Origin of the sequence: Streptomyces sp. NPDC051364 (assembly GCF_040682115.1) — a bacterium.
Classification (GTDB): Bacteria; Actinomycetota; Actinomycetes; order Streptomycetales; family Streptomycetaceae; genus Streptomyces.
This window is the reverse complement of the sequence record NZ_JBFBAH010000001.1, coordinates 113,406-167,172: the sequence shown is the minus strand read 5'-3', so window position 1 is coordinate 167,172 and position 53,767 is coordinate 113,406. Positions and strand designations below refer to the sequence as shown.

59 protein-coding genes, 3 tRNA genes and 1 pseudogene (2 of these 63 only partly in view) are annotated in these 53,767 nt (G+C 71.3%); 26 read left to right on the top strand and 37 right to left on the bottom strand.

What is annotated here, in order from left to right; genetic code table 11:
- The 5 genes from AB0M76_RS00855 to AB0M76_RS00835 form a co-directional block, all read left to right on the top strand.
- Window positions 1–582: the 3' portion of an acyl-CoA dehydrogenase family protein gene (locus AB0M76_RS00855; protein WP_365950867.1), read on the top strand. 468 nt of this gene lie to the left of the window's left edge; only the last 582 of its 1,050 coding nucleotides appear in the window; its start codon lies off the left edge, out of view; its stop codon occupies window positions 580–582.
- Complete coding sequence (locus AB0M76_RS00850; protein WP_365950866.1) at window positions 579–962, top strand: MaoC family dehydratase; 384 nt, start codon at window positions 579–581, stop codon at window positions 960–962. Before AB0M76_RS00855 ends, AB0M76_RS00850 begins: the two co-directional genes overlap by 4 nt.
- On the top strand, window positions 959–2,125 hold the full coding sequence (locus tag AB0M76_RS00845; RefSeq protein WP_365950865.1) for a lipid-transfer protein: 1,167 nt from the start codon (window positions 959–961) through the stop codon (window positions 2,123–2,125). Before AB0M76_RS00850 ends, AB0M76_RS00845 begins: the two co-directional genes overlap by 4 nt.
- A 181-nt stretch (window positions 2,126–2,306) precedes the next feature.
- Window positions 2,307–2,840: a SigE family RNA polymerase sigma factor gene (locus tag AB0M76_RS00840; protein WP_030292456.1), complete on the top strand. Its 534-nt coding sequence runs from the start codon at window positions 2,307–2,309 to the stop codon at window positions 2,838–2,840.
- A 268-nt stretch (window positions 2,841–3,108) separates the two neighbouring features.
- Entirely contained in the window at window positions 3,109–4,758 is a 1,650-nt protein-coding gene (locus AB0M76_RS00835) for a long-chain fatty acid--CoA ligase (protein WP_365950864.1), read from the top strand.
- A 19-nt stretch (window positions 4,759–4,777) separates the two neighbouring features.
- Here AB0M76_RS00835 and AB0M76_RS00830 read toward each other — a convergent pair whose 3' ends face one another.
- From AB0M76_RS00830 to AB0M76_RS00820, 3 genes are all read right to left on the bottom strand, one after another.
- Entirely contained in the window at window positions 4,778–5,362 is a 585-nt protein-coding gene (locus AB0M76_RS00830; RefSeq protein ID WP_365950863.1) for an antibiotic biosynthesis monooxygenase, read from the bottom strand.
- A 13-nt stretch (window positions 5,363–5,375) separates the two neighbouring features.
- Entirely contained in the window at window positions 5,376–8,855 is a 3,480-nt protein-coding gene (locus AB0M76_RS00825; RefSeq protein WP_365950862.1) for a PAS domain-containing protein, read from the bottom strand.
- 119 nt (window positions 8,856–8,974) lie between these two features.
- Window positions 8,975–9,415, bottom strand: coding sequence for an SSI family serine proteinase inhibitor (locus AB0M76_RS00820; RefSeq protein WP_365950861.1), 441 nt, complete (start codon window positions 9,413–9,415; stop codon window positions 8,975–8,977).
- Between the two features lie 228 nt (window positions 9,416–9,643).
- Here AB0M76_RS00820 and AB0M76_RS00815 point away from each other — a divergent pair.
- Together AB0M76_RS00815 and AB0M76_RS00810 are read left to right on the top strand one after the other, a co-directional pair.
- Window positions 9,644–9,734 (top strand) — tRNA-Ser (locus tag AB0M76_RS00815).
- A 267-nt stretch (window positions 9,735–10,001) separates the two neighbouring features.
- Window positions 10,002–10,074: transfer RNA gene (locus tag AB0M76_RS00810), tRNA-Arg, on the top strand.
- Window positions 10,075–10,154: 80 nt separating this feature from the next.
- On the opposite strand, the gene AB0M76_RS00805 is transcribed toward AB0M76_RS00810, so the two are convergent.
- From AB0M76_RS00805 to AB0M76_RS00740, 14 genes are all read right to left on the bottom strand, one after another.
- Window positions 10,155–11,438 (bottom strand): tyrosine-type recombinase/integrase, encoded by a 1,284-nt coding sequence (locus tag AB0M76_RS00805; RefSeq protein ID WP_365950860.1) that lies wholly within the window; start codon window positions 11,436–11,438, stop codon window positions 10,155–10,157.
- Window positions 11,438–11,635, bottom strand: coding sequence for a helix-turn-helix domain-containing protein (locus AB0M76_RS00800; protein WP_031156236.1), 198 nt, complete (start codon window positions 11,633–11,635; stop codon window positions 11,438–11,440). Before AB0M76_RS00800 ends, AB0M76_RS00805 begins: the two co-directional genes overlap by 1 nt.
- A gap of 193 nt (window positions 11,636–11,828) precedes the next feature.
- Complete coding sequence (locus AB0M76_RS00795) at window positions 11,829–12,989, bottom strand: DUF3631 domain-containing protein (protein ID WP_365950859.1); 1,161 nt, start codon at window positions 12,987–12,989, stop codon at window positions 11,829–11,831.
- Between the two features lie 194 nt (window positions 12,990–13,183).
- Complete coding sequence (locus tag AB0M76_RS00790) at window positions 13,184–14,110, bottom strand: bifunctional DNA primase/polymerase (RefSeq protein ID WP_365950858.1); 927 nt, start codon at window positions 14,108–14,110, stop codon at window positions 13,184–13,186.
- On the bottom strand, window positions 14,107–14,832 hold the full coding sequence (locus AB0M76_RS00785; protein WP_365950857.1) for a DNA methylase: 726 nt from the start codon (window positions 14,830–14,832) through the stop codon (window positions 14,107–14,109). The genes AB0M76_RS00790 and AB0M76_RS00785 overlap by 4 nt, the downstream gene beginning before the upstream one ends.
- Before the next feature lie 294 nt (window positions 14,833–15,126).
- Entirely contained in the window at window positions 15,127–17,244 is a 2,118-nt protein-coding gene (locus AB0M76_RS00780; RefSeq protein ID WP_365950856.1) for an ATP-binding protein, read from the bottom strand.
- A gap of 86 nt (window positions 17,245–17,330) precedes the next feature.
- The gene (locus AB0M76_RS00775; protein WP_365950855.1) at window positions 17,331–17,564 is read right to left on the bottom strand and encodes a DUF6257 family protein; all 234 of its coding nucleotides are present in this window, start codon (window positions 17,562–17,564) and stop codon (window positions 17,331–17,333) included.
- 270 nt (window positions 17,565–17,834) lie between these two features.
- Window positions 17,835–18,002, bottom strand: a complete 168-nt coding sequence (locus AB0M76_RS00770; protein WP_365950854.1) for a hypothetical protein — start codon at window positions 18,000–18,002, stop codon at window positions 17,835–17,837.
- A 35-nt stretch (window positions 18,003–18,037) separates the two neighbouring features.
- A complete protein-coding gene (locus AB0M76_RS00765; protein ID WP_365950853.1) occupies window positions 18,038–18,421 on the bottom strand; it encodes a DUF6251 family protein in 384 nt (127 codons plus the stop codon).
- Window positions 18,422–18,427: 6 nt separating this feature from the next.
- Entirely contained in the window at window positions 18,428–18,799 is a 372-nt protein-coding gene (locus AB0M76_RS00760; protein WP_365950852.1) for an RRQRL motif-containing zinc-binding protein, read from the bottom strand.
- Window positions 18,796–19,638 carry a DUF2637 domain-containing protein gene (locus AB0M76_RS00755; protein WP_365950851.1) on the bottom strand — a complete coding sequence of 281 codons (843 nt, stop codon included), beginning with the start codon at window positions 19,636–19,638 and terminating at the stop codon, window positions 18,796–18,798. The genes AB0M76_RS00760 and AB0M76_RS00755 overlap by 4 nt, the downstream gene beginning before the upstream one ends.
- Window positions 19,635–19,790 (bottom strand): hypothetical protein, encoded by a 156-nt coding sequence (locus AB0M76_RS00750; RefSeq protein WP_365950850.1) that lies wholly within the window; start codon window positions 19,788–19,790, stop codon window positions 19,635–19,637. Before AB0M76_RS00750 ends, AB0M76_RS00755 begins: the two co-directional genes overlap by 4 nt.
- Window positions 19,787–20,113, bottom strand: a complete 327-nt coding sequence (locus tag AB0M76_RS00745) for a DUF6303 family protein (protein WP_365950849.1) — start codon at window positions 20,111–20,113, stop codon at window positions 19,787–19,789. The genes AB0M76_RS00750 and AB0M76_RS00745 overlap by 4 nt, the downstream gene beginning before the upstream one ends.
- On the bottom strand, window positions 20,110–20,379 hold the full coding sequence (locus AB0M76_RS00740) for a DUF6284 family protein (protein WP_365950848.1): 270 nt from the start codon (window positions 20,377–20,379) through the stop codon (window positions 20,110–20,112). The genes AB0M76_RS00745 and AB0M76_RS00740 overlap by 4 nt, the downstream gene beginning before the upstream one ends.
- A gap of 556 nt (window positions 20,380–20,935) precedes the next feature.
- On the opposite strand from AB0M76_RS00740, the gene AB0M76_RS00735 reads away from it, so the two are divergent.
- The 3 genes from AB0M76_RS00735 (at window position 20,936) to AB0M76_RS00725 (ending at window position 23,570) form a co-directional block, all read left to right on the top strand.
- Complete coding sequence (locus AB0M76_RS00735) at window positions 20,936–21,709, top strand: GntR family transcriptional regulator (protein ID WP_365950847.1); 774 nt, start codon at window positions 20,936–20,938, stop codon at window positions 21,707–21,709.
- Entirely contained in the window at window positions 21,706–22,317 is a 612-nt protein-coding gene (locus tag AB0M76_RS00730; protein WP_365950846.1) for a GNAT family N-acetyltransferase, read from the top strand. Before AB0M76_RS00735 ends, AB0M76_RS00730 begins: the two co-directional genes overlap by 4 nt.
- A gap of 887 nt (window positions 22,318–23,204) precedes the next feature.
- Window positions 23,205–23,570: a PH domain-containing protein gene (locus tag AB0M76_RS00725; protein ID WP_365950845.1), complete on the top strand. Its 366-nt coding sequence runs from the start codon at window positions 23,205–23,207 to the stop codon at window positions 23,568–23,570.
- A gap of 72 nt (window positions 23,571–23,642) precedes the next feature.
- Here AB0M76_RS00725 and AB0M76_RS00720 read toward each other — a convergent pair whose 3' ends face one another.
- Entirely contained in the window at window positions 23,643–24,554 is a 912-nt protein-coding gene (locus tag AB0M76_RS00720) for an SMP-30/gluconolactonase/LRE family protein (protein WP_365950844.1), read from the bottom strand.
- 107 nt (window positions 24,555–24,661) lie between these two features.
- Here AB0M76_RS00720 and AB0M76_RS00715 point away from each other — a divergent pair, with 107 nt between their 5' ends.
- From AB0M76_RS00715 to AB0M76_RS00675, 9 genes are all read left to right on the top strand, one after another.
- Window positions 24,662–25,096: an Lrp/AsnC family transcriptional regulator gene (locus AB0M76_RS00715; RefSeq protein ID WP_365950843.1), complete on the top strand. Its 435-nt coding sequence runs from the start codon at window positions 24,662–24,664 to the stop codon at window positions 25,094–25,096.
- On the top strand, window positions 25,093–25,989 hold the full coding sequence (locus tag AB0M76_RS00710; protein ID WP_365950842.1) for a DUF2797 domain-containing protein: 897 nt from the start codon (window positions 25,093–25,095) through the stop codon (window positions 25,987–25,989). The genes AB0M76_RS00715 and AB0M76_RS00710 overlap by 4 nt, the downstream gene beginning before the upstream one ends.
- Before the next feature lie 117 nt (window positions 25,990–26,106).
- On the top strand, window positions 26,107–26,445 hold the full coding sequence (locus tag AB0M76_RS00705) for an antibiotic biosynthesis monooxygenase (protein ID WP_365950841.1): 339 nt from the start codon (window positions 26,107–26,109) through the stop codon (window positions 26,443–26,445).
- Entirely contained in the window at window positions 26,429–27,307 is an 879-nt protein-coding gene (locus tag AB0M76_RS00700; RefSeq protein WP_365950840.1) for an amidohydrolase family protein, read from the top strand. The genes AB0M76_RS00705 and AB0M76_RS00700 overlap by 17 nt, the downstream gene beginning before the upstream one ends.
- A gap of 77 nt (window positions 27,308–27,384) precedes the next feature.
- On the top strand, window positions 27,385–28,152 hold the full coding sequence (locus AB0M76_RS00695; protein ID WP_053785396.1) for a response regulator transcription factor: 768 nt from the start codon (window positions 27,385–27,387) through the stop codon (window positions 28,150–28,152).
- A 131-nt stretch (window positions 28,153–28,283) separates the two neighbouring features.
- Window positions 28,284–29,804 carry a HAMP domain-containing sensor histidine kinase gene (locus tag AB0M76_RS00690; RefSeq protein WP_365951363.1) on the top strand — a complete coding sequence of 507 codons (1,521 nt, stop codon included), beginning with the start codon at window positions 28,284–28,286 and terminating at the stop codon, window positions 29,802–29,804.
- A 25-nt stretch (window positions 29,805–29,829) separates the two neighbouring features.
- Window positions 29,830–31,098, top strand: coding sequence for a bifunctional glycosyltransferase family 2/GtrA family protein (locus AB0M76_RS00685; protein ID WP_365950839.1), 1,269 nt, complete (start codon window positions 29,830–29,832; stop codon window positions 31,096–31,098).
- On the top strand, window positions 31,095–33,329 hold the full coding sequence (locus AB0M76_RS00680; RefSeq protein ID WP_365950838.1) for a glycosyltransferase family 39 protein: 2,235 nt from the start codon (window positions 31,095–31,097) through the stop codon (window positions 33,327–33,329). Before AB0M76_RS00685 ends, AB0M76_RS00680 begins: the two co-directional genes overlap by 4 nt.
- Before the next feature lie 90 nt (window positions 33,330–33,419).
- Entirely contained in the window at window positions 33,420–34,064 is a 645-nt protein-coding gene (locus AB0M76_RS00675) for a TetR/AcrR family transcriptional regulator (protein WP_365950837.1), read from the top strand.
- Window positions 34,065–34,149: 85 nt separating this feature from the next.
- Here AB0M76_RS00675 and AB0M76_RS00670 read toward each other — a convergent pair whose 3' ends face one another.
- Both AB0M76_RS00670 and AB0M76_RS00665 read right to left on the bottom strand, forming a co-directional pair.
- Window positions 34,150–35,766, bottom strand: coding sequence for an MDR family MFS transporter (locus tag AB0M76_RS00670; protein WP_365950836.1), 1,617 nt, complete (start codon window positions 35,764–35,766; stop codon window positions 34,150–34,152).
- A gap of 13 nt (window positions 35,767–35,779) precedes the next feature.
- Window positions 35,780–36,172 (bottom strand): MarR family transcriptional regulator, encoded by a 393-nt coding sequence (locus AB0M76_RS00665; protein WP_365951362.1) that lies wholly within the window; start codon window positions 36,170–36,172, stop codon window positions 35,780–35,782.
- Between the two features lie 223 nt (window positions 36,173–36,395).
- On the opposite strand from AB0M76_RS00665, the gene AB0M76_RS00660 reads away from it, so the two are divergent.
- The gene (locus AB0M76_RS00660) at window positions 36,396–36,635 is read left to right on the top strand and encodes a hypothetical protein (RefSeq protein WP_365950835.1); all 240 of its coding nucleotides are present in this window, start codon (window positions 36,396–36,398) and stop codon (window positions 36,633–36,635) included.
- A 213-nt stretch (window positions 36,636–36,848) separates the two neighbouring features.
- Here AB0M76_RS00660 and AB0M76_RS00655 read toward each other — a convergent pair whose 3' ends face one another.
- The 10 genes from AB0M76_RS00655 to AB0M76_RS00610 all read right to left on the bottom strand — a co-directional run bounded on the left by AB0M76_RS00655 (window position 36,849) and on the right by AB0M76_RS00610 (window position 43,749).
- The gene (locus AB0M76_RS00655) at window positions 36,849–37,568 is read right to left on the bottom strand and encodes a hypothetical protein (protein ID WP_365950834.1); all 720 of its coding nucleotides are present in this window, start codon (window positions 37,566–37,568) and stop codon (window positions 36,849–36,851) included.
- Window positions 37,569–37,618: 50 nt separating this feature from the next.
- Window positions 37,619–38,467, bottom strand: a complete 849-nt coding sequence (locus tag AB0M76_RS00650) for an RNA polymerase sigma factor SigF (RefSeq protein ID WP_031141513.1) — start codon at window positions 38,465–38,467, stop codon at window positions 37,619–37,621.
- A 218-nt stretch (window positions 38,468–38,685) separates the two neighbouring features.
- Window positions 38,686–39,666: an RNA polymerase sigma factor SigF gene (locus tag AB0M76_RS00645; protein ID WP_365950833.1), complete on the bottom strand. Its 981-nt coding sequence runs from the start codon at window positions 39,664–39,666 to the stop codon at window positions 38,686–38,688.
- 246 nt (window positions 39,667–39,912) lie between these two features.
- On the bottom strand, window positions 39,913–40,074 hold the full coding sequence (locus AB0M76_RS00640) for a hypothetical protein (protein ID WP_266995657.1): 162 nt from the start codon (window positions 40,072–40,074) through the stop codon (window positions 39,913–39,915).
- Window positions 40,075–40,462: 388 nt separating this feature from the next.
- Complete coding sequence (locus AB0M76_RS00635) at window positions 40,463–40,753, bottom strand: hypothetical protein (RefSeq protein ID WP_365950832.1); 291 nt, start codon at window positions 40,751–40,753, stop codon at window positions 40,463–40,465.
- A gap of 197 nt (window positions 40,754–40,950) precedes the next feature.
- Window positions 40,951–41,035: transfer RNA gene (locus AB0M76_RS00630), tRNA-Ser, on the bottom strand.
- Between the two features lie 57 nt (window positions 41,036–41,092).
- Entirely contained in the window at window positions 41,093–41,584 is a 492-nt protein-coding gene (gene tadA, locus AB0M76_RS00625) for a tRNA adenosine(34) deaminase TadA (protein WP_365950831.1), read from the bottom strand.
- Window positions 41,584–42,132: a hypothetical protein gene (locus AB0M76_RS00620; RefSeq protein WP_365951361.1), complete on the bottom strand. Its 549-nt coding sequence runs from the start codon at window positions 42,130–42,132 to the stop codon at window positions 41,584–41,586. The genes tadA and AB0M76_RS00620 overlap by 1 nt, the downstream gene beginning before the upstream one ends.
- A gap of 327 nt (window positions 42,133–42,459) precedes the next feature.
- Entirely contained in the window at window positions 42,460–42,663 is a 204-nt protein-coding gene (locus tag AB0M76_RS00615; RefSeq protein ID WP_365950830.1) for a hypothetical protein, read from the bottom strand.
- A 117-nt stretch (window positions 42,664–42,780) separates the two neighbouring features.
- Window positions 42,781–43,749 carry a universal stress protein gene (locus tag AB0M76_RS00610; protein ID WP_365950829.1) on the bottom strand — a complete coding sequence of 323 codons (969 nt, stop codon included), beginning with the start codon at window positions 43,747–43,749 and terminating at the stop codon, window positions 42,781–42,783.
- 182 nt (window positions 43,750–43,931) lie between these two features.
- On the opposite strand from AB0M76_RS00610, the gene upp reads away from it, so the two are divergent.
- The gene (gene upp / locus AB0M76_RS00605) at window positions 43,932–44,567 is read left to right on the top strand and encodes a uracil phosphoribosyltransferase (RefSeq protein WP_365950828.1); all 636 of its coding nucleotides are present in this window, start codon (window positions 43,932–43,934) and stop codon (window positions 44,565–44,567) included.
- 109 nt (window positions 44,568–44,676) lie between these two features.
- Here upp and AB0M76_RS00600 read toward each other — a convergent pair whose 3' ends face one another.
- Together AB0M76_RS00600 and AB0M76_RS00595 are read right to left on the bottom strand one after the other, a co-directional pair.
- Complete coding sequence (locus tag AB0M76_RS00600; protein ID WP_365950827.1) at window positions 44,677–45,330, bottom strand: LytR C-terminal domain-containing protein; 654 nt, start codon at window positions 45,328–45,330, stop codon at window positions 44,677–44,679.
- A 173-nt stretch (window positions 45,331–45,503) separates the two neighbouring features.
- Window positions 45,504–45,803 carry a type II toxin-antitoxin system VapB family antitoxin gene (locus AB0M76_RS00595; protein WP_030160221.1) on the bottom strand — a complete coding sequence of 100 codons (300 nt, stop codon included), beginning with the start codon at window positions 45,801–45,803 and terminating at the stop codon, window positions 45,504–45,506.
- A gap of 88 nt (window positions 45,804–45,891) precedes the next feature.
- On the opposite strand from AB0M76_RS00595, the gene AB0M76_RS00590 reads away from it, so the two are divergent.
- Window positions 45,892–47,472 (top strand): helicase HerA-like domain-containing protein, encoded by a 1,581-nt coding sequence (locus AB0M76_RS00590; protein WP_365950826.1) that lies wholly within the window; start codon window positions 45,892–45,894, stop codon window positions 47,470–47,472.
- A gap of 67 nt (window positions 47,473–47,539) precedes the next feature.
- A complete protein-coding gene (opcA, locus tag AB0M76_RS00585; RefSeq protein WP_365950824.1) occupies window positions 47,540–48,472 on the top strand; it encodes a glucose-6-phosphate dehydrogenase assembly protein OpcA in 933 nt (310 codons plus the stop codon).
- Here opcA and AB0M76_RS00580 read toward each other — a convergent pair.
- Both AB0M76_RS00580 and AB0M76_RS00575 read right to left on the bottom strand, forming a co-directional pair.
- Window positions 48,421–48,906 (bottom strand): cupin domain-containing protein, encoded by a 486-nt coding sequence (locus tag AB0M76_RS00580; RefSeq protein ID WP_365950822.1) that lies wholly within the window; start codon window positions 48,904–48,906, stop codon window positions 48,421–48,423. The two genes, opcA and AB0M76_RS00580, sit on opposite strands and share 52 nt — an antisense overlap.
- Window positions 48,907–48,978: 72 nt before the next feature.
- Complete coding sequence (locus AB0M76_RS00575) at window positions 48,979–49,578, bottom strand: HhH-GPD-type base excision DNA repair protein (protein WP_365950821.1); 600 nt, start codon at window positions 49,576–49,578, stop codon at window positions 48,979–48,981.
- Between the two features lie 119 nt (window positions 49,579–49,697).
- On the opposite strand from AB0M76_RS00575, the gene AB0M76_RS00570 reads away from it, so the two are divergent.
- Window positions 49,698–50,516: a VOC family protein gene (locus AB0M76_RS00570; RefSeq protein WP_365950820.1), complete on the top strand. Its 819-nt coding sequence runs from the start codon at window positions 49,698–49,700 to the stop codon at window positions 50,514–50,516.
- Window positions 50,517–50,571: 55 nt separating this feature from the next.
- On the opposite strand, the pseudogene AB0M76_RS00565 reads toward AB0M76_RS00570, so the two are convergent.
- Window positions 50,572–51,133 (bottom strand): annotated as a pseudogene (locus tag AB0M76_RS00565) (Uma2 family endonuclease).
- Window positions 51,130–52,074, bottom strand: a complete 945-nt coding sequence (locus AB0M76_RS00560; RefSeq protein WP_365950819.1) for a helix-turn-helix domain-containing protein — start codon at window positions 52,072–52,074, stop codon at window positions 51,130–51,132. Before AB0M76_RS00560 ends, AB0M76_RS00565 begins: the two are co-directional and overlap by 4 nt.
- A 356-nt stretch (window positions 52,075–52,430) precedes the next feature.
- Between AB0M76_RS00560 and AB0M76_RS00555 the strand changes: the two genes are divergently transcribed.
- Both AB0M76_RS00555 and AB0M76_RS00550 read left to right on the top strand, forming a co-directional pair.
- Window positions 52,431–53,288, top strand: a complete 858-nt coding sequence (locus tag AB0M76_RS00555) for a helix-turn-helix transcriptional regulator (protein WP_365950818.1) — start codon at window positions 52,431–52,433, stop codon at window positions 53,286–53,288.
- On the top strand, window positions 53,285–53,527 hold the full coding sequence (locus AB0M76_RS00550; protein ID WP_365950817.1) for a DUF397 domain-containing protein: 243 nt from the start codon (window positions 53,285–53,287) through the stop codon (window positions 53,525–53,527). The genes AB0M76_RS00555 and AB0M76_RS00550 overlap by 4 nt, the downstream gene beginning before the upstream one ends.
- Window positions 53,528–53,685: 158 nt before the next feature.
- Here AB0M76_RS00550 and AB0M76_RS00545 read toward each other — a convergent pair whose 3' ends face one another.
- Window positions 53,686–53,767 carry the 3' end of a hypothetical protein gene (locus tag AB0M76_RS00545; RefSeq protein ID WP_365950816.1) on the bottom strand. The gene runs 269 nt beyond the window's last position, so only the last 82 of its 351 coding nucleotides appear in the window; its start codon lies off the right edge, out of view — the gene reads right to left on this strand; the stop codon is at window positions 53,686–53,688.

Genomic DNA, 53,767 nt, shown 5'->3' with positions numbered 1-53,767 from the left:
GTACGGACGGACGCGCCCGGTGCGGGGACGGCCGACGTGGAGACCACGGCCCCCTGGTCGGCGGGGCGGCTCACCCTGGCCGGGGCCGAGGCGGAACGGCTGGGGGACGGCGGGGCCTACGAGGAGGTACTGGCCACTGCCCGGACCGCCTTCGCCGGGCTGCAGGCGGGAGTGTGCGCAGGCTCCCTGGCCCGCGCGGTCGAGTACACCTCCACCCGCGAGCAGTTCGGCCGGCCGCTCTCCACGAACCAGGGGGTGATGCTGCGGGCGGCCGACGCGTACATGGACACGGAGGCGATCCGGGTCACCACGTACGAGGCCGCCTGGCGGATCGACGAGGGACTTCCGGCGCGCGAGCACGCCCTGACCGCGGCCTGGTGGGCCTCGGAGGCGGGCAAGCGGGTCGTGCACGCGGGCCAGCACCTGCACGGCGGGATGGGCGCCGACCTGGACCATCCCGTCCACCGGCACTTCCTCTGGGGGCGCCAGCTGGACGCGTACCTGGGCTGCGGCAGCGAGCTGCTGGCCGAACTGGGCGCGCTCCTGTCCGACCACGCCGCACCCGAGGGGGACCACGCATGAACGTCGGCGACACACTGGCGCCGCTGGAGATCCCGGTGACCCGCACGCTGATCGTCGCGGGCGCGTTCGCCTCCCGCGACTACCAGGACGTGCACCACGACGCCTCGCTCGCGCGCGAGAAGGGCTCCCCGGACATCTTCATGAACATCCTGACCACCAACGGCCTGGTGGGCCGGTACATCACCGACCGCCTCGGGCCGGGCGCCGTTCTGCGCAAGGTGGCCATCCGCCTCGGCGCCCCCAACTACCCCGGCGACACCATGGTCCTGACCGGCACCGTGGCCGCCGTCGACGGGAACAGCGTGGAGATCCGGGTCGTCGGCGCCAACGGCATCGGCCACCACGTCACCGGCACGGTCACCGCGGAGGTGGCGGCATGAGCGTCCGGCACCGCGACACGCTCGGCGGGCGCGCCGCCATCGCCGGCATCGGCGCGACCGAGTTCTCCAAGGACTCCGGCCGCAGCGAGCTGCGGCTCGCCGTGGAGGCCGTGCACGCCGCCCTCGACGACGCCGGGCTGACCCCCGCCGACGTCGACGGCATGGTCACCTTCACGATGGACACCAGCCCCGAGATCACCGTGGCCCAGGCCGCCGGCATCGGGGACCTCTCCTTCTTCTCCCGCATCCACTACGGCGGCGGCGCGGCCTGCGCCACCGTCCAGCAGGCCGCCCTCGCGGTCGCCACCGGGGTCGCGGAGGTCGTGGTCTGCTACCGCGCATTCAACGAGCGCTCCGGTCGGCGCTTCGGCTCGGGCGTGCAGCAGCGCGAGCCTTCGGCGGAGGGTGCGGCGCTCGGCTGGTCGCTGCCCTGGGGGCTGCTCACCCCGGCCTCCTGGGTGGCCATGACCGCCCAGCGCTACCTGCACACCTTCAACCTGACCCCCGAGGCCTTCGGCCATGTCGCGGTCACCGACCGCCGGCACGCCGCGAACAACCCCGCCGCGTACTTCCACGGCAAGCCCATCACCCTCGCCGACCACGCCGCCTCGCGCTGGATCGTCGAACCGCTGCGGCTGCTGGACTGCTGCCAGGAGACCGACGGCGGCCAGGCGGTGATCGTCACCAGCACCGAGCGGGCCCGGGCCCTGCGCCATGCTCCCGCCGTGATCACGGCGGCCGCGCAGGGCGCCGGCCGTCGGCAGGAGGGCATGACCTCCTTCTACCGCGACGACCTCACCGGGCTGCCGGAGATGGACGTGGTCGCCCGGCAGCTCTGGCGGACCAGCGGACTGCGGCCCTCGGACATCGACGTCGGTATCCTCTACGACCACTTCACCCCCTTCGTCCTGATGCAGCTGGAGGAGTTCGGGTTCTGCAAGCCCGGCGAGGCCGCCGACTTCGTGGCCGCGGACGGGCTGCCGCTCAACACCCACGGCGGACAGCTCGGGGAGGCGTACCTGCACGGTATGAACGGCATCGCCGAGGCCGTCCGCCAGATACGCGGCACCTCCGTCAACCAGGTGGCTGGAGCCACCCGCGCCCTGGTCACGGCCGGTACCGGGGTCCCGACGTCCGGACTGATCCTCGGCGCCGACGGCTGAGGCCCGGTCCCCGGCCCGTCCCCTGCACGGCCCTTGGGCCGGCCCCCGGGCCGCCTGCGGTGCACCCCGCCTCCTCCACCTTCAGGAGGTGGGGTGAGCCCCACCCCTACAACCTGAGATGGATCCAGCTTCGGCACTTGCGGCCGATCCCAGGCGGGGGCCGCGCTTCTAGCGTGGAGCCATGACCACGCCTGTGTGCACGCTCGCCTCGAACCCGACGCCGTACCCGTCGTTCTCGGCGTACGTCCGGACCCGCGGCACGGTCCTGATGCGCACCGCGCGCTCGCTCACCGCCAACCCGTGCGATGCCGAGGACCTGCTGCAGACGGCCCTCGCCAAGACGTATGTCGCCTGGGACCGCATCGAGGACCACCGCGCCCTCGACGGATACGTTCGGCGGGCCCTGGTCAACACCCGTACCTCCCAGTGGCGCAAGCGCAAGGTCGACGAGTTCGCCTGCGACGAGCTCCCGGAGACCGAGGACACGCCGGCATCCGACCCCGCCGAGGCGCAGGCGCTGCGCGACGCGATGTGGCGCGCCGTGACCCGGCTGCCCGACCGGCAGCGCGCGATGGTCGTCCTGCGCTACTACGAGGACCTGAGCGAGGCACAGACCGCCGAGCTGCTCGGGGTCTCGATCGGCACGGTCAAGAGCGCCGTCTCTCGCGCGCTGGTCAAGCTCCGCGACGACCCGGAGCTCACCCCGGTCCGCTGAACCGGCCCACGTTTCTCCCCCGGCTACCGCCGGTGCCCCCGGTGAAACAGCCCGGGGTGTTTCACGTGAAACACCCACGGCGCCGCGGCCCTGTGCGCGATGCACCGCGAGCCCGCCCCCAGCCTGTGCACGATGCCAACGCAAGGACCCGAACAGCGATTACTTGCCGCGTTTGTACCCCCGGGTAGTGACATGCCGACCGGTACGTGCGCAGAATCGACGGCATCCGTAGCCGCCGCAGCGCCGCAGCGCCCACCGGGAGGACGCTTTGCTGAGCACCATGCAGGACGTACCGCTCCTCGTCACCCGCATACTCCAGCACGGGATGACGATCCACGGTAAATCCCAGGTCACGACCTGGACCGGGGAGGCCGAGCCGCACCGCCGCAGCTTCGCCGAGATCGGTACCCGCGCCACCCGCCTCGCCAACGCCCTGCGTGACGAGCTGGGCGTCCAGCAGGACGACCGGGTGGCCACCCTGATGTGGAACAACGCGGAGCACGTCGAGGCGTACTTCGCGATCCCCTCCATGGGCGCCGTGCTCCACACCCTCAACCTGCGACTGCCTCCCGAGCAGCTGGTCTTCATCGTCAACCACGCGGCCGACCGGGTCGTGCTGGTCAACGGGACCCTGCTGCCGCTGCTCGCACCGCTGCTGCCGCACCTGCCCACCATCGAGCACGTGGTGGTCTCCGGTATCGGTGACCGCTCCGCTCTCGACGGGCTGGACGTACGCGTCCACGAGTACGAGGAGCTCCTCGCGGGCCGCCCCGACAGCTACGACTGGCCGGAGCTGGACGAGCGCCAGGCCGCCGCCATGTGCTACACCTCCGGCACCACCGGCGACCCCAAGGGCGTCATCTACTCCCACCGCTCGATCTACCTGCACTCCATGCAGGTCAACATGGCCGAGTCGATGGGCCTGACCGACAAGGACACCAGCCTCGTCGTCGTCCCGCAGTTCCACGTGAACGCCTGGGGCCTGCCCCACGCCACCTTCATGACCGGCATCAACATGCTGATGCCGGACCGGTTCCTGCAGCCCGCCCCGCTCGCCGAGATGATCGAGCGGGAGAAGCCCTCGCACGCCGCGGCCGTCCCCACCATCTGGCAGGGCCTGCTCGCCGAGGTCACCGCCAACCCGCGCGACCTCACCTCCATGAAGCAGGTCACCATCGGCGGCGCGGCCTGTCCGCCCTCCCTGATGGAGGCCTACGACAAGCTCGGCGTCCGCCTCTGTCACGCCTGGGGCATGACCGAGACCTCCCCGCTCGGCACCATGGCGCACCCGCCGGCCGGCCTGAGCGCCGAGGAGGAGTGGCCGTACCGGGTCACCCAGGGCCGCTTCCCGGCGGGCGTCGAGCCGCGCCTGGTGGGCCCCGGGGGCGACATCCTGCCCTGGGACGGCGAGTCGGCGGGCGAGCTCGAGGTGCGCGGCACCTGGATCGCGGGCGCCTACTACGGCGGCGCCTCCGGCAAACCGCTGCGCCCCGAGGACAAGTTCAGCGCGGACGGCTGGCTCAAGACCGGCGACGTCGGCGTGATCAGCCCCGACGGGTACCTCACGCTGACCGACCGCGCCAAGGACGTCATCAAGTCCGGCGGCGAGTGGATCTCCAGCGTCGAGCTCGAGAACGCGCTGATGGCGCACCCCGAGGTCGCCGAGGCGGCGGTCGTCGCCGTTCCGGACGACAAGTGGGGCGAGCGCCCGCTGGCCACCGTCGTCCTCAAGGAGGGCGCGAGCGTGGACTACGCGGGGCTGCGCGTCTTCCTCAGCCAGTCCATCGCCAAGTGGCAGCTGCCCGAGCGCTGGGCCATCGTGGCGGCCGTACCGAAGACCAGCGTCGGCAAGTTCGACAAGAAGGTCATCCGCAAGCTGTACGCGGACGGCGAGCTGGACGTCACCAGGCTCGACTGAAACGACGCGCGGTACCTGCTCAGCCCTGGCCGGCCTTCGTCAGCCAGGGCCGCAGCAGCCTGCTGACGGCGGGCATCGCCAGGTAGGTCATCAGTGTGCTGAAGACGACGGCGAAGGCGGCCGTCCGCAGGACGAAGTGCAGGTTCACCAGGTACGGCCCGAGCACCGCGTTGCCGGCGAGCGAGATCGGGAAGATGGCCAGCCCCGAGCTGATCGCCATCTTCCATCGCGGCGGCGCGGGCCGGGAGCTACCCGGCTTCGCGAACCAGGTCTCCATGCCGTGCAGTTCACGCCGGGCTATCTCGGTGTGGTGGTGGCCCAGGCAGTTGGAGAACCACTGGGCCCGCTCGGCGGAGTCCTGCCACCGCTGGAAGGCCGCCTGGTCCCGGAAGCGGTGGACCAGGAACCACGGCCCGCCGTCCGCCGCCGGGCGGAACAACCCGTACCCCAGGTGCCCCTGGAAGGTCGCAGCCGTCTCCAGGATGCCGTGGGCCCAGGCCTCGAACGTCTCCTCGTGGCCCGGCTCCACCTGCCGGGCGATGAGGAGGTTCACCTCCCCGTTGTCGGCGGGGACGGTGTGCTCGCTCGTGTCGATGATGGCCATCGGGCCAGGATGGCTAGTTCGTACCGATCTTGGCCAGCAGGTCCACGATGCGGCCCTGGACGTCCGCCGTGGTGGACCGCTCGGCGAGGAAGAGCACGCTCTCCCCGGAGGCCAGCCGCGGCAGTTCGGCCGGGTCGATCCCCGTGGCCGTGTAGACGACCAGCGGCGTCCGGTTGAGCTGCCCGTTGGCACGCAGCCAGTCCACGATCCCGGCCCGCCGGCGCCGGACCTGCATCAGGTCCATGACCACCAGGTTGGGCCGCATCCGCGTAGCCAGCTCCACCGCGTCGGTGTCCGCGCCCGCCCGTGCGACCTGCATGCCGCGCCGTTCCAGGGCGGCCGTCAGCGCGGTCGCGATCTCGTCGTGCTCCTCGATCAGCAGCACCCGGGAGGGGTGCTGCTCGCTGTCGCGCGGCGCGAGCGCCTTGAGGAGGACGGCCGGGTCGGCCCCGTACGCCGCCTCACGCGTGGCGTGCCCCAGCCCGGCCGTGACCAGTACGGGCACCTCCGCGGCCACCGCGGCCTGGCGCAGAGACTGCAGGGCGGTACGGGTGATCGGCCCGGTCAGCGGGTCCACGAACAGGGCGGCGGGGAACGCGGCGATCTGTGCGTCCACCTCCTCGCGGGAGTGCACGATCACCGGGCGGTATCCGCGGTCGCTGAGCGCCTGCTGGGTCTGCACATCGGGCGCAGGCCACACCAGGAGGCGGCGCGGATTGTCCAGGGGCTCCGGAGGCAGCTCGTCGTCCACCGGCAGCGGTACGGGCCGGTTGACGACCTCGACGGCGCCGCCGGGCCCGTCCAGCGGCTCGGGGCCCTCGTCGGCACCCGCCTCGGGGGCTCCTATCGCGAACGCCCGGCCCTGGGGCGCGGGCTCGCCGAGCCGGCGCCGGCGGCCGGAGCCGCTCGTGCCGCCTGCGCCGTTGGTGCTTCCGGAGTCGACCGAGATGCCCTGGCCGAGGGTGCCGAGGGCGCGCACGCTGATCGGCTGTGCGGCCCCCGCCGGGGAGTCCTGAGGCTGCCGGGCGCCGGGCACGGCAGCCTGGCCGGCGGCCGCGTCGTCCTCGGGAGCGGTACGGGCCGCCGGAACCGGCCAGGCCGGAGTGGCGGGCAGCGCACGCCGCCGCCCGGTCGGGGGCACGGGTTCCTCCGCGGCGGGGGCCGGCTGCGCGGCGGGGGCCGCGGGCCCGGCACCGGGCGCGCCCAGTACCCGGCGCCCGCGCCGCCCGGCCGGGGCGTCGCCCTCGGCCTCGCCGGGAGCCGGGGCCGGACCGGCCATGGCGGGGGCCTGCGCGGCGGCCGGAGCCGGGACCGTGCCCTGAGCCGGCGCGGGAGCCGGCGGCGGGGTCGGTCCGGCGGGCAGCGCGAAGCCGCCCTCCGGGGCGATGGGCCGCGCGGGGGCCTGCGGGGCGGCCTGAGCCGGCCCGAGCCCCGTCGCGGGGACGGGACCGCCGGGCTGCGGCGCGGCCGCGGGACTCAGCGCCCGCCGGCGCGCGGCGGGATGCTCGGTCACCGGAACCGGCGGCACGGCAGGCACCGGCGGTACGGGCGCCACCGGCGAAGCCGAACCCGGGGGCACGGGCGAGGCCAAGCCCTGCGGTACCGGCGCGCCCAGCGGCATCGGGGGAACACCGGGGCCGGGAGACACCTGAGGCACGGGCGGGAGCGCGGGCATGGCGGTGCCCTGCGGGGGAACGGGCCGGCCGGGGCCGCCCTGAACGCCCTCGCCGCCGGTTCCGCTTCCGTCGCCGTCCCGGCCGCGCCGCCGCCCGGTGCCCAGACCCGCCGGGTTCACCGGGGACTGCGCGAGCTCGGGGCTCGCGGCGTCGACGGCACCGGCCTCGCCCGCACGCCGTCGCCCGGACGGCAGTGCCAGCGCACTCCCGCCCTCGGCGGCGCCGTTCGGCTTCGCCTCGTCGGCCGCGTCCTCCAGGAACGCGTCCACCCCGCGCCGGGCCCGCCGCCCGGCAGGGCCCTTGCCCGCGGCCTCGGCCGGCGGCTCCTTCGCGGGTTCCGGTTCCGGATCCGGCAGCGTCACCGTGCCGGCTCCCGCGCCCAGCGGCAGCTCCAGCACGTACGCACCGCCGGGCGCGCCCGGCACCTCCACCGTCTGCAGCACGCCCCCGTGCGCGGTGACGATGCCCCGCACGATCGGCTCGTGCACCGGGTTCCCGCCCTCGTACGGCCCGCGCACCTCGATCCGTACGACCTCGCCCCGCTGGGCGGCGGCCACCACGATCGTCGAGTCGCTGTACCCGCTGCCCTGGCGGGTCTTGCCGGTGGCGTCGACCCCGGCGACGTCCGCGACCAGGTGCGCGAGGGCGCCGGCGATCCGCTCGGCGTCCACCTCGGCCTCGATGGTCGGGGCGTGCACGGCGAACTGCACGCGGCCCGGGCCGATCAGCTCGACCGCGCCGTCGATGCCGGCCGCGACGACCCCGTCGATCAGGACCTTCTTCTTCTTGAGCTTCTCGTTGCCCGCGTCGAGGCGCTGGAAGCCGAGCACGTTGTCCACCAGCGCGGTCATCCGGGAGTACCCGGCGGCCAGGTGGTGCAGCAGCTGGTTGGCCTCCGGCCACAGCTGCCCCGCGTCGTCGGCGGCCAGCGTGGCCAGCTCCCCGCGCAGCTCCTCCAGCGGCCCGCGCAGGGACTCGCCGAGGACCGCCAGCAGCTGTGCGTGCCGCGCGGCCAGGGCGTCGTAGGGCCGCCGGTCCGTGAACGTCATGACGGCGCCGACGAGCAGCTCCCCGTCCCGTACGGGCGAGGTCGTCAGGTCGACGGAGACCGGCTGCCCGGCCTTGTTCCACAGCACCTGGCCGCGCACCCGGTGCTTGCGCCCGCTGCGCAGGGTGTCGGCGAGCGGGGACTCCTCGAAGGGGAACGGCGAGCCGTCGGCGCGCGAGTGCTGGATCAGCCCGTGCAGCTCGCGGTTGCCGAGATCGGTGGCGCGGTACCCGAGGATCTGCGCGGCGGCAGGGTTGACGAGGACGACGCGCCCGTCGGTGTCCGTGCCGACGACGCCCTCGGCGGCGGCCCGCAGGATCATCTCGGTCTGCCGCTGCGAGCGGGCCAGCTCGGCCTCGGTGTCCACGGTCTCGGAGAGGTCGCGTACGACGAGCATCAGCAGCTCGTCACCCGTGTAGGGCTGCGGCTCGCGGTAGGCGTCTCGGCCGTCGAGGTGGGCTGCGGTGACCTCGACGGGGAACTCGGTGCCGTCGGTACGGCGCGCGACCATCCGCTTGGGCCTGGCCCGGCCGCCCTCGTCCTCGCCGGGCCGGCGCATGGAGCCGGGGATCAGCTTGGAGTCGAACTCGGGGAGGAGGTCCAGCACGCCGCGGCCGACGAGCCCGGTGCCGGGACTCTCCATGACCTCGAGGGCGATCGAATTCGCGTTGACGACCGTGCCGTTGGCGTTGACGAGCAACAGCGCGTCCGGAAGAGCATCGAGTATTGCTGCGAGGCGAGCAGCGCCTCGGGATGGCCTGCTGCTCACGACGAGCTTCCTCCCTGACCACAACTACCGGCATGTCACGGGAGGAGTCTAAGGGCACGGCCCCGGCCTGAGGTGGCGGATGTTCGGTGGATACCGTGCATCCTTCGCATCCGCCCAGGTCAGGAGCGCCCACCCGGAAGCACAGGTTCCAGGTCGTTCCACCGGGCGATCTCGCATCCGTTGGTCCGCCGGAACGCGGCGTCCACCCTGTGGCCTTGCCATGTTCCGGTGACGTGCGCGGTGGCCGGACCGCCGTCCTGCATGGTGCAGATCTGCCGCTTGGCCTGAGGCGCGAAGGGGTCTTTGCCCTGGTTCGCGAGGCCGTCGAGGCGGGCACAGGCCCGCTCCGCCTCGGGGTGGTTCCCGCCGACGGGGTTGCACTCGAGCAGGTACTCGCCGTCCGCCCGGGGGTTGCCGGTGGCGGACACGGCGATGGTGAGGTGGTCGGGCGCCGCGAGCAGCCGGCCCAGCGGCGGCAGCGGGGGCAGCGGCCCCCCGGCGGCCGTGGCCGCCGTGGCGGCCAGGGCGGAGGTGACGGCGAAGGCGGCGAGACGCAGCATGGGGCACTCCAGGTCGTCCGTACGTCGTACGCCTCACCAACGACGTGCGGCCGCCGACGTTGCGTGCGGGCGGTGGTGCACGGATGCGTGCATCCGTGCGGGCGGCGCGTGCCGGGTGCTTAAGGCTTTGCTCTGGTGGCGGCTGTCCTTGTACCGTGGGAGCGGATTGGTGAGCGGCCCTGTGGCTGTGTCATCATCTGCACGCACCCTCGTACGCGGGGGTGTGCTGGAGGCGTCGCCTAGTCCGGTCTATGGCGCCGCACTGCTAATGCGGTTTGGGTCTTAAAGCCCATCGAGGGTTCAAATCCCTCCGCCTCCGCACCTGCCGAAGCCCCGGTCCTGATGGACCGGGGCTTCGGTGCGTTCGGGTTGGGTGTGTCCGAGGGCTTGCGTCGGCGGCTTCCGGCCAGGACCGTCGGCGCCCCCAACCCCGCCCCGACATCTGCGCGAACCCTTCCGGATGATCTCCATCTGGAGCGTTTTCGCAGGTCAGAGGCGGTTTGGTTAACGGATTTCGCGTCCCGCCGAGGTCCATGTATTGTTGTTCTCGCAAGGCCAACGGGGCGCAAAACCCCGAGAAGCCCAAGCACTCGTAGCTTAACGGATAGAGCATCTGACTACGGATCAGAAGGTTGCAGGTTCGAATCCTGCCGAGTGCACGCAGATCAAAGGCCCCCTGGAGAATCTCCAGGGGGCCTTTGACATCAGCGGGTGACATCAACGTGTGAAGCGGGACCGATCAGGCAGCCGGGGACTCCTCCCGAGCGTCACCCTCCTCTTCGCCGGATTCGTCAACGCCGAGCGCGTCGTCCATTCGGTCGGCGGCGGCCCGTAGGGTCGTCTGCATGACGTGCGCGTAGGTGTCCAGCGTCATGGTGATCGTGCTGTGCCCGAGCGTCTCCATGATCGTGCGAGCATCCACGCCCTGCGCGAGCAGCAGTGAGGCGCACGTGTGGCGCAGGTCGTGCACACGGACCCGCCGGACCTTCGCGTTAGCGCACAAGATCGTGAGCATCCGATTCAGGCTGCGCGGGTCGGTGGCGCGGCCGGTCGCCGTCGTGAAGATCAGCCCGCTCGGCTGGTGGGCGAGCGGCTGCCACTTCTCGCCAGCCACCTTCCGGGCCGTTTCCTGCTGCTTCTGGTGGGCGAGCAGCGCGTCCACACACCGCTTGGGGAGAGACACGGTACGGATGGAGCGCGCCGTCTTCGGGGTGCCGAAGATCAGCTCTCGCCGGATTCGCTGGAGGTTGCGCCGGACCCTGAGCTGTCCGCCCACCAGGTCGACGTCCGACCAGGTGAGTCCCAGGACCTCCCCGCGCCGCAGCCCGGTCGAGATCAGCAGGAGCCACAGTGCGTACAGGCGGTGAGGCCTGGCGGTCTTCAAGAGCATCCGCACTTCTGCCGCATCCAGGGGGTGCACTTCGTCTCGCTTCACGGTGGGTGTCTCCACGATCCGGGCGACGTTGCGCGCCACGAGTTCTTCACGGACTGCCTGCTGGAGTGCCGAGCGGAGCACGGCGTGCACGTACTGGACCGTGCGAGCTGACGGCCGGCGTGCGCAGCACCGGCCCACCGCGCAGCAGGTTCGGTCCTCCTTGGCGCGCGCGGCATCGGCTCCGCGCATGCAGCAGAGGCACCCCGCCTTGAAGTCGGCGAGGAACCGGCGGACGTCGGTGGGCGACAGCCGGTTGAGCCGCTTCGTGCCGAGCGCGGGACGGATATAGAGGCGCGACAGCCCCTCGTAGCTGCTGAGCGTCGCGGGCTTGAGCCGGTTCGGAGCGATGGCGGCGAGCCAGTAAGTCAGGTACTCCCCGAAGGCCATGGATGACGTCGCGGCCGGGATGCCCTGACGTGTCTTGTCTTGCAGCTCGATGAGCTTGTCGCTCACCTCCTCGCGGGTCTTGCCGTAGACGAACTTCCGGACCCGAGTGCCGTCCGGCCGGTAGACGTAGGCGGCCGCCTGGTAGCGGCCGTCCTTGCGCTTCGTGATGGTGCCTTCCCCGTTGGCACGCCTCTTGGCCATCAGGCAGCCTCCTCAAGCTTGTTGTGGATGTAGGTCTGGAGAGAGACGAGGGGGATGCGCCGCGCGCGGCCCTCGGTGTAGCTGGGCAAGGCGCCCGAGCGCAGCAGGTCGTAGAGCTTGCTCCGGCTGAGTCGAAGGGCCTTCATGGCCTCGGGCACGGTGATGGCCTCATGGGTCGCGGGCAGCGTGAAGCTCAAAGCGGCCTCCATGTGGGGCGGGGCGTTCGGGCCCCTCTGGGAAGTCCGCTACATCCGCTATGCCGCTACATCGCAGGTCAACGGCATGTTTTGTGTAGCGGGGTGGTCCGATGTAGCGGCTACGTCGCGTTCTGGTCCCGCCCGGTGACTGGGGCGGGGGAAGCGGCGTAGCCGCTACATCGGGGGTGGTCCGCTACGCGTTCGTGGCCTCTGAGCTGGGCTGTAGCGGCAGGAGCGGATGTAGCGGACTTACGGACGGGGGCGGGCAGTAGCGCTGCCACGCGTCGTGCAGGTCTGCGCTGTAGTAGCCCTTGAGGACCCCGCCGGCTGTACGGATGTTGCGGGAGGTGATCGGCTCGTTGTCGGCCGTCATGTAGTCGGCGAGCATCCGGGCCAGACGGCGGGAGTCGAGCGGCTTGCCCTGGAGATCGGCCCACGGGGCGTCGTCCAGGGCGTTGAGACGGTCGGTGACGGCGATGGTGGGGAGCCGGTCCACACCGACCATGACGTGGTCACGCAGGTCGGTGAGGAGCCGGATGCCGAGTGAGCCCTTGTCGTCGGTCTGGGACGCCCTGACGAGCTGCACGCAGGCTTCTCGGGCGCGCTTGGGCCAGTCCCTGCCTGCCGCGTCCGCGATGGCGATCAGGGGCTCCCACACGTCGGCGGGCCGGTCGGTGACGCCCTCGGGCATCTCGGGCCAAGCCCCCTGCACCTTGCCGCGTACCTGCTCCGCCCATACGGCGAGTTGGTCGCGGAGCGCGTGTCCTTCCTTCTCGTGGAGCCGCTGGCGGAAGGGCTCCACGTGCTCGTTCCGGGCCCGGCGGCGCATGCGGATGATGACGGAGCGGGTGAGGATCGTGTCCGGCAGGGAGCCGAGTCCGGCGACGGCGACGGCGGTGTAGGAGGGGAAGGCCTGCACGGTCTGGTTGCCGCCGTCGCCGACGCACCGGTAGGTGACGCCGGAGCGTCGGTGGCCTGCGTTGAGGAATCCGCGCAGTTCCTCGTTGTCCCCGGCTTTGGGGCCGAAGACGGTGTCGATCTCGTCGAAGAGGATCGTGGGGCGTCCCTCGGGGCCGCTGACGGCCCGGAACAGCGCGGCGGCGCTGGCGTTGACGGCCACCATCGGCTGCGGCACGAGGGTCTCCACCAGCTCCAGCGCCCGCGACTTCCCGGACCCCGGTTCGGGGGACAGGAACGCAAGCCGCGGCGTGCTGTCGAACGCGTCGAGCAGGTGCGCGTGCGCGTCCCACAGGGCCACGGCGACGTAGGCGGCTTCGCGGGGGAAGACGTTGAACCGGCGGTGGAAGGCTTCCACCTCGTCGAGCAGGGCGGCGCCGTCGATGGGCTCGGGCATGGGTGTTTCCCTCCGGGCGGGAACGGACGGGGTGCGGGACGGGTCGGTCGGCCGCGGGTCAGGGCGAACAACAGAAGAGACGCCTTCGGCGACGCCCTCCGGGGCGCCCACCACCGGTTGCTGCTGCGGTTGCTCAGCGTCCTCGGCGGCTCGGTGGTCGAGAGGGCTCTTAGAGGCATCGGGGAGGCGGGCGTTCATGCCGCCCTCCGGCCGCTGGCGGGGTTGTTGGCGATCGACCAGTCCAGACCCCGGGCGATGACGTCGTCGTAGTAGCGCTCCGACTCGGTGGCGTTGCCCGCCACCGCGCTACTAAGAGCCTGCTCAACCTCCACGCGGGTCAGGTCGCCCGACGCGACGAACCGCCCCAGAGCCCTCGCGGCCCTGAGCAGTGTGTCGTTGCGGGTCCCGTCTCCTGCATGGGCGACGTTCCGCACTTCGTTGTCCAGGGCAGCTTTCGCGTACCGGGACCCCTTCACGGTCAGCGGCGCCGGCACGTCCCTGACGGGCTTGGGCCTGGCCGTGAGCGGGTCGGCGAGCCATCCGGGCAGTGGGATGGGGCTGATGCTGTCCAGCACCGTGTAGGCGCCGTCCGGGGTGCTGCTGCCGGGGGCGACGACGTATCCGCCCCAGCCCCGGGTGTCGATGTGCTTGCCGAGACGGCCAGCGGTGTTGCAGAGCCGGGCCCCGGCGGGTTGGGTGAAGTACAGGTGCATCCCGCCGCGCGCGGTCCGCACGCGGTAGGTGGTGGGGACGGCCTGTCCGGCGCGCTCGCAGAGCGCTTCAAAGGTGGTCACGCCGTCAGGCGTTCCTTCTTCGTCTGTCGGCTTGAGCATGTCGAGGTCGACGACGAGTAGCCCGGACGGGCCGGTCGCGATCCCGATGTTGTACGGAGCGTGGGTCCACGCGGCTGTGAGCAGGTCCGGGTCGGTGGTTGCGCGCTGTTCCGGGGTGCGGTGGCCGTTTGCGCACCGGCCGGTGCCGGGGCAGCGGGCCTGTGCGTGGCCGGCGGGTCGCTTGTCGCGGGGGCGGAGCGGGAAGACGTGCCAGCCACGTTCGGCTGCCGCGACGGCGTGGGCGAGGAGGTCCAAGCCCGGAAGGTCGATGCTGGGCAGGTCGCTCATGCCGCCGCCTCCAGGCGGGCGCGGGTGAGGAACTGGGTGCCGATCCACTGGCTGTAGGCCGGCGGGATGGCCTCGGTGAGCTCCTCGTGGACGTCGGTCCAGTCAATGCCCATGGCCGTCGACATCTCGGGGACGGTGGCTTTGCCGCCGCCCTTGCCGTATGCGGCGACGTACGGTCCGTCACGGTATTCGCCGTGGCGCCAGCCGCGTACGTAGCCGCGGTGGCGGACGTGCTTGGGCTTGGCGGTGCTCCAGCCGCCGAGTTCGAAGTTCCGGTGCCGCAGGACCCCGAGGCCGAACATCTCGCCGCACAGGCTGATGTCCTTGCGGACGGGGGCTTTGCCGTTGGGCTGCTCGATCACGTACGGCAGGCCCGTCGCGTCGAGCAGCACCCGCAGTTCGGGGATGAGCTGGACGTGTTCGCGGCCCCATCCCATGGCACGGTTGGTGCCGATGGTGAGGGCGCATCCGTCCTGGCAGGGCGGGGAGCCATGGATGAACGAGTACGCGGCGATCTCCCCGGACGCGATCAGTTCGGCGAGAACGGTGAGGGCGTCGCCCTGCCGGAGGGCGAACGGGTAGTTCGGACGGGGGCGGATGTCGACGCCGGTCACGGCGAACCCGGCGCGGTGGTAGCCCATCGCGGCGCCGCCTGCGCACCAGAACAGATCCAGTAAGGCGGGCCGTCGGCCCTCTCGCCGGACGTCGGTCGTGTGGGTCATGCTGGTCTCTCCAGTTCTACGCGTTCTGGATGAGAGCGGCCCCGGTCATTGGCGTGAGTGGGGGCCGCTCTCGGCATGTCGGACGGGTTATACGGAATCCCTGCCGCAGGTCGGGCAGGGAGGCTTGGGCACCCCCTGTTGGGGTGCGTGTGGAGGGGGTTTCGGGGCGTTGACCTGCGGAGCCTCCCTGCCTCCCTGACAGATCATTTATGCAGGTCAGGGCCAGGGAGGTGGGTCAGGGAGGGGTTCAGGGAGTTCTCCCTGCCTCCCTGACCGTGCGGGGTGCGGCTCCCTCTACTCGGCGGCGGAAGCGGAACCTTCGTCGGGGCGGTTGGTGACGGCGCGGGCGATGCGGTCGCGGCCGATGACCATGCGGCCGTCGGACTTGTACGGTTCGGCGCCGGTGCCGTCCAGGACGCGCTTGAGGTCGATGAACGACCAACCGCCGTAGGCGTCCTCGTTCAGGGTGGCCAGCCGCTTGAGAACGTCCTGCGTGAGGACGCGCGGTGCGTCGCCGAGCACGGACAGAATGTCCTCGAGCGGGTCGACGGCCGGCCCGTGGTCGATGGCGTGCGCAGTGGTGACCCCGTCGCGCAGGGCCTTCGCCCGCTCCGCGATCACGGCGGCGGTGTCCGTGTCGATGTAGTGCGTGCGGACCGTGATGGAGGCCTGCCCGGCCGGGATGGTGATGCCGTCGGAGGCGACGACGACAGTGCCCTTGTCGAGGCCCTGGCGGAGCAGGTGCGGGGCAGCGCCGCCGTCCACGGCCTTGTCACCCAGAGCCATGCGAGCCTGCGACTCGGTGCCGAGCGCGAGGGAGACCCGGGTGTGAGCGCCCTCGCGGACCAGCTTGGGCAGGTTCTGGTCGGTCGGGTCCTGCGTGCCCTCCCACAGGAGCACGTCCACGGCCCGGCCCTGGTTGTGAATCTTGCGCGCGGCCATGAAATACCGGGAGGTGGCCTTGGACCCGCCGTAGGGCCGCTTGTCGGCGCCGACGGCCGGGCACATGAACGCGACCTGCGCTTCGTCCACGATGCCGACCAGCGGCGGGAAGACCGTGCCGGGCGGGGCCTGGATGCGGCGTTCCATCTCCGCGACCAGGCCTTCGACCATCTCGGTCGCCTCGATGACGTGGTCGTCGGTCGGCCCCTGGATCAGGGTGGTGGCCAGGCCGTCGAACATGGCCCAGTCACCCACGCCCTTGAGGTCGGCGATCCGGAACTCAACCGTGCGGTCCAGAGCCAGCCACAGGGCCAGAGCACGCAGAGCAGCGGTCTTGCCCTGGTTGGACAGGCCCGTGATCAGCAGCATCCGCTGATACAGGCTGATCAGCGCTGCGTCGCCGCGCAGGTCCTGGCCCCACGGGGCCTTGCCCGTGCGGTAGTTCGCGGTCATCGTCTCGTCGGTGACCAGCGGGGACGGGCCGATCGGCTCGTCGAGCGCGCCGGAATCGGCGATCCACAGTCGTACCGTGCGGGCGGCGGTGGGGAGGGTGATGAACACTTCGTGTTCGTGGCGGGCGAGGTTCTCGGCGAGCTTTCGGCGCCGCCCCTGCACCTCGGCGGTCGACACGCCGGAGGGGAGGGTGACGTCGACTTCCACGCCGCATCCGGCGATCCGGATCGGGCCGAGCATTGCGGCGCCGGCGTCCCCCATCTCCTTGATGGCCTTCCGCAGGGGCGCGATGCCCAGGTCACGCAGGGCCGTGACCACGATCGACGGGGTGATCGGGGCGCCCGCGTCGTCGCGCTGGTTCGGCGGCATCGCCCACTGGGGGGCGGTCTGCCGCTGTCGGCCCACCTGCCACAGGGCGAGTAAGGCCAGCCACGGGCCGACCGTGACGGCCGGGCCCCACACGACGGTGGCGACGTAGACGATCCAGCGGATCGCCTCGATCGCCACGCTGATCGGGGCGATCACGTCGGTGATGTCCTTGTTGGCTATGGCCAGCACGATCCCCAGCGCGAGCAGTCCGCCCACCGTCAGGCCGGTCCCGTACAGGGCGCTCTTGACCATGTCCTGCGGGGCCTTGAGCAGATCCATGCGCCGGTGGTGGCGGGCGGCTTTGAAGCGGGAGAGGCGGTCTTCCCATTCCTTGGCCTCCTCGAACTGGCTGGCCGCCTCGGCAGCCCGCAGCATGCGTTCGTAGCGGGAGGCGGTCCGCCCGTCCCACGTGCGTTTGGCGACGATCCTGGTTCCGCCGGCCACGTACAGGCCGTGCCGGGCCACCAGCCGCACAGCGGTACGGGTTCGCTCGTCGGTGACCGCCGTGCGCATGGCACGTCCGGTGCGCTTCCACACCCGGGCCGGACGTACGACGTCCGGCACGGCCGGTGTGGCCGGTGCGGCGTGGGGGTCGGTGTAGATGCCGGTCTGGGGGTCTTTGAAGAGGGGGACGACGTTGTCGGTCATGCTGGACGTCCTGTCTGTGTGAACGGGCAGGGTGCAGACCCGGGGCGGCCTGATTCCTTGGCCGGGACGGCCGCCCCGGGGCACAGCTACTTCGTCTTGAGGTTCTTGGCCCTTGCCTTGCGGGCAGCCTTCTCGGCCTCCGCCGCGTCGGCGGCCTGCTGCGCTTCGCGTTCGCGGGCGCCGTCGATGATCCGATCGACCTTGCGTTCCAGGTCGCCGAGGTGAACGGTCTGACTGGCGATACCGCGCTTGGCCATCCGGGCAGTCAGCCACGCAATCTTGGCCACCTCACCAGCGGTGAACTTCGGGTCCTTCGCCATCACTGGACTCCTTCCGCGGGGCCGGGCTGTCCGGCTCCCCTCACCACCCGCCCTGGGGCGGGTGGATCGGGCAGCTGTCAGCGGCCGGGGCGCAGGACGAAACCGCACTTCGGGCACGTGCGGTTGGTCGGGTAGCGGACGATGGAGACGCGGCAGTTCGGGCAGTTGGCCCAGCCGTGCTTGGTCATCTGGATATGTCCTCTCGGGTGGGCGCGGGTCTGTCCCGGCTCCCCTCACCGCCCGCACGTCGTCGGGCGGATCGGGCAGCCGTCAGCGACGGCGCGAAAGCAGGATCCGGATGGCGAGTGCGGTCTCGACGGTCAGGAAGGCGGTCCAACCGATGTGGCGGCCGCAGGTGCGCTGCACCCACAGCAGGGCCATTCCCAGGGCGAGGCCGACCAGGGTGATGAGCAGGTAGCGGCTGACGGTCGTGAGCATGCGAGAACTCCTCAGAACGGAGTGAGGGGAAGGGGTCAGCCGCGACGGCGGCGGGCCTTGCGCACGTTCTTCACGGCCGCAGCGCCCTCGGGGCTGCCGACCGACTTCACGACGGTGTGGACGCCCCAGCCGAGCATCAGGGCGAGGAAGGCCAGAAACGCGAAGTTCGCGGCGATCGCCGTCAGGGCCGCTACCAGGAGCGGGCCGAAGTACACGCCGGCCGCGACCGCGCCGGCACCGACCCCAGAACCGAGCGCGATGCGCTGGACGGTGCGGTCGGGCGGTGCCTGGTGGATGTGCTGGTGGACGACCTGCGGCCCGGCGTACGTGGCGGGCAGGTTTTCGGCGTAGACGTGGGTCCCGTCCGGGAGTTGCACGACGGACGGTAGGACGGGTTCGGGCAGGTGGTTCACGGTCATCTCCCGTCAGGAGGCTTCGGGATAGGCGCAGGGGACGCACATGCCGAGCGAGACCGGGATGACGTATCCGGCATCGGTCCGGCATTCGGGGCAGGTGCGGCGGGCCGTGTTGGCCTTGGCGAGAGCGGCGGCCTTGGCCTCGGTCATCGGCCGGACCGGCAGGGCCCGGTCGACGCGGTACAGGAACGCGGTCAGCGGATCGCGCCGGTAGCGGGGGCGCAGTATCTGGCCGGCGATGTCCTGGCCACCGGGCCGCAGGCCCAGGGCCCGTAACTGGCGGCGGGTGGCCAGTCCTTCCGGGGCCAGGCGCCACGGGAAGGTGGGCAGGCCGTGGACACTTCCCGTCGGGTCGAAGCAGTCGGCGAACCTCAGACTCATCCGGCCACCACCACGGCAGCCGCGTCACGCTCGCGCTCGGCCTTCAACGTCTCCCGCACGACCCGGGCCTTGGCCGGGGACGTCCGCAGCGCCTTTCGGATCCCCTCACCGGTCAGCTTCTCGACCGGCCACGTCTCCGTCAGGCTCCGCGCCTCGTCCAGCAACTCGATGTCTGTGCGGACCGGTCGGGTCGATCGAGCAGCAGCCGGGACCCGACCGGTCGCCCGACGAGGACGCGTCGACTCGGCCGCCATAGAGAGCTGCGGACGGGCCGCGATCGGCTCGACCACCGGGTCAGGGGAAGAGTCCACCTCCGCCCCCGGGGCCGTCTCCTCGACCAGCGGTCCCCCCTGGTCAGACATAGACCCTTTTGAGATGATCTGAGCCGATTCCTGCACGTCCGGCTCGATCGCCGGTCGGTGGTGGAGGACCTTGGCAACGAGGTCGGAGCCGAAGTAGATCGACCCGACCGGAAGCGACGTCGCCAGCAGCACCAGCGCCCAGTTCGCCCAGTCGCCCGAGGCCAGTCGAGTCCAACCGATCGACTCGCTGTGCAGCTCCGGCAGCAGGCCATGGACGTAGTTCAGGACCAGCGAAGCGAGCGTGTATCCGGCGAGCACCCGCAGCGCGAACCGGCGGGCATCGCCAGTCAGCACGAGGGCGGCGACGAGGGCGAGAGCCATCAGTCCATCGACCACGAACGGGTACAGCGTCGCCGCTGTGCCGTCCGCGCCGATCGCCCGAGCCACGTCCCGCAGCGCGTTCCAGGAGACCCGGAACGCCATACCGACCACGACCACCAGGGCAACGACGAGGAGCCTCTTGGCTGTGCGGTTCACCGGTCGGCCTCCTCGTCGAGGTCGCCCGGCTCCCAGATCCAGGACTCGCCCATCCAGTCGTCCACCTCGTACTCGGCGGGCGGGGCGACCGGTGGCGGCGCGGGCGGCGAGGCGGGTCGAGGCAGCCTGAAGAGCTTCCGCAGGATCCTCATACCGCACCGTTTTCCAGCGGCCGGACCTTCACCGCGCCCAGGAGGAGCACCCGTACCGGGTGCGGGTGGTAGTCCGGGCCGGTGTCCTCCGTCCACTCCCACTCGGCGCCCTCGGCGAGAACGAACCCGAGGTACGCCAGAGCCGCCTGACGCTGGTAGAGGGTCGGGATCACGGTGGATGCCGGCCACGTGAAGGTGGGCCACTCGCTGACCAGACCGGTCATGGCCACGTACAACTGCCAGCACGGGCCGGCCGTCCGCTCCGGGGCGGTGGTGCCGCAGCAGCGCAGGGACAACTGCGCTCCGAAGATCTGCTTGCTCATGCCGCATCCCCCGAGACCGTCGATCCGGCGGTGTGGTTGGCCAGGTCCCGCCGGGCCGCCAGGACCCGGTTGCGGGCCCGGCGGATCCGGCGGGCGTCGACCTCGGTCGGGGTCCGGTCCAGCGTCATGATCTGCGCGTCGAGCAGGTCGCGTTCCGCCAGGATCAGCGGCAACTCCTGCTCGATCGCGTCCAGCTCCGCGTCCGACGGCTCCAGGCCGTCGGACCACGGAGTAACGAGGTTCTGAAGTGCAGCGATGGACTTCATGGGTCTTGCTCCTTCGAGAGAGGAACGGGGCCCGAACAGCAGCCCCCGGCGTTACCGCGCCGGGGGCTGCACTTCGTTTGGGGGTGGAGCGGTACGTGCTCGGCTCCCTGCGACCCCGCCCGTACGGCGCTGAAGCGCTGCACGGGCGGAGGAGGCAACCGGCCGCAGCGAACTGCGGCGAGTGCGGAACTGTGGTGTCTCTTTCGGGGACGCGGCTGCCGGTTCAAGGAACAGCTCGCTAGGGCCCCGTTGTAGGCAGAGACCTGACCTCTCGGTCTGCCATCCGGACTGACAAGGGATCGACCGCCTCTCGGCAGACGACTGTCCGGTGCCCTCCCCCCGTCCACTGCGGGGCTCCTGGTCGTACGCGCACACGGCCCTTGCGAGCCGCGTGGTGTGCAGCAGCGCAGTTCAGGCACACTTGATCCTGCTGCTCTGCTTGCTCAACTTGTTGGTACAAGCTGATGCAGTGATGTTGCACCCACGGACAGTCAGACGTCAAGGGATTGGGGCCCACATGTACCAACAAGTTGAGCGAGTGCGTCATGATGGGCAGATGAACAAGCAGCCGAAGTACCGGCAGGTCGCCGACGCGCTCCGTCGGGAGATCGACAGTGGCGTCTACCCGCCGGGATCTCGCCTGCCGTCAGAAAGCGAACTCTCGGTCCGATTCGACGCGTCGCGGAACACCGTGCGGTCGGGGTTGAATCAGCTGGTCAGCGAGGGGCTGATCTCGTCCAGTCAGGGGCTCGGCTACGAAGTCCGCAAGCATGAGGTGTTCAAATTGAACGCGTCGCGCTTCGAGAACCTGACCTTCGAGCAGAATGGCGACGCCTACAACACCGACGTCACCAACGCCGGACGGCGACCGAGTCAAACGTTCCGGGTGGAGATGAAGCCAGCGAGCCGCTACGTTGCCGAGCGGCTCAAGGTGAACGACGGCTCAACCACGGTTCTCCGGTTCTGTCACCGCTTTGTGGATGACGTGCCGTGGTCGACGCAGGCGACGTACTACCCCGATTGGCTCGCCAAGGAGGCGCCGCGACTCGCCGAGCCGGGGGACATCGCAGAGGGGACGACGCGATATCTCGCAGCCGCTGGCATCGAGCAGATCGGGTACTTCGACGAGATTGCAACTCGGATGCCGACACCCGATGAAGCCCGCCTCCTGGACATAGGGGCTGGCGTTCCTGTGCTGCTCTGGACTCGTACGGGTTACTCGGACGAACGCCCCATCCGCTGCACGATCACTACCTTCCGGGGCGACCTCAACCGGATGAATTACGAGATCGGTGACCTGTCAGCGCGACCCGAGGGTGAGCCGGAGTGATCATCGAGAGTGCGACGGCCGACGACGTGGCCAAGCTGCTTGCCTTCCGCGAGGAGGCGTCGGCTTGGCTGGCCAAGCTTGGCTCTGACCAGTGGCGCCGTCCGTACCCGGCGGATCGACTGCTGGCCACCATTGAGGCCGGGACGGTCTTCATGGTCCGGGACGGGGGCGTCACTGCTGCGACGATCACGTTGACGCCGGATGCTGAGGCCGGATTGTGGTCAGGCGAAGAACTCGCCGAGCCCTCAATGTTCGTGAATAAGCTGACGGTCGCCCGGACGCACGCGGGAGTCGACCTTGGCGGGCGGCTTCTCGACTGGGCCGGCGACCGGGCGTATCGTTCCGGCGCCTCCTGGCTCCGCCTCGACGCGTGGACGACGAACGCGGCGCTCCAGCGCTACTACCTGAGCCACGGCTTTGAGTACGTCCGCACTGTCACGGAGGGTGGGGCGGTCAATGGCGGGCCGCGCGTATCGGGTTGGCTGGCTCAGCGGCCGGCGAGGCTCGACACGAGCCATGGCCTCGAGGACAAGACCCCCGTGCCGGCACCGAGTCCAGCGGCATGGCATCAGGCCGCTGGCGGTACCGATGAAAGCTGGCAGTCCTGACGTCCGTCCCCGCGATACCGGACAGTAGCCAGGCGAAGAGCGCCATGCTCCACGAGAGTTATCCACAAAGTGCAGGTCAGTGCCCATTTAATCTGTGGATAAGAACCTTGGCTACTGCCTGGCCTACTGCCACCCTGGTTCCGATGGGCGGCGAGGTCGCAAAGGCGGCCCCCGTTGCAGCGGGAGCCGCCCTGACCCTGTTCTCGACATAGAGAAAGGTCAGTAATGACGGTAACGATCCCCTCCGAGGGTTCAAGTCGGAAGGCTTGGCCCTTTGGGCTCCCGGCCGTGGATGCAAAACCCAGGCGATGGCGCTTCGCCCTTCTGGTCTGCCTCGTGGGAGCGTCTACAGGGCTAACCGCGCTCTTTCCCTCCCTGACCGCCCCGATTGCAACCGGGGCTACAGTGTTGGCCCTCGCCCCGGTGATCCTTTCCCAGCGGAGTTCTGGGCAAGGTCGGCGGAGCCCCTATCAGGACTAAGTGCCAGGTGTCCTTGAGATCTCACTGTGCCTGTGTGACATCAGCCGCTGACATCAACGTTGGCGCACACCGGCGGACATCCACGGACGCCGCGCAACCTTGATGACCAGCCGGACGTTACGTCTGGCGAGGGCAGTGCGAGTGCGTGCACGAGCGGCACCCGCCTACGGATCAGAAGGTTGCAGGTTCGAATCCTGCCGAGTGCACAGCCCAAGAGGCCCCCCGGTTCGCCGGGGGGCCTCTTGCGTTGTCCGGTGTCAGGTGCGGGGGTCCTCCTTGGTGGGGAGGGGGACCCGGGGGTTCTCCGGGGCGGGCATCGGTCCCGCGGGGGACGACCGGCGGGCGGGGCCTGGATACGGTCCTCGGAGAGGTTCGGAAGGGTTCGGAACCGGAAGAGGGGGACTCCCATGGGGCTGTTCGGGAACGCGCACACGGTCGATCCGACGTCGGCGCAGCGGGACTACGCGCGGCTGCTCGGGCAGGGGGAGCAGGTGCACGCCGCGTACCTGTTGATCCGGGACACGATCCTGTTCACCGACCGGCGGCTCGTGCTCGTGGACAAGCAGGGGCTCACCGGAAAGAAGGTGGAGTACCACTCCATCCCGTACCGGAGCATCACGCACTTCTCCGTGGAGACCGCCGGCCACTTCGACCTCGACGCCGAGCTCAAGATCTGGCTCTCCGGCAGCGCGGCGCCGATCGTGAAGAGGTTCACCAAGGGTGTGGACATCTACGAGGTGCAGGCGATCCTGACGCAGTTCGTCGCACGGTAGCCCCCGCCGCGCCTCGCCCCGCCCCGCCGCGCCCCGTCCCGCCTCGCCCCGCCGGGCCGGGCACGCCGGGCGCTAGAGGACGCGGGGGAGGCCCGTCACCGAGAGGACCAGCGAGTAGAGCGACGTGGTGGCGGTGATGAAGAGGCGGTTGTTCTTCGGGCCGCCGAAGGCGATGTTCGAGACCGGTTCGGGGACGCGGATGCGGCCGATCAGGGTGCCGTCCGGCGCGTAGCAGTGCACGCCGTTCTCCATCGCGGCCACCCACAGCCGGCCTCCGTCGTCGAAGCGGATGTTGTCGACCGGGCGGCACTCGGCGAAGACGCGGTCGTCCGTCAGCGTGCCGTCCGCGCCGACCTTGAACGCGCGGATGTGGCCCGCCCGGGTGTCCGCCGCGTACAGCTCGCTCTCGTCCGGCGAGAAGACCAGGCCGTTGGGGCCGAGGAACCCGTCCGCGGCGAGGCGCACCTCGCCGGTCGCCGGGTCGGCGCGGTAGAGGTTGCACGCGCCGATCTCGGCCGGTGCGCGGCGTCCCTCGTAGTCGCTGGTGATGCCGAAGTCCGGGTCGGAGAACCAGATCGAGCCGTCCGAGTGCACCACGGCGTCGTTCGGGCTGTTGAGCCGCTTGCCGTCGAAGCGGTCGGCGATGACCGTGAGGGTGCCGTCCGGTTCGGTGCGGGTGACGCGCCGGTTGCCCTGCTCGCAGGTGATCAGGCGGCCTTCGCGGTCCAGGGTGTTGCCGTTCGGGTGTCCGGCCGGGGAGCGGAAGACGGAGACCGCGCCGGTCGCCTCGTCCCAGCGCAGCATCCGGTCGTTGGGGATGTCGCTCCACACGAGCTGGCGCCAGGCCGGCAGGTACAGCGGGCCCTCCGCCCAGCGGCAGTCGTCGTAGAGCCGTTCGAGCCGCGCGTCGCCGTTGGCGCAGCGGCCGGTGCGGAATCGTTCGTCCAGTATCTCGTACAGATCGAGGTCGGCTATGGATGACATTCTTCCCCCAGGTGAGTTCGCCGCCGAATTAGGTTCGGCCTCGTGTTGAGATTGCAGGATCCTGTACCGTCGGCGCAAGGGATTCCAGGGGATGGGAGGAAGATCGCGTGGACGATATCGACCGGGCGCTCGTCCTGCGCTTGCAGCAGGACGCGGGCCAGTCGTACGCCGCCCTCGGCGCCGCCGTCGGGCTCTCGGCCGGGGCCACCCACGAGCGCGTACGCAAGCTGCGCGAGCGGGGGGTCATCCGGCGCACGACGGTCGAGGTGGACCCCGCGGCCGTCGGGAGCGGGGTGCTCGCCTACGTGATGGTCGACTCCAACGCCTGGATGGGGGAGTCGAAGGCGGCCTTCGAGGCGATCGCCGAGATCCAGGAGGCGCACATCATCGCGGGGAGTGCCTCGGTCCTGGTGAAGGTGCGCACGGCCACGACCGAGCAGTTGCAGGACGTCCTGCGCCGCCTCTACGCCATCGACGGCGTCAGCGGTACGCACGCGACCGTCGTGCTCGAGACCTTCTTCGAGCGGCCCCTCCCGCTGTGACCTGGCGGTGCACCGGGATCCGGTGGAACGACGGCCGCCCCGCCATCGGGTGGTGCGCCGAGGGACGCGGCGAGCGCAGCAGCCCGCTCACGTACGGGCAGCGCCTGGCCTTCGCGGCCCGCGGGGAGCGGCACTGCCTCGGCGTACGGCGGGCCGGGAAGCGGACCCCGTGCCCCACGGCCGCCACGGTGCCCGGCCGGGCCGGGAACGCCCAGTGCCCCGAATGCGCCCGCCTGGACCGGTCGTTCTCGGTGGCCGCCGACACCAACGCCGCCGATCCGCGCACCTATCGCGTCTACCTGGCCTGGTTCGGGCCCGGCCTGGTCAAGGTCGGCATCACCGCCGAGGAGCGCGGCCCGGCCCGGCTGCTGGAGCAGGGGGCGGTGACCTGGACCTGGCTGGGCCGGGGGCCGCTGATGGCCACCCGCCGCACCGAGGAGCTGCTGCGGGCCGCTCTCGGGGTGCCGGACCGGATCGTGTACGCCCGCAAGCGCGCCGTACGGGGCAACCTGCCGGCGGCGGCCGACCGGGCCCGGGAGGTCGCCGAGCTGCACGCCCGGGCCGCGGCCCTGCCGGGCTGGCCGGAGTCGCTCGAGCGGCTGGTGTGCGAAACCGTCGACCACTCCGGGCCGTTCGGGCTGGACGGGCTGCCCGCCCCCGCACGGGTGATCACCGGGATGGTCCCCGGCGGGGCCGTCGTGGGCCGGCTCGTCGGCGCGGCCGGTCCCGATCTGCACTTCGCGGACGGGCTCGTGGTGGACACCCGGCTGCTCGCCGGCTGGGAGCTGGTCGCCCCGGCCGAAGGCGCCCCGGCCGAGGGCGGCGCGACTGCGGTGCCGGTCGCCGAGCTGCCGCCGCCCGCCGCCCCCGTTGAGCAGGACGGGCTGTTCTGACCAGCGGGCCCGTCCCGGGCACCGCTATGGCGGCCAAGGTCAAAACTTGGATCCCTTTGGGCTGCCGGGCCCCTTTCCGGTGGACATGCCAGGGGGCCGCCGCAGAGGGTGGTGGGCATGAGCATCCAGCCCGTACCCGCCTTCGAACCGCCGTACGTGATGGCGGTTTTCAGCAATATCCGCACCCCTGATGAGACCGGCTACCCGGAAACCAACCAGCGGATGAACGAGATCGTGGCCGCGAACCCGGGCTTCCTCGGCTACGAGTTCGCCCGCACCCCCGGCGGCCTCGGCATCACCGTCGCCTACTTCCGCGACCACGAGTCCCTCACCGAGTGGCGGCAGGACCTGGAGCACCAGGCGGCCATGAAGAAGGGCCGCGCCGACTGGTACGAGAGCTACACCCTGCACGTCGCGACCGTCGAGCGGAGCCACGGCTTTGCCCGCAACGGCTGACGCGGTCCGCGCCTTCCGGGAGCGGCTCGGGCTGCCCGGACTGGTCGACGTCCACACGCACTTCATGCCCGAGCGGGTCCTGGACAAGGTGTGGGACTACTTCGACGCGGTCGGACCGCTGACCGGTGTCGAATGGCCCATCACCTACCGGCACGAGGAGGAGCAGCGGGTCGCGCTGCTGCGGGAGTTCGGGGTCCGGGCGTTCACGTCCATGCTCTACCCGCACAAGCCGGCGATGGCCGCATGGCTCAACTCCTGGTCCGCGGACTTCGCCGACCGGACCCCCGACTGCCTGCACACCGCGACCTTCTTCCCGGAGGAGGGGGCCGAGGCGTACGTCCGGCAGGCCGTCGAGGCCGGGGCCCGCGTCTTCAAGGCGCACCTCCAGGTCGGCGGGTACGACCCGAACGACGACCGGCTCGACCCGGTCTGGGGGCTGCTCGCCGAGGCGGACATCCCGACCGTGATCCACTGCGGGTCGGGGCCCGTCCCGGCCAAGTACACCGGACCCGAGCCGATCGCCCGGCTGCTGGCCCGGCACCCCCGGCTGCCGCTGATCATCGCGCACATGGGCATGCCCGAGTACGCCGACTTCCTGGACATCGCCGACCGGTACGCCGCGGTGCGGCTGGACACCACGATGGCCTTCACCGACTTCTCCGAGCGGTTGCACGGGTTCCCGCAGGAAGAGCTCGGGCGGCTCGTGGACCTCGGCGACCGGATCCTGCTCGGCACGGACTTCCCGAACATTCCCTACCCGTACGAGCACCAGCTCGAGGCCCTGGAACGGCTCGGCCTCGGCGACGACTGGCTGCGCGCGGTCTGCCACGACAACGGCGCCCGGCTGTTCCACCTGGTCTGAGCGGCCTCCGAGGGTTTCTCAGGAAATTCACAGGTAAGGACAAGAACGCTCTCAGAGGCCGCGGTCAGCGTGGTCGCATGACTGCGACGACCACCTCCCACGCGTCCACGTCCACCAGCAACCCCACAGCCCTCGTCCGGCCCGACGGCGGCCCCTGCCGGGTGCTCGTCGTCGACGACGAGGCCTCGCTCTCCGAGCTGCTCTCCATGGCCCTGCGCTACGAGGGCTGCGAGGTCCGCAGCGCGGGCGACGGGGCCGGCGCGGTGCGGGCCGCGCGGGAGTTCCGGCCGGACGTCGTGGTCCTCGACATCATGCTGCCCGACATGGACGGACTCGCCGTCCTCGGACAGCTGCGCCGGGAGATCCCGCAGCTCCCGGTGCTGTTCCTGACCGCCAAGGACTCCGTCGAGGACCGGATCGCGGGCCTGACGGCGGGCGGCGACGACTACGTCACCAAGCCCTTCAGCCTCGAGGAGGTCGTGGCCCGGCTCCGCGGCCTGGTCCGCCGCTCGGGCGCGGCGCAGGCCGCGCGCGGGGGCTCCGTCCTGGCCGTCGGTGATCTGCAGCTCGACGAGGACAGCCACGAGGTGTCCCGCGGCGGGCGGGAGATCCACCTGACCGCCACCGAGTTCGAGCTGCTGCGCTACCTGATGCGCAACCCCCGGCGGGTGCTGAGCAAGGCGCAGATCCTGGACCGGGTGTGGTCGTACGACTTCGGCGGCCAGGCCAACGTGGTCGAGCTGTACATCTCCTACCTGCGGCGGAAGCTCGAGAGCGGCCCGGGCTACCCGCCGATGATCCACACCCGGCGCGGCGCCGGCTACCTGATCAAGCCGGCGGAGTAGTGGCACTCCGCCTGCCGCGGCGCTCTCGCGCCGTCCGCTCCCGGCCCGTCCGTTCCCGGCCCGCCCGCCCCCGTGCCGTCCGTCGGCCCGGGCGCGCGCGGCTCCGGCTCCGACCCGTCCGTGCCTGGTCCCTGCGGGCCCGGCTCGTCGTTTCGGCGGTGGCGCTGATCGCCGTGGTGGGCGCAGCCATCGGGACCGTCACCACCCTCGCGCTGCGCTCGTACCTGGTCGACAAGCTAGACGACCAGCTGAGGGTCTCCGTCGAGATGGTCGCCCGGAGGCCCATCGGGGAGAAGGCGCTCCGGGACAAGGACGACAAGTTCGTCCTGGCTCCCGGGTCCCCGCTGGGCGCAGCCGGGATCCGCCTCCTCACCGACGGCACGGTCGCCATCACGGCCCGCAGCGCCGCCGTCGGCGGACCCGGGTACGACAACATCCAGCACCTGACGGCCGGCCAGACCGAGGCCTTGGCCCGAGCCGCCCGCAAGGCCGGCGAACAGGGCCGGCCGGATGCAACGAACCTGGACCTGCCGGGCCTCGGCGCGTACCGGGTCCTGACCGCGCCCGACGGGAGCCTGGTCCTCGGCTTCCCGCTCGCCGAGGTCGACTCCACCGTCAGCACGCTCATCGCCGTGGAGGTCTTCGTCACCGTGGCCGGGCTGATCGCGGCCTCCCTCGCCGGGCAGGCCCTGGTCGGGGTCGCCCTGCGGCCGCTGCGCCGGGTGGCCGCCACCGCGACCCGCGTCTCCGAACTGCCCCTGCACAGCGGTGAACCCGCCCTCCACGAGCGGGTCCCGGACGCCGAGGCCGACCCCCGTACCGAGGTGGGCCAGGTCGGCGCCGCCCTCAACCGGATGCTGGGGCACGTCTCCTCCGCGCTCACGGCCCGCCAGCAGAGCGAGACCCGGGTGCGGCAGTTCGTCGCGGACGCCAGCCACGAACTGCGGACCCCGCTGGCCTCCATCCGCGGGTACGCCGAACTCACCCGCCGGGGACGGGAAGAGCCCGGTCCCGACACCCGGCACGCCCTGGGCCGCATCGAATCCGAGGCGACCCGGATGACCGGCCTCGTCGAGGACCTGCTGCTCCTCGCCCGGCTCGACGCCGGCCGCCCGCTCTCCTCGACCGACACCGACCTCGCCCCGCTCGTCGTCGACGCCGTCAGCGACGCCCGGGCCGCCGGACCCGAGCACCACTGGCGCCTCGAGCTCCCCGACGAGCCCGCGCCGGTCCTCGCCGACCCGGCCCGGATCCAGCAGGTCCTGGTCAACCTGCTCGCCAACGCCCGTACGCACACCCCACCCGGCACCACCGTCACCGCCCATGTTTCACGTGAAACATCCGCCGTCCGGCTGCGGATCGAGGACAACGGGCCCGGTATCCCGCCCGCCCTGCTCCCCCATGTCTTCGAACGGTTCGCCCGCGGCGACGCCTCGCGCTCCCGGGCCGCGGGCTCCACCGGCCTCGGGCTCGCCATCGTCCAGGCTGTCGTGACGGCCCACGGCGGACAGGTCGACGTACGGAGCGAGCCGGGGCGCACCCGCTTCGAGGTCCTGCTCCCCCTCGCCCCGGACCAGGCGACGATGCACAGCGCGACGACGAAGAGGACGACGGACTCACAGACGGGGCACAGGCTCACCACACAGCGGTGACAGCCCGCCCGGCGAAGGTCGGTGCATGCCAACCGACACCTCCTCCGGCGCCCTTCCGGCACGGGCGCACCTCGCGCCCGTGCCCGGCGAGCCCGTACTCGACGTGGTGATCCCGGTCTTCAACGAGGAGCAGGATCTCGGCCCGTGTGTGCGCCGGCTCCACGACCACCTCACCCGCACCTTCCCGTACCCCTTCCGCATCACGATCGCCGACAACGCGAGCACCGACCGCACCCCCGAGGTCGCGGCCGGCCTCGCCGTCACCGTCGACGGCGTACGCAGCACCCGGCTGGAGGAGAAGGGCCGTGGCCGGGCCCTGCGCACCGTCTGGTCCCACTCCGAGGCACCCGTCCTCGCGTACATGGACGTGGACCTGTCCACCGACCTCAACGCGCTGCTGCCGCTGGTCGCCCCGCTCATCTCCGGGCACTCCGACCTCGCCATCGGCACCCGCCTCGCCCGCTCCTCGCGCGTGGTGCGCGGCGCCAAGCGGGAGTTCGTCTCCCGCGCCTACAACCTGCTCCTGCGCTCCTCCCTCGCCGCCCGCTTCAGCGACGCCCAGTGCGGGTTCAAGGCCATCCGGCGGGAGGTCGCGGAGCGGCTGCTGCCTCTGGTGGAGGACTCGGGCTGGTTCTTCGACACCGAGATGCTGGTGCTCGCCGAGCGGGCCGGGCTGCGCATCCACGAGGTGCCGGTGGACTGGGTGGACGACCCGGACTCCACCGTGCACATCGTGAGCACCGCGACCGAGGACCTCAAGGGGATGTGGCGGGTGGGCCGGGCCCTGGCCGTCGGCGCGCTGCCGCTCGACCGGCTTGCCCGCCCCTTCGGCGACGATCCGCGCGACCGCAGCGCCCTGCCCGGTGTGCCGCGCGGGCTGGCCCGGCAGCTCCTCGGCTTCTGCGTCATCGGGGTGCTGTCCACGCTCGCCTACCTCGCCCTGTACTCCCTCTTCCGGCTCGGTGCCGGACCGCAGCTCGCCAACGCCGGCGCCCTGCTGGTCTCCGCCGTCGCCAACACCGCCGCCAACCGCCGTCTCACCTTCGGCGTCCGCGGCCGCGACCGGGTCGTCCGGCACCAGGCCCAGGGCCTCGTCGTGTTCGGCGTCGGGCTGGCCCTGACCAGTGGGTCGCTCGCCGCCCTCGGCGCCGCCACGGCCGATCCCTCCCACAGCACCGAACTGGCCGTGCTGATCACGGCCAACCTCGCCGCGACCGTGCTGAGGTTCCTGCTCTTCCGCGCCTGGGTCTTCCCCGAGCGGCGCGCCACTCCCGCGAAGGACGACATCCGATGACCACGGCCGTACCACCCATGGACTCCCCGTTCCCCGAACGGGCCCCGACCGCCCCGACCTCCTCGACCGCGCCGAGCGCCACGGCCGGTGCCGCGGCCGCGCGGCGCCCCCGCTGGGAGCGCCCGGCGTACGCGGTACTCCTGCTGGCCACCGCCATCCTGCTGCTGTGGAACCTGGGAGCCTCCGGCTACGCCAACTCCTTCTACTCCGCGGCCGTCCAGGCGGGCAGCGAGAGCTGGAAGGCCTTCTTCTTCGGCTCCTCCGACGCCGGGAACTCCATCACCGTCGACAAGCCCCCGGCCGCCCTGTGGCCGATGGCGCTGTCCGTCCGGCTGTTCGGGCTCGGCGGCTGGCAGATCCTCGTCCCGCAGGCCCTGATGGGTGTCGGCACCACCGCCGTGCTCTACGCCGCCGTACGCCGCCACTTCGGGCCCGCGGCCGCACTGCTCAGCGGCACGGTCTTCGCACTCACCCCGGTCGCCGCGCTGATGTTCCGCTTCAACAACCCCGACGCGCTGCTGACCCTGCTGCTGACCGTCACCGTCTACTGCGTCCTGCGCGCCCTCGACGGCGCCCACACCAAGTGGCTCGTCTGGGCCGGCGTCGCGGTCGGCTTCGCCTTCCTGACCAAGACCCTGCAGGCCTTCGTCATCCTGCCGCCGCTCGCCCTCGTGTACGCCGTCTGCGCGCCGACCCGGCTGCGCCGCCGGCTGGGCCAGCTGCTGCTCGCCGGAGCCGCCATGGTGGTGGCCGGCGGCTGGTGGGTGGCGATCGTGGAGCTCTGGCCCGCGTCCTCCCGCCCGTACATCGGCGGCTCGCAGACCAACTCCTTCCTGGAGCTGACCCTCGGCTACAACGGTCTCGGCCGGATCAACGGCAACGAGACCGGCAGTGTGGGCGGCGGCGCCCGCACCGGCGGCGCTGGTGGCGGCGGTGGTGGCGGCGGTGGCTGGGGAGAGACCGGCATCGACCGGCTCTTCTCGGCCAACATCGGCGGGCAGATCTCCTGGCTGCTCCCGGCGGCCCTCGTCATGCTCGGCACCGGACTGGTGATCACCTGGCGGGCCCGGCGGGCCACCGACTCCCTGGAGGGCATGGCCCGCGCGGCCTTCCTGGTGTGGGGCGGCGTCCTGCTGACCACGGCGCTCGTCTTCAGCTACATGCAGGGCATCTTCCACGAGTACTACACCGTGGCGCTGGCGCCGTTCGTGGCCGCGCTGGTGGGCATGGGCGTGGCCATGCTGTGGGAGGAGCGGGGCAGCAAGGCCGCCGCGCTCACCCTGTCCGGCACCCTCGCCCTGACCGCGTGGTGGTCGTACGTCCTCCTCGGCCGCTCGACCGGATACCTGCCGTGGCTGCGCTGGACGGTCCTCGTGGCCGGCCTGGCGGCGGCCGCCGGGCTGCTCCTCGGCGCCCGGCTCGGTCGGCGGTTCGTGCTGGGCGCGGCGGCGCTCGGGCTGGGCGCGGCGCTGGCCGGTCCCCTCGCGTACTGCCTGACCACGGTGGACTCCCCGCGCGGCGGGTCGATCGTGACCGCCGGGCCCGCGGTCTCGGGCGGCCGGGGCGGCATGGGCATGCGGTTCTTCGGCGCCGGTGAACTCCCGCCCGGCGCGGCCCCGCAGGGCGGCATGCCGCAGCAGGGCCGACAGGGCCAACAGGGCCAGCAAGGGCAGGGCCGGCAGGGCGGGATCCAGGGCGGCGGTCCTCAGGGCAACTCCCAGGGCGGGCCCCGGCAATTCCCCGGCGGCCAGGGCGGCCAGGGCGGCCAGGCGGTCGGCGGGCGCGGTGCGCGCGGCCCGCAGAACGCCGGCGGCGGCCCCGGCGGCCTGCTGAACGGCACCAAGGCCGGCAAGGAGGCCACGGCTGCCCTGCGCAAGGACGCGGAGAAGTACACCTGGGCCGCAGCCGCCATCGGCGCGCAGAACGCGGCGAGCTACCAGCTGGCCTCCGGCGAGCCGGTGATGCCGATCGGCGGGTTCAACGGCAGCGACCCCTCCCCGACGCTCGCCAAGTTCCAGGGGTACGTGCGCACTGGGAAGGTCCACTACTTCATCGGCGACAACGACAGCGTCGGCGGCGAGGGGCAGGCCATGCGCGGCGGCGGCCCGGGCGGCGGCACCAGCAGCACCATCTCGAGCTGGGTCAAGGCCAACTTCAGGTCCACGACGGTCGGCGGAGCCACGTTCTACGACCTGACCGCCCCCCTGAACGGCACGTCCGCCCCGTCCTGATCCTGCCGAAACGTGAGGGGCACCCTCTAGCATCAAGTGGGCGGACCGGGCATTCCGGGCTGATCCAGCTGTCGTGAGGAGGGTGCCTCCATGGTGACCGCGGCCGATTCCGGCAAGGCCCGGACCAGCGTGTGGCTGGCCGGCGGGCACACCGGACCCGCCAGACGACGCACCGAGGCGCCCTCCGGCCTCGACCGGGAGCGGATCACCGGCGCCACCGTACGGCTGCTCGACGCCGAGGGGCTGGCCCGGTTCTCGATGCGGCGGCTCGCGGCCGGGCTCGGGGTCACCGCGATGTCCCTGTACTGGTACGTCGACACCAAGCACGATCTGCTCGAACTCGCCCTGGACCGCGCCCTGGGCGAGCTCCCGCTGCCCCGGACCGTCCCGGCCGAGCCGGTCGCACCGGTCCAGGACGGCTGGCCCGGCCGGCTGCGATCGCTGGCCTGCGGCTACCGGCGGCTGCTGGCGCAGCACCCCTGGGTGGCTCCGCTGACCGCCGCGTACCCGAACATCGGCCCGCACGCCCGGGCCTTCGACTCCGCCCTGCAGCGGCTGCTCGACGCCACCGGCCTGGCGGGTGCCTGCCGGACCGGTGCGCACCTGGCCGTCTCGCAGTTCCTGCACGGCTGCGGGGGCGCCGCCCGGCGGGTGCCCGACGGGGACTTCGTCCTCGCGCTCGACGTGCTCATCGCGGGCATCGAGGCGAAGGCCGCCGCCCGGCCGGGGGCGTAGAAAACCCCCGCCGGGTGCCCGTTCCGTCCTGTTGTGCAGGGCGGGGGGCAGTCCGACGGGGGCTGCTGGGTATCGCCTGGTGTTGCTACTCCGCCGAGGAGGCGACGGCCGATGCCGCCGGGGCGTGGGCCGCCGGCTTGGACTTCAGCGCGACCTCCTTGATGAACAGCACCAGGACGAGCGCGAGCAGCGCGGTGGGCGCGGCGTAGAGGAAGACGTCGCCGACGCCGTGCCCGTAGGCCGACTCGATGACCGTGCGGAACGGCGCGGGCAGCTTGTCGAGGTCGGGGATCCCGCCGCCGGCGGTGCCGCCGTGGCCCATCGCCGCCGCCTTCGGGCCGAGCGCGGCCAGCCCGTCCTTGACGTAGTGGGTGACCCGGTTGGCCATGACCGCACCGAGCGCCGAGACGCCCATGGCGCCGCCGAGCGAGCGGAAGAAGGTGACGACCGAGCTGGCCGCGCCCAGGTCCTCGGGAGCCACCTGGTTCTGGGTGGCGAGGACGAGGTTCTGCATCATCATGCCGAGACCGAGGCCGGTCAGCGCCATGTAGATCGCGATGTGCCAGTACGGGGTGTCGTACCGCAGGGTGCCCAGCAGTCCGAGGCCGGCCGTCAGCAGGACGCCGCCGGAGACGAGCCAGGCCTTCCACTTGCCGGTCTTGGTGATCACCTGACCGGAAACCGTGGAGGAGACGAAGAGACCGCCGATCATCGGAATCGTGAGGATTCCGGACATCGTGGGGGACTCGTTGCGGGCCAACTGGAAGAACTGGCTGAAAAAGACCGTGCCCGAGAACATCGCGATGCCGACGAACAGCGAGGCGGCGGAGGCGAGGGTGATGGTCTTGTTGCGGAACAGGCGCAGCGGGATGATCGGGTCGCTCGCCTTGGACTCGACCAGGAGGAAGAGCAGGCCGAGTACGACGGCGCCGCCGGTCATCGCCGCGGTGGTCCAGGAGATCCAGTCGTACGAGTCGCCGGCCTGCGTGACCCAGATCAGGAGCAGGGACACGGCCCCGCTGATCAGGAACGCCCCGAGCCAGTCGACCTTGACGTCGCGGCGGACGACCGGGAGGTGCAGGGTCCGCTGGAGGACGATCAGGGCGATGACCGCGAACGGCACGCCGACGTAGAAGCACCAGCGCCAGCCGAGCCACGAGGTGTCGGTGATGACGCCGCCGAGCAGCGGGCCGCCGACGGTGGCGACGGCGAAGACCGCGCCGAGGTAGCCGCTGTACCGGCCGCGCTCGCGCGGGGAGATCATCGCGGCCATCACGATCTGGGCGAGGGCCGACAGGCCGCCGACGCCGATGCCCTGGACCACGCGGCAGGCGATGAGCATGCCGGTGTTCTGGGACAGGCCCGCGACCACGGAGCCGAGGACGTAGATCACCAGGGATATCTGGACCAGCAGCTTCTTGCTGAAGAGGTCGGACAGCTTGCCCCAGAGCGGGGTCGCCGCCGTCATCGACAGCAGGGCGGCGGTGACGACCCAGGTATAGGAGGACTGGGTGCCGCCGAGGTCGCTGATGATCTGCGGCAGGGCGTTGGAGACGATCGTGGACGACAGGATCGCCACGAACATGCCGAGCATCAGCCCGGACAGCGCCTTCATGATCTGTGGGTGGGTCATGGGGGTGGGGTCGGGCGTGGTCTGCGACCGGCTGCCTTCCTGCACGCCGGTGGGTGCGGTCGTCGCCATGTGGTTCCTTTGTCTAGAAGCTCGATCGGAGCCGGGTCAGCAGGGTGTTCAGTACGTCGATGTCGTGGGCGGACCAGTCGGCCAGGGCCTTTTCCAGCGCGCCGGTGTAGCGGGCGCCGAGCTCTGCGAGGAGCGCGTGCCCGGCCGGGGTGAGCCGCAGGATGCGGCAGCGGCCGTCGCCGGGGTCGATGTCGCGGGTGATCCACCCGCGGTCGGCGACGTGGGCGACGTGGCGGCTGGTCACCGAGATGTCGATGGCCATGAGGTCGGCGAGGCGGCCGAGCCGCATTTCGCCGTGGCGGTCGAGCAGGGTGAGGACGGCGGCGGAGCCCGGCGGGCACTCCGGGGGGAGCATGCGGGCGAGGTCGCGCTTGACCGCGCCGATGCCGGTGAGCTGGCGGGCCAGTTCCTCGTAGCGGGTGGGGCGGGGTGGCTGCGGCGGGTGTGGTGGCTGCGGTGCGGGTGGTGTTTGTGGTGCGGGGGGTGCCTGCGGCGCGTGGGTGGTCATCGCCCCTCCTCTCCTCATGTTGTTGCTTAGGGCAACCATAGAATCGATTGGTTGCTACAGGCAAATGAATAGAGGGGGTGGGGCGGTAAAGGAATCGGAAAACCCGCTAGGGTCCTGAGGCATGGCTGCGAACCACAACTCACAGGGCCCCGAGGGCAACTACGACCCCGCGGGCAGCACTCAGATGTTCCGGGCGTTCGTCGAGGAGGCCGAGCCGGCCGGGCAGGCGCAGGGGCCTGCGGTGCAGGGGGCTCGGCGGCGGCAGGCCGCGCAGGGCTCGGGATCGAAGAACGGGCTGTGGCTGGGGCTCGGGGTGGCGCTGCTCGTGGTGGTGGGGGCGGTGGCCTGGCTGGCCCTGTAGTAGCCCTGCCGGGTCGCTGCGCGGGCTTTCTCTCCCGCCCCGCCCTTTCGCCGTTTCCCGGGGCATACCCCGGACCCCGGTCGGGTGCGGCGCCGTGGCCGGGGGCTCTGCCCCCGGGCCCTCCCCCGGCTACCGCTGGGGTGCCCCCCGCGCCTCGAACGCCGGCGGGGCCGAGATGGCCCCGGCCGGGCTGGAGGGGCGCCGCGGTGGGCGTCAGGTCCAGGTGGCCGTGGTGGAGCGGGTTTCTATGTGCATGCCCAGCGGGACTCGCCAGGATTCGACGCAGACCGTGTAGGTCTGCGTCTTTGTCGTGCCGCCGGGGATGGGGGCCGGGACGGGCTGGGTCGTGGTGATCGTGGCCCAGTCGATGCCGAGGGCGCCGATGATGTGCGTCGCGAACGACACCGTGCCCGAACGGGTCGGCGTCGTCCCGGTGTTGGTGAACCCCACCGTGACCTCCTCGCACCAGCGGTCCGCCGCCGGGGTGCGGGTCGGCGGGCTCAGGGTCAGCCTCGCAGGGGTGGCCGGAGGCGTCGTCCCCGGCTTGGGTGTCGGGGTTCCCGGGGCGGGGACGGACGGGCTCGCCCCGGGTGGGGGCTGGGGCGGCGGGGTGGTCCCGGGCGGGGGCTGGGGCGGCGGGGTGGTCCCGGGCGGGGTGGTCGTGGCTCCGCTCCGGGCGGAGGCGGCAGGACTCTGCGAACCCGGGGTACCGGCCGACGTACTCGTGGTGGAGGAAGGGGATCCGGCCAGCTGCCGGAACTCCACCGGCGCACGGGGCGCGACGTTGTCGCCCGCGCGGCGCTCCGGGCCCGGGGCGACGGCGCCCGCGGCGGCGTAGCCGTCACGTGCCGGGCCGCCGCACCCGGTCAGGCATGCGGCGGCCAGTACGGGCAGCGTGAGCAGGGTGAGGGTTTGGCGTTCCCTTCGCAGCATCGCGGTAGTTTGACTGACTGTGTGTCAGATGGGAAGCCTGCCGCCGGCGATCACTCGCCGATCAGGCCCACCCGGAGCTGCGCCAGCGTGCGCGTGAGCAGCCGGGAGACGTGCATCTGGGAGATGCCGACCTCCTCGCCGATCTGTGACTGCGTCATGTTCGCGAAGAACCGCAGCATGATGATCTGCCGCTCCCGGGGCGGGAGTTTGGCGAGCAGCGGCTTCAGCGACTCGCGGTACTCGACGCCCTCGAGCGCGGTGTCCTCGTAGCCGAGGCGGTCCGCGAGCGAGCCCTCGCCGCCCTCGTCCTCGGGTGAGGGCGAGTCGAGCGAGGAGGCGGTGTACGCGTTGCCCACGGCGAGGCCGTCGACGACGTCCTCCTCCGACACCCCGAGCACCGCGGCCAGTTCCGGCACGGTCGGCGAGCGGTCGAGCTTCTGGGCGAGCTCGTCGCTGGCCTTGGTGAGGGCGAGGCGCAGCTCCTGGAGCCGGCGCGGGACGCGCACGGACCAGGAGGTGTCCCTAAAGAATCGTTTGATCTCGCCCACGACGGTCGGCATCGCGAACGTCGGGAACTCCACGCCGCGTTCGCAGTCGAACCGGTCGATCGCCTTGATCAGGCCGATCGTGCCGACCTGGACGATGTCCTCCATCGGCTCGTTCCGGCTGCGGAAGCGAGCGGCGGCGTACCGCACCAGGGGCAGGTTCAGCTCGATCAGGGTGTCGCGTACGTACGCCCGTTCGGGGCTGTCCGCGTCCAGGGCGGCCAGCCGCTGGAAGAGGGAGCGGGAGAGGGTGCGGGTGTCGATGGCTTCCGAGCGGACAGGCGCTGCAGGTGCTGCCGGCGCCGGGCTCTTGACGAGCGTGAGCACCTTGGAGCTGCCCTGGTCTACGGACATGCCACCCCCTTGAGGTCGCGGACGGTCGCGTACGGCGCGCCCGTCGGAGGAACGCAGCCTCCACCTGAATACCGGAGGCGGGGCTGCGGCAAACGCGGTTCAAGCAGAATGTCACATGTCGGCAACGCGCTGTAGCGCCATGTCGACATATATCTCCAGCGACAGAGCGGAATGAGCCCATTCGTGGGAAACGGGGGAGCGATCTCCACCCGTTTCAGCTACGCCTCGATCCTGTTTGCGGATCGGAGCCGGGCGAAGCTGCGGGCGAGCAGCCGGGACACGTGCATCTGCGACACCCCGAGCTCGGCGCTGATCTGCGACTGCGTCAGATTGTTGTAGTACCGCAGCAGCAGGATCCTTTGTTCACGTTCGGGCAGCTGTACGAGCAGGTGCCGTACGAGGTCGCGGTGTTCGACCCCGGCCAGCTCGGGGTCCTCGTAGCCGAGGCGGTCCAGCAGCCCCGGCAGCCCGTCGCCCTCCTGGGCGGCCTCGAGCGAGGTGGCGTGGTAGCTGCGCCCGGCCTCGATGCAGGACAGCACCTCGTCCTCGGTGATCCGCAGCCGCTCGGCGATCTCGGGCGTGGTCGGCGTGCGCCCGTGCTGGGTGGTGAGGTCCTCGGTGGCGGCGTTCACCTGGACCCACAGCTCGTGGAGCCGGCGCGGCACGTGGACGGTGCGGACGTTGTCGCGGAAGTACCGCTTGATCTCGCCCACGACGGTCGGCATCGCGAAGGTCGGGAACTGCACCCCGCGGTCGGGGTCGAACCGGTCGATCGCGTTGATGAGGCCGATCGTGCCGACCTGGACCACGTCCTCCATCGGCTCGTTGCGGCTGCGGAAGCGGGCGGCCGCGTACCGGACGAGGGGAAGGTTCGCCTCGATGAGGGCCCCGCGCACCCGGTGGTGCTCGCTCGTGCCGGGCTGAAGGCCCTTCAGCTGCCCGAACAGGACCTGGGTGAGGGCCCGGGTGTCCGCGCCCCGGCTCTGCGGTCTAGGGGCCGCTGGAGGCTCCTCCGGGGGGTCCTGCTGGGTCGGAACCTGGGAGTCCGGCTGGGCGGCGCGCGCGGTCTCGTGCTGAGGGGCGCACTGAGGGGCGCGCTGAGGGGCGTGCTGAGGGGAGTGTGGGGCGTGCGGGGCGCCCTGTGGGCCGTGCGTCGCTTCGCGCTCCGGGCCGTGCTGGGGGTCCTGCTGGGGTGGCACCTGAGGCGCAGTACTGGCCGGCACGGTCACGCCACCCCTTCATGTATCAACTCATCCGTCAAAAGCGGTCATAGCATCACAAGACATGTGCACTGTGTGCAAGCACCGTATATCACCGTGTTGAGGGCAAGTTGGGCATAATGGGGTGTTTTGGGTGGGGTCATCACGGGGGCGCGGGAATGCAAAAGCCCCCCACCCGTCGGAGTGGGGGGCCGGTCAGTCCGGAAGCCGCGTCAGCGTACGGGTTCAGCGCACCAATTCGGTCATGAACGCGCCGATGCCGTGGGCCGCGTCCGAAATGCCCTGGAAGCCTATTTTCACGATGTCGGCCGCCTTCACCGGCTGGGTGATGATCACGAAGAGCACGAATATGACGAGCCCACCCGTGATCATCTTCTTGGTGTCCATGAGCGGTGTCGGCCTCCCCAACCGGTCCTGCGCAGTCGGGTGAGTCTATCCGGACGGGTTCGGACACTCACCAGGCCTTTATGGACCAATGGCCCGGTGGTCCGGGTCCTTTGCCGCGGGGCGGGCGGTTGCGGGTGGCGCAGTATTGAAGACGAGCCCACCGGTTCTGGCAGGAAACCGGTGGGTGAGGGACAGGACCTCACTGCGGGGTCCGAGCCGCAAGCTTCCCCCTGACTGCGGCCCGGACCGGCAGGTTCCGTCCTCGTCGGGGGAAGTGGCTTGTCCCCCCGATGCCGCTTCCCCCGCCCGTACGTGGAAGGCCCCGACCCCGGTCGGGGCCTTCCACGTACGGGGGGTGTGGACCGTCCCGTACCGGCTGCTGCTCCGGCTATTGGACGCCTTCGAGCAGGCCTACGACGGGCGCCGCCGGGGCGAGCACGGGCCACAGCTGGTTCGGCAGGTCCGTCAGCTGACTGAGCTGGTTGACCCCCGGGATGACCTTGTCGCCGATCTCCTGGACGGAACCCGGCACCGTCCCTTCCGGCATGCCCGGGGCCGCCTGCGGCAGGTCCGGGAGGGCGATCGGGGCCATGGGGGCGGCGGAGGCGGCCGGTGCGGCGAGGCCCGCGGCGGCCCCCGCGAGGGCGAAGGCGGCGAGCATGCGCTGGGTCTTGGTCATGCCGTGACAACGGCCGAGCGGGCGCCCGGTCACGCGGCCGTCATCCGTAAAGACGCGTCGGGGCGCGCCGAGGGCGCAGGACACGCCGAGACACACCGAGGCGCGTCGAGGCATGTCGAGGCATGTTGAGACATGCCGAAAGTGCACCGGGCACGCCGAAAGCCCCGTCCCTTGCGGGGCGGGGCTTTCGGTCGAAGCGGTAGTGGAGGGATTTGAACCCCCGATGGGTTGCCCCATACTCGCTTTCGAGGCGAGCTCCTTCGGCCACTCGGACACACTACCGAGATGGATCCTAGCCTACGGATCCGCATCAAATGAAATCGGTGTCCCCGGACCGCCTCAGAGGTCGCGGAAGAAGTCCGTGAGCTGCCGCGCGCATTCCTCGGCGAGCACGCCGCGGACCACTTCCGGACGGTGGTTGAGCCTGCGGTCCCGTACGAGGTCCCAGAGCGACCCCGCGGCTCCCGCCTTCTCGTCGTCGGCGCCGTAGACGACCCGGGCAACCCGCGACTGCACGAGCGCGCCCGCACACATCACGCACGGCTCCAGGGTCACCACGAGGGTGCACCCCGGAAGCCGCCATTCCCCGAGCCGGGCGGCCGCCCGGCGCAGCGCCAGCACTTCGGCGTGCGCCGTGGGGTCGCCGGTGGCCTCGCGCTCGTTGTACCCGGTGGCGAGGAGCTCCCCGTCCGGGCCCAGCACGACGGCGCCGACCGGCACGTCGCCGGCCGGTACCGCCCGGGCGGCCTCTTGGAGCGCCAGGCGCATGGAGTCCCGCCACGGGTCCCGTACGGGATCGGGGCCGTGCAGGGGGTGGTGCGTGGTGATCACTAGCGGACGGCCTCCAGCACCTCGGTGGCGCCGAGGGAATCGGCGATCTCCGAGAGGGCGTCCCCGTCGAGGGTCATCAGTTGTTTGTGGCTGACGCCGAGGTCGTCCAGCAGCCGGGGGTCGCCGAGCGGACCGGCCGGTACCGGTTCCGCGCCGGGCGAGTCCTTCTCGTCCCCGTCGTCATCGGCGTCGGCGAACGCGGCGATCGTGTCCTCCTCGCCGTCCTCGGTGCCGTCCAAGTCCAGTTCGTCGAGTTCGTCGTCCTCCTCGTCGCTGCCCAGCAGCTCGTCGGTCAGCATCGAGCCGTAGGAGCTGCGGGAGGCCGCGGAGGCGTTCGAGACGAAGTACCGCGGGTCCTCCTCGCCGTCCACGCGGACAACGCCGAACCAGGCGTCCTCCTGTTCGATGAGGGCGACCACCGTGTCGTCGTCGACAGCGGCGGCACGGGCGAGATCGATCAGATCACTGAGGGACTCGACGTCGTCGAGTTCCATGTCGCTCGCTTCCCACCCGTCTTCGGTGCGCGCGAGCAGTGCGGCGAAATACACCGTGACTCTCCCACTGGTCATAGGCGTGCCGGTTGGAGGTCCCCCCGGCCGGAGGTGGGAAGGGTTGGAACGGCTGTCCTGCTCGCCGTTTCGTGCCCCGCCCAATCGGCATCGTGGCAGAAACAGCGGCTCTGCGAGAGGTCTTCCGCGCTTGCGTCGTGCCGCGCCGCTTGCCGCGGGGGGTGTACGGGGGCTGCGCGGCGGCCTCGAGGGCCGCCTTCGATCCCCCGGCCCCGTGGGCGCGGCGCCGTTGTCGGGGGCTCTGCCCCCGGGCCCCCGCGCCTCAAACGCCGGCGGGGCTGGATTTGCCGGCGGGGCTGGGTTTGGTTACCAGCGGAAGGTGCGCATGCGCATCTGTTGGCGCATGCGGGCCGCGCGGGCGCGGCGGGGCTGTACGCGGTCGCGCAGGGCCCGCGCCTCCATCAGGTCGCGCAGGAACTGCGCGCGGCGCGCTCTGCGCTGCGCCGCCGTCTCCGGCGGCTGCGGCGGCTGCGGCGCGTCGTTCTCCCGGCTCGGCTGCGTGTCGGGCATCGGCCACCACCCCAGGCTGATCCGGTCGTCCTCCTCCGCCGGCGCGAAGCAGACCCCCCGCACCCCACCTTCCCCCGGACGGGCCGATTGATGCCACCCCGTCGCAGCTCAGAAGGGTTACGAGTCGTCCGACAGGGTGGGGACCACCGCCACCGGGCCGTGCGCGTGGTGGAGCACCGCGTGGGCCACCGAGCCGATCATCAGGTGCCCGACGCTGCGCCGCGGGTGGTGGCGGCCCACCACCACCAGGGCCGCCGCCCGGGAGGCCGTCACCAGGCGCTCCGCCGGGTCGCCCGGGACCGCCGCCTGCTCCACCCGTACCTGCGGCCACCTGGCCCGGAACGGCACCAGCCGCGCCGTCTGGGAGCGCAGCATCTCCCGCTCCGCCGGTACGGCGTCCCCGTCGTCGGCCAGCCCCTCCGGCGGGATCACCTGGAAGGGGCTGTCCATCACCAGCGTCGGCGCCGGCGGGATCGCGTACGCCGAGACCACCTGGACGGTGGTCCCCCGTGCGGCCGCTTCCGCGAAGGCGAAGGCCAGTACGTCGTCCGCGGTCTCCGCCGCGTGCAGGCCGAGCACCACCCGCCCGGCGGAACCGGCGGACGCGTCGGAACCGGCGGACGCGTCGGCCGGCTCGGCCGGCGCACTCCGCGCCGCGTGTGGGACCACCACCACCGGGCACGCCGCCGACGAGGCCAGGGCGCGGCTGTTCGAGCCGAGCAGCAGGGCCGCGAAGCCGCCGCGGCCCCGGGAGCCCATCACCAGCATCAGGGCGCTCTCCCCGGCCACCCGCAGGGCCTCGGGCACGGAGCCCTCCAGCGCGTCGTACCGCACCTCGTCCGGCAGTTCGGGGGCCGCGGCCAGGATGCCCCGTACCCGCTCCCCGACGGGGTCGGCGAACTTCTCCGGCTGCGAGGCGTCGGCGAGGGAGGAGCGGCGCGCCGCGTACAGCTGGGCGGTGTCGGGCAGCACGTGCGCGACGACGAGGCCGGTGCGGTGGCGGAGCGCCGTGGTCCGGGCCCATTCCAGCGCCAGGAGGCTGTGATCGGATCCGTCGACCGCCGCGACCACCGGTGCGTTGCTCATCAGTCCAGCGTGCTGGGCGTCCGGGCGGGTCGCATCCGCAGGCCCGCCCGCAGGCACGTCCGCCGGTTCGGACGCACAGGGGTGCGCACACCGCGTAGCCTTTTGACCGTGGGTCGCGAAAAAGTGCGGCCGTTTTTGCAGGTCGCAGGTCGAAACCCGGCAGCTGAGTCTTGGAGGATGTTGTGCGTTTGCAGGTCGTCGATCACCCCTTGGTGGCGCACAAACTGACCACCCTGCGCGACAAGCGCACCGACTCCCCCACCTTCCGCCGGCTCGCCGACGAGCTGGTGACCCTCCTCGCGTACGAGGCCACCCGCGACGTGCGCACCGAGCAGGCCGACATCTTCACGCCGGTCGGCCCGACCACCGGCGTGAAGCTCTCGCACCCGCGCCCGCTGGTCGTGCCGATCCTGCGCGCCGGTCTCGGCATGCTGGACGGCATGATGCGGCTGCTGCCGACGGCCGAGGTGGGCTTCATGGGCATGGTCCGCAACGAGGAGACCCTGGAGGCCTCCACGTACGCGACGCGCATGCCGGAGGACCTCTCCGGGCGGCAGGTCTACGTCGTCGACCCGATGCTCGCCACCGGCGGCACGCTCGTCGCGGCGATCCAGGAACTGATCAAGCGCGGCGCCGACGACGTCACCGCCGTGGTGCTGCTGGCCGCGCCCGAGGGCGTCGAGGTCATGGAGCGCGACCTCGCGGGCACGCCGGTGACGGTCGTGACGGCCGCGGTGGACGAGCGGCTCAACGAGCACGGCTACATCGTGCCGGGCCTGGGCGACGCGGGCGACCGCATGTACGGCTCGGCCGAGTAGGACCCGGACCGACCGCCGACGGTCCCGTACCCGTACCGCCGACAGCCGGCCGCCTTCTCGGCGGCCGGCTGTTCGCGTCGGGGGGTCAGCGGGTCAGTGGGTCAGCCGGTCAGCAGGTCTTGGCGGGCGCGGGCTGGGGGTTGGCCAGCAGGTACAGCTCCTTGTCCGCCGTCTCCTTCGGGCTGAGCTCCTTGAAGGCGTCGCCGAGGATCAGGTCGATGTCGGCGCCCTCGCGGGCATCGGTCTGCTGCGTATCGCCCTCGAGCTGCGTGCCCAGTACGGAGAAGGCCGCCTTGTCGGTCTTGGGCGAGCCGAGCAGTATCCCCGTTCCGGGGACCTTCTTGTCGAAGTCGGCGGGGGCGTTGCCGACGTTGGCGATGGTGAAGCCGCGTTTCTTCAGCTCGTCGGCGACCGCCTTGGCGAGCCCCGCGCGCGGGGTCGCGTTGTAGACGTTGACCGTGATCTGGCCGGGCTGGGGCAGCGCCATGGCCGGCTTGGCGGCGGCGGGGCTGGCGGCCGCCGCGGCGCCCGCTCTGGGCTTCGGGGTCGCGCAGTCCTTGCCCGCCGCGACGTGCTTGCCGCTCCCGCCGCGGAACACGTTCATGAGCTGCAGGGTTCCGTAGCCCAGCAGGGCGAGACCGAGGACTGCTCCGAGCACGGTGAGGACGATCCGCCGGCGCCGCCGGGGTCGGCTCATGCGGGGGTAAGCCGCTCCCGTGACGCGGTACTTTCCGCCCATGCCGGGGGGAGTGAGCATGCTCATGGGCGCAGCGTAATACCGCCTGGTGCCGATGCCCACCAAATGATCTGTTGATAGGGCAAGACCGACCCGAAAGGCGCAATTTGCGCGAACCGGAACGTGCAGCCCCCGGGCCTCGCCCCGGCAGGCCTCGCCCCGGCGGCGTGTCCCGGCGGCGTGTCCCGGGCGCTCCCGGCCTAGTAGTCCATTTCGAGGACGCGGGCGTGCAGCACCTGGCGCTGCTGCAGGGCCGCGCGCACGGCGCGGTGCAGACCGTCCTCCAGGTACAGGTCGCCCTGCCACTTCACGACGTGGGCGAAGAGGTCCCCGTAGAACGTCGAGTCCTCGGCCAGCAGCGTCTCGAGGTCCAGCTGTCCCTTGGTCGTCACCAACTGGTCGAGCCGGACCGGGCGCGGGGCGACATCCGCCCACTGCCGGGTGGTTTCCCTGCCGTGGTCGGGGTACGGCCGCCCGTTTCCGATGCGCTTGAAGATCACACGGAAAGCCTACCGGGCCGGTGCCTGCGGGCGCAGCCTCGCTATGACGGTGCAAAAGTGGCAGACAGGGCTATTTCGGGAGTGATGTATGAGCGAGAGCACCGACCCCGCGTCCCCGGCCGACCAGATCGCCGCCGGGTACGCACTCACCGGACCCGCGCTCGAACTGGGTGCCCTGCTCTGGGACGGCACCTGCCTGCCGGACCGGCAGATCCGCATCCCGCTGTCGATGCTCAACCGCCACGGCCTGGTCGCGGGCGCCACGGGCACCGGCAAGACGAAGACCCTGCAGCTCATCGCCGAGCAGCTGTCGGCGGGCGGCGTCCCGGTGTTCCTCGCCGACATCAAGGGGGACGTCTCCGGGATTTCGGCCCCGGGCACGGCCAACGAGAAAGTCGCGGAGCGGGCGAAGGAAGTCGCCCAGGAGTGGGAGGCCACCGGATTCCCCAGCGAGTTCTATTCGCTCGGCGGGATCGGGCCCGGCATTCCGCTCCGGGCCACCGTGACGAGTTTCGGCCCGGTGCTGATGTCGAAGGTGCTCCAGCTCAACCAGACCCAGGAGCAGTCGCTCGGCCTGATCTTCCACTACGCCGACGCCAAGGGACTGGAGCTGATCGACCTCAAGGACCTGCGGGCCGTCGTCGCCTTCCTCGTCTCCGACCAGGGGAAAGCCGAGCTCAAGGGCATCGGCGGGCTGTCCACGGTGACGGCCGGGGTCATCCTGCGCGCCCTGACCGCGTTCGAGCAGCAGGGCGCCGCGGAGTTCTTCGGCGAGCCGGAATTCGACACCGGCGAATTCCTGCGGACGGCCGCCGACGGGCGCGGGCTGGTCTCCGTACTGGAACTCCCGGCGGTCCAGGACAAGCCGCAGCTCTTCTCCACGTTCCTGATGTGGCTGCTGGCCGACCTCTATACGGATCTGCCGGAAGTCGGCGACCTGGAACGGCCCAAGCTCGTCTTCTTCTTCGACGAGGCGCACCTGCTGTTCAGCGGCGCCTCCAAGGCCTTCCTGGAGTCCATCACCCAGACGGTGCGGCTGATCCGCTCGAAGGGCATCGGCATCTTCTTCGTGACGCAGACCCCCAAGGACGTGCCGTCGGACGTCCTCGCGCAACTCGGCAACCGGGTGCAGCACGCGCTGCGCGCCTTCACCCCGGACGACGCGAAGGCGCTGAAGGCCACCGTGAAGACCTTCCCCAACTCCGCGTACGACCTGGAGGAACTGCTGACCCAGCTCGGGACGGGCGAGGCGGTGATCACCGTACTCAGCGAGAAGGGCGCCCCGACCCCGGTGGCGGCGACCCGGCTGCGCGCCCCGCAGTCGCTGATGGGCCCGATCGACGCGGCGGCCCTGGACGCGGCGGTGAAGTCCTCGCCCCTCCACTCGCGTTACGCGGAGCCGGTCGACCGCGAGTCGGCGTACGAGAAGATCAGCGCCGAGCAGGCTGCGGCCGAGGCGGCGGCGGAGGCGGCCGCGGCCGAGGCGGAGGCCGAGAAGCAGGCCAAGGAGGCCGCGAAGACGGCGCGCAGCGCACCGAAGCCGGATCCCTCGCTGGCCCAGCAGGTGGCGGGGAGCGGGCTGTTCCGCTCACTGGCCCGGTCGGTCGGGACCCAGCTGGGGCGGGAGATCTCACGGTCGATCTTCGGGACGGCGAAGCGGCGCAGGTGACGCATTCGGTGGGCGGATCCGCTGCCGGGGTGCCGCCGGAGCCTTCGGCGCTGACAGACTTCGCCCCATGCGGACCGAACTCACCGACACCACGTCCAGCAAGATCGACCGGGCCCTGCTCGAGGCCCGCCGGGCCATCGGCAGCCCCACGATGGGCCTGGTGCTGACGCTCGTCATAGCCACCGACGAGGAGAACGCGTACGACGCCGTCCGCGCGGCCTCGGAGGCCTCGCGCGAACACCCGTGCCGCATCATCGCGGTGATCAAGCGCACCTCGCGCGGCCCGCAGAAGCTGCGCCAGACCCGGCTGGACGCCGAGCTGCGGGTCGGCTCGGACGCCGGGACCGGGGAGATCGTGCTGCTGCGCCTGCACGGGGCGCTCACCGAGCAGGCGGGTTCGGTGGTCCTGCCGCTGCTGGTGCCGGACGCGCCGGTGGTGGCGTGGTGGCCGGGCGATGCCCCCGCCGACCCGGCGCGGGACCCGCTGGGCGCGCTCGCGCAGCGCCGGATCACCGACGCGGAGGCCGCCGCCGACCCGGTCGGGGTACTGGACCGGCGGGGTGCCTCGTACGCCCCGGGGGACACCGATCTCGCGTGGACCCGGCTGACGCCGTGGCGGGCGCTGCTGGCCGCCGCGATGGACCAGAAGCCGCTGCCGGTGACGGGCGGGGCGGTGGAGAGCGAGGCCGACAACCCGAGCGCCGAGCTGCTGGCCCGCTGGCTCGAGGACCGGCTGGGGGTGCCGGTGGAGCGGGTCGCCACGGACGGACCGGTGATCACGCGGGTCCGGCTGGAGGGCCCGGCGGGCACGATCACGGTGGACCGCCCCGACGGGGTGCTGGCCACGCTGATCCTGCCGGGCAGCCCCGACCGCAAGGTGGCTCTGAAGATCCGCAGCAAGGCCGAGCTGATCGCGGAGGAGCTGCGGCGCCTCGACGCGGACGAGGTCTACGCGTCGGCGCTGCGCAGGCGGCCGGCCCAGGCGTCGCTCTCCGCGTAGTGGTTGTCGTACGTGGGCTGGCTGTCGATGATGTCCTGGACGGTGGCCTCGCCCGCGCGGACCCGGCCGAGGAGCCGGTAGTAGTCGAAGCGGCCCATGCCGGGCGTGAAACCGACGAACACGCTCGCCGTGTGCCCCGGGGAGGGCGCGAAGGCGTGCTTCACGCCCGCCGGGACGGACAGGAAGTCCCCGGCGGTGAGGGTCCTGACCTCGTCGCCGACGAGTACGTCGAGCCAGCCGGCGGTGACGTGGAAGAACTCGGTCGCCTTGGTGTGGAAGTGGACGGGGGCGCCGGCCGCGCCCTCGTCGAAGGTGGCGGTGTTGCAGGTGAGCTCGGCGGTGTCGGTCAGCAGGGTGATGACGCTGCCGGGGCCGTCGGTGATGGTCTCGGCGGTGGCGGCGCGGGTCAGGATCTCGTTCTTCTCGTTCGTCATGATCATGAATCTACCTGGCAGTTTGACCGGCAGCAGGGGCCAATTAGCGCCAGGAATTCCCGGTCAATTCTGTCAGTCAGTCGCCGTTCCGGCCTTGGCGGCTTTGGCGGCGGCCTTCATCTCCTGCTTGTGCGCCCGCACCTTCGCCAGGGACTCCGGCCCGGTGATGTCGGCCGCCGAGCGGTAGACGTTCGCCCGGCCGTAGCCGCCGGCCGCCTCGCGCCAGCCCTTGGGGCGCACGCCCAGCTGTTTGCCGAGCAGGGCCAGGAAGATCTGGGCCTTCTGCTCGCCGAACCCGGGCAGCTCCTTGAGCCGCTTCAGCAGCTCGTCCCCGGTGCCCACGCCGCGCCAGATCGCCTCCGCGTCCCCGTCGTAGTGCTCCACGAGGTACGCGCACAGCTGCTGCACCCGCTTCGCCATCGACCCCGGGTAGCGGTGCACGGCCGGCTTCTCGGAGAGCAGTGCGGCGAAGGCCTCGGGGTCCTGGGCGGCGATGGCATGGGCGTCCAGATCGTCCGCCCCCATCCGTGTGGCGATCGTGTACGGCCCCGAGAACGCCCACTCCATCGGCACCTGCTGGTCCAGCAGCATGCCGACGAGCGCGGCGAGCGGGCTGCGGCCGAGGAGCGCGTCGGCCTCCGGCTGCTGGGCCAGCCGCATCGTGATGTCCATGGATCCAGCCTCCCGCGTGGCCGCGTTCCCCGCGCGGTCGCCGCACCGCGGCCCTAGCGTGAGAACCGCGCACAACGCGACCCGCGACACACAAACGACGACACAGGAGTCGATCGATCATGGCTGAGTTCCCGGAAGGCGCTCCGTGCTGGGTGGACGCGATGTTCAAGGACGTGGAGGGCGCCAAGACCTTCTACTCCGACGTGCTCGGATGGACTTTCGGTGAAGCCTCCAGCGAGCACGGCAACTACACGCAGGCCTACTCCGACGGCAAGGCCGTAGCGGCCGTCGTCCCGCCGATGCCGGGCGGCGAGGCGCCGTCGCAGTGGTGTCTGTACTTCGCCTCGCCCGACGCGGCGGCCACCGCCGAGAAGATCAAGTCGGCCGGCGGCGAGCTGATGATGGAGCCGATGCAGGTCGGGACGTTCGGCACGATGGCGATCGCGAAGGAGCCGAGCGGCGCGGTCTTCGGCGTCTGGCAGCCGGGCGAGCACAAGGGCTTCGAGAAGACCGGGGAGCCGGGCGCGTACGCCTGGGCTGAGGTCTTCACCCGTGAGCCGGACAAGGCGGACGCGTTCCTCCCGAAGGTCTTCCCGTACGGCGCCCAGAAGATGGAGCCCGGCGACGACCCCGAGATGGCGGGGATGGACTTCAAGATCTTCAGCGTCGGCGGCACGGGGAACCCGGTCCTCGGCCGGATGAAGATGGGCGACGACTTCCCGGCGCACATGCCCCCGTACATCCAGGTCTACTTCGGGGTCCCGGACTGCGACGAGGCGGTGGCGAAGGCGAAGAAGCACGGCGGCAAGCTCCACTTCGGCCCGATGGACAGCCCGTTCGGCCGCTTCGCGGCGCTGACGGACCAGCAGGGCGCGGCGTTCGCCGTCATCGACATGTCGAAGACGACGGGCGAGATGCCGAAGATGTCGGACGCGTAGCCGTCCCCCTTCGGGGCGGATGGGGCGGGGCCCCCGACCGGGCGGCCCCGCCCGGCTACGCGTAGAGGGGCAGGCCCTCGGTGGAGATGGTCCATTCGGCGACGGTGACGTCCTCGCCGTACACGAAATCCTTGCGGGTCGCGTAGCGCGGTCCGGCGGCAGTCGGGTGGATGTCCGACAGGACGGCGCCCGTTCCGGTGCGGGGGTCGAAGATCGCGTAGATGGGGACGCCGAGCAGCGGGTAGTCCCGCATCTTGCCGACCCAGTCGTTGTCCGGGTTGGGGCGGGAGACGATCTCGACGGCGGCGATGACGGTGTGCGGGTCGAAGGAACCCTGACCCTCCATGTCCGCTTCGGCGATCAGCATGATGTCCGGCCAGCCGCAGGATGCCCCGGAGCTCGTCCTCCACGTCCGGGGCTCCGGTGTGTGCGAGCAGTCCATCCGGCATGAGTTTCTCCAGACGTCGGCTGACCCGGGCCGCCGTCAGCTCGTGGGGGCTGCTGGGCGCCCTCATGTCGTGGACGACGCCTTCCCTGGTGATCTCGAACTTGCCCGGAACGGTGTCGTCCAGCGACTGAACGGCATCCCGCACCACCTGATAGCGGAGGGCGGTCATGTGGTGGCACAGCCTTTGCAGGTGCCGGGGGTTGGGGCGCGGAAGGCGCGGTCGCATCTCTCGCAGGTCTGGAAGGGGTCCGGCGCGACGAAGGGCTCTCTGCGGGCCAGTGGTGCCAGGAGGGGCGGGAGCTGGGTCGCCAGGCGGTGGGCGATCAGGCCCGCCGGGCTGCGGGGGCGGTCCGGGAGGTTCGCGGTGAGGGCGCTGGTCACCGCGTGATGGGTGGCTCCGCGTTCCAGCCAGGCCTCGACGCCGCCTGCGAGGCGCTGGATGTCCCGTTCGCCGAGGAGCAGGCGCGGATCGGCCCGGCGGAGTTCGGCGAGGAGTTCCTCGGCCAGCTGTCGGCGGGGCGGGTTGTCGGGGTTGCGGGGCGCCGGGAGGGCCGCCTGTGGTTTCGGCTGCTCCGGGGGCTCCGGGGGCTCCGGGGGCTCCGGGGGCTCCGGGCCGGGCTCCGGATCCGGTGCGGGGCCGGGCGCCGGTCCAGGCCTTGGCTCCGGTGCTGGTCGGGGTGCTGGTTCAGGCCTTGGCTCCGGCTCGGGTCGGGGCGCTGGCTCGGGCTCCGGCTTCGGGGCTGCGGGGGCCGGGGCGGGCTCGGGGGTGACGGCCTTCGGGGCGTTGCAGAAGACCGTACGGGTGACGATCCGCCCGTCCGGGAGCTTCTCCTGGAGCCGCCGCAGGTACCCGTACGCCTCCAGCTCGCTCAGCGCCCTGCCGATCGCCTTCTCCCCGAGGGGCAGCTGCTTGGCCAGGGCTTTGATGCCGACCGGGGTACCACGGGGCACCGACTGGATGTACGAGGCGAGAGCCCGCGCGTTCATCGACAGGTGCGGGTGCCGGATCAGGTCGTTGCTGACCACGGTGAAATTGCGGGTGTGCCGGACGTTGGCGTGTTGAACGCCGTACGCGGCCCGCGAGGGCGCGTTAGAGTTCTGGAAAGCCATCGGGAAGTTCGATCCTTCTCGTGGTCAGGCCCTCGTCGGGATTGCGAGTCCCGGCGGGGGCCGCCTTGTGTCTGGAGTTGTCGCGGCGAGCATATGCCAGGCAACCGGCATGAAATCCAGTCGTGTTGGGATGGTTCACCCGTGTGAGTGAGCGGCGCTCCGGGGAGGCTGGAGGGGTTGGGCAGGAGTTCTTTCTCCTGGTTCTTCCAAAGAAAAGCGTCGTGACGCACCGCGTCGCGGCCGGGCGCGACCCGCCTGCGCGAGCGGCCCGCACGCATGTCCACGACTTTGTCCAAAGCTGTCGAGACTGCCTCAACGTGAGTGACGGGTAAGGCCCGTTGAGGAGGTGGGTGCGCATGGGCGTGGACAGTGACGGTACGGAAGAGCACAGCTGGGCCGTGGACCCCGAGGACGAACAGGGCGCGGCCGTGGTCGCGGCGCTCGGCCGTCAGATGCGGGCGAGGCGTGAGGCGCTGGGGATGCGGGTCGGCGACCTGGCGGCGGCGATCCAGTACGGCGAGGCCCTGATCTACAAGGTCGAGGGTGGCAAGCGGATCGCCAAGCCGCAGTACTTGGACAAGGTGGACGACGCGCTGAAGGCCGGCGGCCTGATCCGGGCCATGCGGGAGGACTTGGGACGGGTTCGATACCCGAAGAAGATCCGGGAGCTTGCCAAGATGGAGGCCCGGGCCATCGAGATCGCGGTGTACCGGATTCACGGCATCCATGGCTTGTTGCAGACGGCGGAGTACGGGCGAGCCCTGTTCGAGGTGAGGCAGCCCGCCTACTCGGAGCAAGAGGTCGAACGGTTCGTGGCGGCGCGCGAGGCCAGGCAGGCCATGTTCGACAGGGACCCCGCACCGACGCTCAGTTTCGTCCAAGAAGAGGGCACGCTGCGCCGACGGATCGGGGGCACAATGGTGTGGCGTCGGCAGCTCGAACATCTGCTGGAGGTACTCCAGTTGCGCAACATCTCATTCCAGGTCATGCCGCTCGACTGCGAGGTCCATGCAGGGATGGATGGCGGCATCGAGGTGCTGAAGTTTGATGATGGATCGGCGGTTGGGCGCTCGGACGGAGCGTTCAACGGACGTCCGGTCTCGGACGCGAAGCGGCTACGGATCCTTGAGCTGCGATTTGGAATCATCCGAGCCCAGGCTCTCTCGCCACGGGAGTCCCGGGCGTTTATCGAGCACCTGCTGGGAGACACATGATGCACGAGTTGGCCTGGTTCAAGAGCAGCTACAGCGATGGCAGCGAAGGCGACTCCTGCGTCGAGGTGGCGTGGGTCAAGAGCAGCTACAGCGACAGCGGTGACATCAACGACTGCGTCGAGGTGGCGGCCTGTCCCGAGGCCGTGCGGGTACGGGACTCCAAGGTGCTCGACGGACCCCAGCTCGCCCTGACCCCCCAGGCCTGGGCGGGCTTCGTTTCGTACGCACGCGAGGCCTGAGCGGTCTCGGGGAAGTGGGGCACGCCCCCGCGCCGCCCGGCACTGCACCTCGCCGCGTTGTCGCGGCACCCGAGTACGCCCGGTACGGGGGCGCCGCTCCGCCGTGCGATCCACCGCACCGCACGACGCGCAAACGCACCCCACTTCCCCGAGACCGCTTAGGCGTACGGTCCCAGCCCCGCAGGCCGGTCGGGGTCGAGTGCCGGGGCGGGGCCCAGGTCGAACTCGCAGATCTCCATC

Excerpts from the sequence above, each read along its gene's own strand:
- AB0M76_RS00850 (WP_365950866.1), top strand. The coding sequence starts at position 579 with ATGAACGTCGGCGACACACTGGCGCCGCTGGAGATCCCGGTGACCCGC.
- AB0M76_RS00845 (WP_365950865.1), top strand. The coding sequence starts at position 959 with ATGAGCGTCCGGCACCGCGACACGCTCGGCGGGCGCGCCGCCATCGCC.
- AB0M76_RS00840 (WP_030292456.1), top strand. The coding sequence starts at position 2,307 with ATGACCACGCCTGTGTGCACGCTCGCCTCGAACCCGACGCCGTACCCG.
- AB0M76_RS00830 (WP_365950863.1), bottom strand. The coding sequence starts at position 5,362 with ATGGCCATCATCGACACGAGCGAGCACACCGTCCCCGCCGACAACGGG.
- AB0M76_RS00820 (WP_365950861.1), bottom strand. The coding sequence starts at position 9,415 with ATGCTGCGTCTCGCCGCCTTCGCCGTCACCTCCGCCCTGGCCGCCACG.
- AB0M76_RS00805 (WP_365950860.1), bottom strand. The coding sequence starts at position 11,438 with ATGGCCAAGAGGCGTGCCAACGGGGAAGGCACCATCACGAAGCGCAAG.
- AB0M76_RS00795 (WP_365950859.1), bottom strand. The coding sequence starts at position 12,989 with ATGCCCGAGCCCATCGACGGCGCCGCCCTGCTCGACGAGGTGGAAGCC.
- AB0M76_RS00790 (WP_365950858.1), bottom strand. The coding sequence starts at position 14,110 with ATGAGCGACCTGCCCAGCATCGACCTTCCGGGCTTGGACCTCCTCGCC.
- AB0M76_RS00785 (WP_365950857.1), bottom strand. The coding sequence starts at position 14,832 with ATGACCCACACGACCGACGTCCGGCGAGAGGGCCGACGGCCCGCCTTA.
- AB0M76_RS00780 (WP_365950856.1), bottom strand. The coding sequence starts at position 17,244 with ATGACCGACAACGTCGTCCCCCTCTTCAAAGACCCCCAGACCGGCATC.
- AB0M76_RS00775 (WP_365950855.1), bottom strand. The coding sequence starts at position 17,564 with ATGGCGAAGGACCCGAAGTTCACCGCTGGTGAGGTGGCCAAGATTGCG.
- AB0M76_RS00770 (WP_365950854.1), bottom strand. The coding sequence starts at position 18,002 with ATGCTCACGACCGTCAGCCGCTACCTGCTCATCACCCTGGTCGGCCTC.
- AB0M76_RS00765 (WP_365950853.1), bottom strand. The coding sequence starts at position 18,421 with ATGACCGTGAACCACCTGCCCGAACCCGTCCTACCGTCCGTCGTGCAA.
- AB0M76_RS00760 (WP_365950852.1), bottom strand. The coding sequence starts at position 18,799 with ATGAGTCTGAGGTTCGCCGACTGCTTCGACCCGACGGGAAGTGTCCAC.
- AB0M76_RS00750 (WP_365950850.1), bottom strand. The coding sequence starts at position 19,790 with ATGAGGATCCTGCGGAAGCTCTTCAGGCTGCCTCGACCCGCCTCGCCG.
- AB0M76_RS00745 (WP_365950849.1), bottom strand. The coding sequence starts at position 20,113 with ATGAGCAAGCAGATCTTCGGAGCGCAGTTGTCCCTGCGCTGCTGCGGC.
- AB0M76_RS00740 (WP_365950848.1), bottom strand. The coding sequence starts at position 20,379 with ATGAAGTCCATCGCTGCACTTCAGAACCTCGTTACTCCGTGGTCCGAC.
- AB0M76_RS00735 (WP_365950847.1), top strand. The coding sequence starts at position 20,936 with ATGAACAAGCAGCCGAAGTACCGGCAGGTCGCCGACGCGCTCCGTCGG.
- AB0M76_RS00725 (WP_365950845.1), top strand. The coding sequence starts at position 23,205 with ATGGGGCTGTTCGGGAACGCGCACACGGTCGATCCGACGTCGGCGCAG.
- AB0M76_RS00720 (WP_365950844.1), bottom strand. The coding sequence starts at position 24,554 with ATGTCATCCATAGCCGACCTCGATCTGTACGAGATACTGGACGAACGA.
- AB0M76_RS00705 (WP_365950841.1), top strand. The coding sequence starts at position 26,107 with ATGAGCATCCAGCCCGTACCCGCCTTCGAACCGCCGTACGTGATGGCG.
- AB0M76_RS00695 (WP_053785396.1), top strand. The coding sequence starts at position 27,385 with ATGACTGCGACGACCACCTCCCACGCGTCCACGTCCACCAGCAACCCC.
- AB0M76_RS00685 (WP_365950839.1), top strand. The coding sequence starts at position 29,830 with ATGCCAACCGACACCTCCTCCGGCGCCCTTCCGGCACGGGCGCACCTC.
- AB0M76_RS00680 (WP_365950838.1), top strand. The coding sequence starts at position 31,095 with ATGACCACGGCCGTACCACCCATGGACTCCCCGTTCCCCGAACGGGCC.
- AB0M76_RS00675 (WP_365950837.1), top strand. The coding sequence starts at position 33,420 with ATGGTGACCGCGGCCGATTCCGGCAAGGCCCGGACCAGCGTGTGGCTG.
- AB0M76_RS00670 (WP_365950836.1), bottom strand. The coding sequence starts at position 35,766 with ATGGCGACGACCGCACCCACCGGCGTGCAGGAAGGCAGCCGGTCGCAG.
- AB0M76_RS00660 (WP_365950835.1), top strand. The coding sequence starts at position 36,396 with ATGGCTGCGAACCACAACTCACAGGGCCCCGAGGGCAACTACGACCCC.
- AB0M76_RS00655 (WP_365950834.1), bottom strand. The coding sequence starts at position 37,568 with ATGCTGCGAAGGGAACGCCAAACCCTCACCCTGCTCACGCTGCCCGTA.
- AB0M76_RS00650 (WP_031141513.1), bottom strand. The coding sequence starts at position 38,467 with ATGTCCGTAGACCAGGGCAGCTCCAAGGTGCTCACGCTCGTCAAGAGC.
- AB0M76_RS00640 (WP_266995657.1), bottom strand. The coding sequence starts at position 40,074 with ATGGACACCAAGAAGATGATCACGGGTGGGCTCGTCATATTCGTGCTC.
- AB0M76_RS00635 (WP_365950832.1), bottom strand. The coding sequence starts at position 40,753 with ATGACCAAGACCCAGCGCATGCTCGCCGCCTTCGCCCTCGCGGGGGCC.
- AB0M76_RS00615 (WP_365950830.1), bottom strand. The coding sequence starts at position 42,663 with ATGCCCGACACGCAGCCGAGCCGGGAGAACGACGCGCCGCAGCCGCCG.
- AB0M76_RS00610 (WP_365950829.1), bottom strand. The coding sequence starts at position 43,749 with ATGAGCAACGCACCGGTGGTCGCGGCGGTCGACGGATCCGATCACAGC.
- AB0M76_RS00600 (WP_365950827.1), bottom strand. The coding sequence starts at position 45,330 with ATGAGCATGCTCACTCCCCCCGGCATGGGCGGAAAGTACCGCGTCACG.
- AB0M76_RS00590 (WP_365950826.1), top strand. The coding sequence starts at position 45,892 with ATGAGCGAGAGCACCGACCCCGCGTCCCCGGCCGACCAGATCGCCGCC.
- opcA (WP_365950824.1), top strand. The coding sequence starts at position 47,540 with ATGCGGACCGAACTCACCGACACCACGTCCAGCAAGATCGACCGGGCC.
- AB0M76_RS00580 (WP_365950822.1), bottom strand. The coding sequence starts at position 48,906 with ATGACGAACGAGAAGAACGAGATCCTGACCCGCGCCGCCACCGCCGAG.
- AB0M76_RS00575 (WP_365950821.1), bottom strand. The coding sequence starts at position 49,578 with ATGGACATCACGATGCGGCTGGCCCAGCAGCCGGAGGCCGACGCGCTC.
- AB0M76_RS00570 (WP_365950820.1), top strand. The coding sequence starts at position 49,698 with ATGGCTGAGTTCCCGGAAGGCGCTCCGTGCTGGGTGGACGCGATGTTC.
- AB0M76_RS00560 (WP_365950819.1), bottom strand. The coding sequence starts at position 52,074 with ATGGCTTTCCAGAACTCTAACGCGCCCTCGCGGGCCGCGTACGGCGTT.
- AB0M76_RS00555 (WP_365950818.1), top strand. The coding sequence starts at position 52,431 with ATGGGCGTGGACAGTGACGGTACGGAAGAGCACAGCTGGGCCGTGGAC.
- AB0M76_RS00550 (WP_365950817.1), top strand. The coding sequence starts at position 53,285 with ATGATGCACGAGTTGGCCTGGTTCAAGAGCAGCTACAGCGATGGCAGC.